Origin of the sequence: Poseidonocella sp. HB161398 (assembly GCF_005870025.1) — a bacterium.
In the GTDB taxonomy this organism is placed as follows: Bacteria; Pseudomonadota; Alphaproteobacteria; order Rhodobacterales; family Rhodobacteraceae; genus Mangrovicoccus.
In genome coordinates this window covers 1-55,696 of the sequence record NZ_VATA01000033.1, presented here as the reverse complement: position 1 = coordinate 55,696, position 55,696 = coordinate 1, and the positions used below count along the sequence as shown (strand labels likewise).

At 71.2% G+C, this 55,696-nt stretch carries 50 protein-coding genes and 2 pseudogenes (1 of these 52 cut by a window edge); 30 read left to right on the top strand and 22 right to left on the bottom strand.

The genetic code is table 11. The features are described 5' to 3' along the window. The 5 genes and pseudogenes from FGX59_RS22390 to FGX59_RS22370 form a co-directional block, all read right to left on the bottom strand. Positions 1-236: the 5' portion of a threo-3-hydroxy-L-aspartate ammonia-lyase gene (locus FGX59_RS22390; protein ID WP_138469354.1), read on the bottom strand. It extends 757 nt beyond the left edge of the window; 236 of the gene's 993 nt are visible here — the first part of the coding sequence; the start codon lies at positions 234-236; its stop codon lies beyond the left edge, outside the window. Between the two features lie 20 nt (positions 237-256). Beyond that, on the bottom strand, positions 257-1,000 hold the full coding sequence (locus FGX59_RS22385; protein ID WP_138469353.1) for an amino acid ABC transporter ATP-binding protein: 744 nt from the start codon (positions 998-1,000) through the stop codon (positions 257-259). Between the two features lie 14 nt (positions 1,001-1,014). Further along, a complete protein-coding gene (locus tag FGX59_RS22380) occupies positions 1,015-1,683 on the bottom strand; it encodes an amino acid ABC transporter permease (protein WP_138469352.1) in 669 nt (222 codons plus the stop codon). Continuing rightward, positions 1,673-2,422 carry an amino acid ABC transporter permease gene (locus FGX59_RS22375; RefSeq protein WP_138469351.1) on the bottom strand — a complete coding sequence of 250 codons (750 nt, stop codon included), beginning with the start codon at positions 2,420-2,422 and terminating at the stop codon, positions 1,673-1,675. The genes FGX59_RS22380 and FGX59_RS22375 overlap by 11 nt, the downstream gene beginning before the upstream one ends. 64 nt (positions 2,423-2,486) lie before the next feature. After that, positions 2,487-3,397, bottom strand: a pseudogene (locus tag FGX59_RS22370) (transporter substrate-binding domain-containing protein). Positions 3,398-3,511: 114 nt separating this feature from the next. Here FGX59_RS22370 and FGX59_RS22365 point away from each other — a divergent pair. Both FGX59_RS22365 and FGX59_RS22360 read left to right on the top strand, forming a co-directional pair. Continuing rightward, on the top strand, positions 3,512-4,450 hold the full coding sequence (locus FGX59_RS22365; protein WP_138469350.1) for a LysR substrate-binding domain-containing protein: 939 nt from the start codon (positions 3,512-3,514) through the stop codon (positions 4,448-4,450). 2,073 nt (positions 4,451-6,523) lie between these two features. Next, a complete protein-coding gene (locus tag FGX59_RS22360; protein WP_171060781.1) occupies positions 6,524-7,324 on the top strand; it encodes a SapC family protein in 801 nt (266 codons plus the stop codon). Between the two features lie 4 nt (positions 7,325-7,328). On the opposite strand, the gene FGX59_RS22355 is transcribed toward FGX59_RS22360, so the two are convergent. The 4 genes from FGX59_RS22355 to FGX59_RS22340 form a co-directional block, all read right to left on the bottom strand. Next, on the bottom strand, positions 7,329-8,216 hold the full coding sequence (locus FGX59_RS22355; protein ID WP_138469348.1) for a class I SAM-dependent methyltransferase: 888 nt from the start codon (positions 8,214-8,216) through the stop codon (positions 7,329-7,331). A gap of 50 nt (positions 8,217-8,266) precedes the next feature. Next, positions 8,267-9,529: a diaminopimelate decarboxylase gene (locus FGX59_RS22350; protein ID WP_138469347.1), complete on the bottom strand. Its 1,263-nt coding sequence runs from the start codon at positions 9,527-9,529 to the stop codon at positions 8,267-8,269. Next, positions 9,522-9,770, bottom strand: coding sequence for a hypothetical protein (locus FGX59_RS22345; protein ID WP_138469346.1), 249 nt, complete (start codon positions 9,768-9,770; stop codon positions 9,522-9,524). The genes FGX59_RS22350 and FGX59_RS22345 overlap by 8 nt, the downstream gene beginning before the upstream one ends. Before the next feature lie 85 nt (positions 9,771-9,855). Further along, on the bottom strand, positions 9,856-11,271 hold the full coding sequence (locus tag FGX59_RS22340) for an aminotransferase (RefSeq protein WP_240722647.1): 1,416 nt from the start codon (positions 11,269-11,271) through the stop codon (positions 9,856-9,858). Positions 11,272-11,940: 669 nt separating this feature from the next. Between FGX59_RS22340 and FGX59_RS22335 the strand changes: the two genes are divergently transcribed. The 6 genes from FGX59_RS22335 to FGX59_RS22310 all read left to right on the top strand — a co-directional run bounded on the left by FGX59_RS22335 (position 11,941) and on the right by FGX59_RS22310 (position 17,452). Beyond that, positions 11,941-12,801 carry a xanthine dehydrogenase family protein subunit M gene (locus FGX59_RS22335; protein ID WP_138469345.1) on the top strand — a complete coding sequence of 287 codons (861 nt, stop codon included), beginning with the start codon at positions 11,941-11,943 and terminating at the stop codon, positions 12,799-12,801. Between the two features lie 4 nt (positions 12,802-12,805). After that, complete coding sequence (locus tag FGX59_RS22330) at positions 12,806-13,288, top strand: (2Fe-2S)-binding protein (RefSeq protein ID WP_138469344.1); 483 nt, start codon at positions 12,806-12,808, stop codon at positions 13,286-13,288. Next, on the top strand, positions 13,288-15,537 hold the full coding sequence (locus FGX59_RS22325; protein WP_138469343.1) for a xanthine dehydrogenase family protein molybdopterin-binding subunit: 2,250 nt from the start codon (positions 13,288-13,290) through the stop codon (positions 15,535-15,537). Before FGX59_RS22330 ends, FGX59_RS22325 begins: the two co-directional genes overlap by 1 nt. 3 nt (positions 15,538-15,540) lie before the next feature. Beyond that, positions 15,541-15,783: a MoaD/ThiS family protein gene (locus tag FGX59_RS22320; protein WP_138469342.1), complete on the top strand. Its 243-nt coding sequence runs from the start codon at positions 15,541-15,543 to the stop codon at positions 15,781-15,783. 265 nt (positions 15,784-16,048) lie between these two features. After that, the gene (locus FGX59_RS22315; protein WP_138469341.1) at positions 16,049-16,654 is read left to right on the top strand and encodes a DUF1326 domain-containing protein; all 606 of its coding nucleotides are present in this window, start codon (positions 16,049-16,051) and stop codon (positions 16,652-16,654) included. Between the two features lie 6 nt (positions 16,655-16,660). After that, on the top strand, positions 16,661-17,452 hold the full coding sequence (locus FGX59_RS22310) for a DUF2182 domain-containing protein (protein WP_138469340.1): 792 nt from the start codon (positions 16,661-16,663) through the stop codon (positions 17,450-17,452). A 6-nt stretch (positions 17,453-17,458) separates the two neighbouring features. On the opposite strand, the gene FGX59_RS22305 is transcribed toward FGX59_RS22310, so the two are convergent. Together FGX59_RS22305 and FGX59_RS22300 are read right to left on the bottom strand one after the other, a co-directional pair. Beyond that, positions 17,459-18,067 carry a hypothetical protein gene (locus tag FGX59_RS22305; RefSeq protein WP_138469339.1) on the bottom strand — a complete coding sequence of 203 codons (609 nt, stop codon included), beginning with the start codon at positions 18,065-18,067 and terminating at the stop codon, positions 17,459-17,461. After that, complete coding sequence (locus FGX59_RS22300) at positions 17,988-19,025, bottom strand: BTAD domain-containing putative transcriptional regulator (protein ID WP_171060780.1); 1,038 nt, start codon at positions 19,023-19,025, stop codon at positions 17,988-17,990. Before FGX59_RS22300 ends, FGX59_RS22305 begins: the two co-directional genes overlap by 80 nt. 181 nt (positions 19,026-19,206) lie before the next feature. Here FGX59_RS22300 and FGX59_RS22295 point away from each other — a divergent pair, with 181 nt between their 5' ends. Both FGX59_RS22295 and FGX59_RS22290 read left to right on the top strand, forming a co-directional pair. After that, positions 19,207-20,127 (top strand): alpha/beta fold hydrolase, encoded by a 921-nt coding sequence (locus tag FGX59_RS22295; protein WP_138469337.1) that lies wholly within the window; start codon positions 19,207-19,209, stop codon positions 20,125-20,127. Next, positions 20,120-20,323 (top strand): hypothetical protein, encoded by a 204-nt coding sequence (locus FGX59_RS22290; RefSeq protein ID WP_138469336.1) that lies wholly within the window; start codon positions 20,120-20,122, stop codon positions 20,321-20,323. Before FGX59_RS22295 ends, FGX59_RS22290 begins: the two co-directional genes overlap by 8 nt. A 349-nt stretch (positions 20,324-20,672) precedes the next feature. Here FGX59_RS22290 and FGX59_RS22285 read toward each other — a convergent pair whose 3' ends face one another. Together FGX59_RS22285 and FGX59_RS22280 are read right to left on the bottom strand one after the other, a co-directional pair. Beyond that, positions 20,673-21,878, bottom strand: coding sequence for an MFS transporter (locus FGX59_RS22285; RefSeq protein ID WP_206078411.1), 1,206 nt, complete (start codon positions 21,876-21,878; stop codon positions 20,673-20,675). Positions 21,879-21,984: 106 nt separating this feature from the next. Next, complete coding sequence (locus tag FGX59_RS22280) at positions 21,985-22,905, bottom strand: LysR family transcriptional regulator (RefSeq protein ID WP_138469335.1); 921 nt, start codon at positions 22,903-22,905, stop codon at positions 21,985-21,987. Positions 22,906-23,025: 120 nt separating this feature from the next. Between FGX59_RS22280 and FGX59_RS22275 the strand changes: the two genes are divergently transcribed. Continuing rightward, the gene (locus FGX59_RS22275; RefSeq protein WP_138469334.1) at positions 23,026-23,577 is read left to right on the top strand and encodes a hypothetical protein; all 552 of its coding nucleotides are present in this window, start codon (positions 23,026-23,028) and stop codon (positions 23,575-23,577) included. 168 nt (positions 23,578-23,745) lie between these two features. On the opposite strand, the gene FGX59_RS22270 is transcribed toward FGX59_RS22275, so the two are convergent. Then, positions 23,746-26,019: an FdhF/YdeP family oxidoreductase gene (locus FGX59_RS22270; RefSeq protein WP_138469333.1), complete on the bottom strand. Its 2,274-nt coding sequence runs from the start codon at positions 26,017-26,019 to the stop codon at positions 23,746-23,748. 174 nt (positions 26,020-26,193) lie between these two features. Between FGX59_RS22270 and FGX59_RS22265 the strand changes: the two genes are divergently transcribed. Further along, the gene (locus FGX59_RS22265; RefSeq protein WP_138469332.1) at positions 26,194-26,886 is read left to right on the top strand and encodes an NAD-dependent deacylase; all 693 of its coding nucleotides are present in this window, start codon (positions 26,194-26,196) and stop codon (positions 26,884-26,886) included. A gap of 200 nt (positions 26,887-27,086) precedes the next feature. Next, complete coding sequence (locus FGX59_RS22260) at positions 27,087-27,389, top strand: SH3 domain-containing protein (RefSeq protein WP_138469331.1); 303 nt, start codon at positions 27,087-27,089, stop codon at positions 27,387-27,389. Between the two features lie 74 nt (positions 27,390-27,463). On the opposite strand, the gene FGX59_RS22255 is transcribed toward FGX59_RS22260, so the two are convergent. Next, positions 27,464-28,234: a hypothetical protein gene (locus tag FGX59_RS22255; RefSeq protein WP_138469330.1), complete on the bottom strand. Its 771-nt coding sequence runs from the start codon at positions 28,232-28,234 to the stop codon at positions 27,464-27,466. Positions 28,235-28,515: 281 nt separating this feature from the next. Between FGX59_RS22255 and FGX59_RS22250 the strand changes: the two genes are divergently transcribed. Beyond that, complete coding sequence (locus FGX59_RS22250; RefSeq protein ID WP_138469329.1) at positions 28,516-29,172, top strand: L,D-transpeptidase; 657 nt, start codon at positions 28,516-28,518, stop codon at positions 29,170-29,172. 52 nt (positions 29,173-29,224) lie between these two features. Here the strand turns inward: FGX59_RS22250 and FGX59_RS22245 are convergent, their stop codons facing one another. From FGX59_RS22245 to FGX59_RS22220, 6 genes are all read right to left on the bottom strand, one after another. Next, positions 29,225-29,539: a hypothetical protein gene (locus FGX59_RS22245; RefSeq protein WP_138469328.1), complete on the bottom strand. Its 315-nt coding sequence runs from the start codon at positions 29,537-29,539 to the stop codon at positions 29,225-29,227. Between the two features lie 163 nt (positions 29,540-29,702). Continuing rightward, complete coding sequence (locus FGX59_RS22240) at positions 29,703-30,611, bottom strand: BMP family ABC transporter substrate-binding protein (protein ID WP_171060779.1); 909 nt, start codon at positions 30,609-30,611, stop codon at positions 29,703-29,705. Further along, entirely contained in the window at positions 30,608-31,609 is a 1,002-nt protein-coding gene (locus tag FGX59_RS22235) for an ABC transporter substrate-binding protein (protein ID WP_138469327.1), read from the bottom strand. The genes FGX59_RS22240 and FGX59_RS22235 overlap by 4 nt, the downstream gene beginning before the upstream one ends. Before the next feature lie 3 nt (positions 31,610-31,612). After that, a complete protein-coding gene (locus FGX59_RS22230; RefSeq protein WP_138469326.1) occupies positions 31,613-32,572 on the bottom strand; it encodes a tripartite tricarboxylate transporter substrate binding protein in 960 nt (319 codons plus the stop codon). 31 nt (positions 32,573-32,603) lie between these two features. Beyond that, positions 32,604-34,121 carry a tripartite tricarboxylate transporter permease gene (locus tag FGX59_RS22225; RefSeq protein WP_138469325.1) on the bottom strand — a complete coding sequence of 506 codons (1,518 nt, stop codon included), beginning with the start codon at positions 34,119-34,121 and terminating at the stop codon, positions 32,604-32,606. Between the two features lie 3 nt (positions 34,122-34,124). Next, positions 34,125-34,613 carry a tripartite tricarboxylate transporter TctB family protein gene (locus tag FGX59_RS22220; protein WP_138469324.1) on the bottom strand — a complete coding sequence of 163 codons (489 nt, stop codon included), beginning with the start codon at positions 34,611-34,613 and terminating at the stop codon, positions 34,125-34,127. Between the two features lie 506 nt (positions 34,614-35,119). Here FGX59_RS22220 and FGX59_RS22215 point away from each other — a divergent pair. The 6 genes from FGX59_RS22215 (at position 35,120) to FGX59_RS22190 (ending at position 41,534) form a co-directional block, all read left to right on the top strand. Then, entirely contained in the window at positions 35,120-36,022 is a 903-nt protein-coding gene (locus FGX59_RS22215) for a LysR family transcriptional regulator (protein WP_138469323.1), read from the top strand. A gap of 121 nt (positions 36,023-36,143) precedes the next feature. Beyond that, positions 36,144-37,307, top strand: coding sequence for an ABC transporter substrate-binding protein (locus tag FGX59_RS22210; protein WP_138469322.1), 1,164 nt, complete (start codon positions 36,144-36,146; stop codon positions 37,305-37,307). A 53-nt stretch (positions 37,308-37,360) separates the two neighbouring features. Then, on the top strand, positions 37,361-38,344 hold the full coding sequence (locus FGX59_RS22205) for an ABC transporter ATP-binding protein (RefSeq protein ID WP_138469321.1): 984 nt from the start codon (positions 37,361-37,363) through the stop codon (positions 38,342-38,344). Further along, on the top strand, positions 38,341-39,294 hold the full coding sequence (locus FGX59_RS22200; RefSeq protein WP_138469320.1) for an ABC transporter permease: 954 nt from the start codon (positions 38,341-38,343) through the stop codon (positions 39,292-39,294). The genes FGX59_RS22205 and FGX59_RS22200 overlap by 4 nt, the downstream gene beginning before the upstream one ends. Continuing rightward, a complete protein-coding gene (locus tag FGX59_RS22195) occupies positions 39,284-40,093 on the top strand; it encodes an ABC transporter permease (protein WP_138469319.1) in 810 nt (269 codons plus the stop codon). Before FGX59_RS22200 ends, FGX59_RS22195 begins: the two co-directional genes overlap by 11 nt. Before the next feature lie 16 nt (positions 40,094-40,109). After that, positions 40,110-41,534: a gamma-aminobutyraldehyde dehydrogenase gene (locus FGX59_RS22190; RefSeq protein WP_138469318.1), complete on the top strand. Its 1,425-nt coding sequence runs from the start codon at positions 40,110-40,112 to the stop codon at positions 41,532-41,534. A gap of 3 nt (positions 41,535-41,537) precedes the next feature. Here the strand turns inward: FGX59_RS22190 and FGX59_RS22185 are convergent, their stop codons facing one another. Continuing rightward, positions 41,538-42,551, bottom strand: a complete 1,014-nt coding sequence (locus FGX59_RS22185; protein ID WP_138469317.1) for an AraC family transcriptional regulator — start codon at positions 42,549-42,551, stop codon at positions 41,538-41,540. A 163-nt stretch (positions 42,552-42,714) separates the two neighbouring features. Here FGX59_RS22185 and FGX59_RS22180 point away from each other — a divergent pair, with 163 nt between their 5' ends. From FGX59_RS22180 to FGX59_RS22135, 10 genes and pseudogenes are all read left to right on the top strand, one after another. Then, positions 42,715-44,292, top strand: a complete 1,578-nt coding sequence (locus tag FGX59_RS22180; protein WP_370296181.1) for an arylsulfatase — start codon at positions 42,715-42,717, stop codon at positions 44,290-44,292. Between the two features lie 91 nt (positions 44,293-44,383). After that, complete coding sequence (locus FGX59_RS22175; RefSeq protein WP_138469316.1) at positions 44,384-45,367, top strand: HAD family phosphatase; 984 nt, start codon at positions 44,384-44,386, stop codon at positions 45,365-45,367. Then, positions 45,364-46,359, top strand: coding sequence for a MoxR family ATPase (locus FGX59_RS22170; RefSeq protein ID WP_138469315.1), 996 nt, complete (start codon positions 45,364-45,366; stop codon positions 46,357-46,359). Before FGX59_RS22175 ends, FGX59_RS22170 begins: the two co-directional genes overlap by 4 nt. A gap of 10 nt (positions 46,360-46,369) precedes the next feature. After that, on the top strand, positions 46,370-47,350 hold the full coding sequence (locus FGX59_RS22165; RefSeq protein ID WP_138469314.1) for a DUF58 domain-containing protein: 981 nt from the start codon (positions 46,370-46,372) through the stop codon (positions 47,348-47,350). Continuing rightward, positions 47,347-47,820 carry a DUF4381 domain-containing protein gene (locus FGX59_RS22160; protein ID WP_138469313.1) on the top strand — a complete coding sequence of 158 codons (474 nt, stop codon included), beginning with the start codon at positions 47,347-47,349 and terminating at the stop codon, positions 47,818-47,820. Before FGX59_RS22165 ends, FGX59_RS22160 begins: the two co-directional genes overlap by 4 nt. Then, entirely contained in the window at positions 47,817-48,800 is a 984-nt protein-coding gene (locus tag FGX59_RS22155) for a VWA domain-containing protein (protein ID WP_138469312.1), read from the top strand. Before FGX59_RS22160 ends, FGX59_RS22155 begins: the two co-directional genes overlap by 4 nt. Continuing rightward, a complete protein-coding gene (locus FGX59_RS22150) occupies positions 48,797-50,362 on the top strand; it encodes a VWA domain-containing protein (protein WP_138469311.1) in 1,566 nt (521 codons plus the stop codon). The genes FGX59_RS22155 and FGX59_RS22150 overlap by 4 nt, the downstream gene beginning before the upstream one ends. Then, positions 50,359-51,597 carry a BatD family protein gene (locus FGX59_RS22145; RefSeq protein WP_138469310.1) on the top strand — a complete coding sequence of 413 codons (1,239 nt, stop codon included), beginning with the start codon at positions 50,359-50,361 and terminating at the stop codon, positions 51,595-51,597. The genes FGX59_RS22150 and FGX59_RS22145 overlap by 4 nt, the downstream gene beginning before the upstream one ends. Positions 51,598-51,612: 15 nt before the next feature. Continuing rightward, on the top strand, positions 51,613-53,553 hold the full coding sequence (locus FGX59_RS22140; protein ID WP_138469309.1) for a cytochrome c3 family protein: 1,941 nt from the start codon (positions 51,613-51,615) through the stop codon (positions 53,551-53,553). A gap of 1,975 nt (positions 53,554-55,528) precedes the next feature. After that, positions 55,529-55,696, top strand: a pseudogene (locus FGX59_RS22135) (IS256 family transposase); the annotation flags it as partial.

The following is a 55,696-nucleotide window of genomic DNA, read 5'->3' as shown; positions in this document are numbered from 1 at the left end:
ACGACGCCGCGGGCGCGCGCGGCCTCCGGCAGGGCGAGGATCGCGTTCATCGCGCCGCGGAACTTGAAGGCGCCGCCGCGCTGGAAGGTCTCGCACTTGAAGAAGACCCGGGCGCCGGTCTCGGCGTCGAAGCTGCGCGAGGTCATGACCGGCGTGCGGTGGACATGGGGGGCGAGGCGCGCCTTGGCCTCCATGAGGTCGGCGAAGACGGGCGGGGCGGGAAAATCCCTGGGCATGGTCGGAGGTCCTTTTGGGGTCAGTGGTGGAGAATGCGGGACAGGAGGGCCCGGGCCCGCTCGGAGCGGGGGGTCTCGAAGAAGGCGGCGCAGGGGGCGTCCTCGACGATCTCCCCCTGGTCCATGAAGATCACGCGGTCCGCGACCTTGCGGGCAAAGCCCATCTCGTGGGTCACGACCATCATCGTCATGCCGTCGCGGGCCAGCTCGGCCATGACGTCGAGCAGCTCGCCGACCATTTCCGGGTCGAGCGCCGAGGTCGGCTCGTCGAAGAGCATCACCTCGGGGTTCATCGCCAGCGCGCGTGCGATGGCGACGCGCTGCTGCTGGCCGCCCGAGAGCTGCGCGGGGTGCTTTTCGGCCTGCGCGGCCAGCCCGACGCGCTCGAGCAGCGCGCGGGCGGTGCGCTCGGCCCCGGCCGCGCTGCGCCCCAGCACCTTCTGCTGCGCGAGGCAGAGATTGCCGAGCACGCTGAGATGCGGGAAGAGCTCGAAATGCTGGAAGACCATGCCGGTCCGGGCGCGCAGCCGCCGCGGGGCGACCTGCAGGCCGTTGACGCGGATCGTGCCGGACTGAACCGGCTCCAGCGCGTTGACGGTCTTGATCAGGGTGGATTTCCCCGATCCCGAGGGGCCGCAGACCACGACCACCTCGCCGCGGGCGACCTGGGTGGTGCAGCCTTTCAGCACGGCGAAGCTGCCATAGGATTTCGACACGGCGTCGCGCTCGATCGCGGGGCGGTCGCCAGAGAGGGGGCGGGACATCGGAGGGCTCCTTTTCACGAGAGGGCGCCCAGGCGGCGCAGGCCGGCAGAGCCGAGCCAGGAGAGGGCGAAATAGACCGCCGCGGCGAAGAGGCAGAGTTCCGCCAGCCGGCCGTCGCGCTGCGCGATCTTGGTGGCGGCGCCGAGGAAGTCGGTGATCGAGAGCACATAGACCAGCGAGGTGTCCTGGAAGAGGACGATGGTCCGGGTCAGCAGCACCGGCGTCATCCGCCGCACCGCCTGGGGCAGCACGACCGGGCCCGTCACCTGGCGGTCGCCGAGCCCCAGCGCGCGGCCCGCCGCATGTCCCTGCGGCACGCTCTGGATGCCCGCGCGCATGATCTCGGAGAAATAGGCCGCCTCGAAGAGGGTGAAGGCGACGCGCGAGGAGAGGAAGGCGCCGACATGGACGGGCCGCTCCGCCCCGGTCAGCCAGGCGCCCAGATAGGGCACGAGGAAGTAGACCCAGAAGATCACCAGGACCAGCGGCAGCGCGCGCAGCAGGGTCACATAGGGGCGGGCCATGGCGGAGAGCCAGCGCAGCGCCGAGAGCCGCATCAGCGCGCTCGCCGAGCCCAGAACCGCGCCGCCCGCCGCCGACAGCGTCAGCGTGAAGCGCAGCCCGTCGCGGAAGAGATAGCCGAGCGCGCCGGTGACGGCCGTAACGTCGAAATCAGAAAGCATGTCCGTCTCCCCGGGGCCGGGACAGGCCGGGCAGCGCCAGCCGGCGCTCGGCCAGGGCCATGGCGCGCACGTCCACGGCGTTGACGGCAAGGTAGAGCAGCGTCGCCGCGGCGAAGGCCTCGAACACCTGGAACGAATATTCCTGCATGCTGCGCGCGCGGGCGGTCAGCTCCATCAGCCCGATCGTCATCGCCACCGAGGTGTTCTTGGTGTTGTTGAGGAATTCCGAGGCCAGCGCCGGCAGCACGATCCGCAGCGCATTGGGCAGGAGCACGCTGGCATGGACCTGTGCGGGCGAGAGGCCGAGCGCGATCCCGGCCTGGCGCTGGCCGCGGGGCAGGCTCTCGATCCCGGCGCGCACCTGCTCGGAGACCCGCGCCGCGGTATAGCGGCCGAGCGAGAGCACGGCGGTGGCGAAGGCGGCATTGGGCAGCCGCTTCAGCCAGGTGCCCGCGGGTTCGGGCAGCAGTTCCGGCAGCACGACGTACCACAGGAACATCTGCACGATCAGCGGGATGTTGCGGAAAAGCTCGGCATAGGCGTCGCAGGCCAGGCGCGGCCCGCGCTGCGGCAGCGTGCGCAGGATGCCGAGCAGCATGCCCAGCGGCAGCGCCAGTCCCCAGGAAAGCGCCGCCGTCGCCAGCGTCCAGCCGAGCCCCGACAGGAGCAGCGACAGGTAGCTGCCGGTCCCGTCCGCCGAGGGGGCGGGGAAGATCGCCCAGTTCCAGGCATAGTCCATTCTCGCCCCCGTTCAGGCAGGCGGGACGCGGCCATGCGCGCGCGCCCCGCAATGTGGTTGAGGCTCAGTAATCGGCGGGATCGCCGGAATCCGCGGGATGGCGGACAAGCGCCTTCAGCTGCGCGCTCATCGGCAGCTCGAAGGACACGCCGCGCGGCGGGATCGGGACCTCGAACCAGCGCGCGTAGATGTCCGCGACGCGGCCGTCCTCCATCAGCCCGGTGACGGTCTCGTCGACCAGCGCCGCGAAGGCGGGGTCGTCCCGGCGCAGCATGATGCCGTAGGGCTCGACTGTGAAGGGCGCGCCGACAATCCGGTAGGCCTGCGGATCGCGGGCGGTGGCGCGCATCCCGGCCAGGATGATGTCGTCCTGGGCGATGCATCGGCCCGGCCGGTCTGCAGCAGCAGGAAGGAGTCCGCGAAATCCTTGGCCGGCAGCATGCGCGGCCCCAGATCCCGTTCCTCGTTCAGCCGGGTCAGCACCTGCACCGGGTTCGAGCCCTGCATCGCCGGGACGGTCCGGCCCGCGAGATCGCCGGGCCCCTCGATGCCCGCGTCCGCCCGCACCAGGAAGCGCCCGGCGGCCAGGACCATCGTCGGCCCGTAGGCGACCTGGCGCTGCCGCTCCAGCGTATTGGTGGTCGAGCCCCATTCGAGGTCGATCGTGCCATTGGCCAGCAGCGGGATGCGGGTCTGCGAGGTGACGGTCAGGTCGCCGGTCTCCAGCTCCGGCAGCTCCAGCCGCTCGCGGACCGCCTCGACCACCGCGCGGCAGAGATCCATCGAGAAGCCCACCGGCTGCGCGTCGCCGTCGAGATAGGAGAAGGGCACCGCCGCGTCGCGGTGGCCGAGCGTGATCCGCCCGGTCTCGGCGATCTTGGCAAGCGTGCCGTCAAGCGCCAGGGCGGGCAGGGGACCGGCCAGCGACAGCGCGGCAAGCGCCGCGCCGAGGGTCGGCAGGGAACGGATCTTCATGGAAACCTCCAGGTCTGTTGGAACGCGCCGCTCTTGCCGGGCGCTGGTGGCGACAGGACTAGGGGCCGTGGCGGCTTGCGTCCAAAGCCGTTTGGGCAATAGGTTATACCGCGAATGCATAACCCCGGGGCGATGATGCAGATCGACTGGCTCGACGACTTCCTGACGCTGGCGAAGACGCGGAACTTCTCCCTGGCCGCCGAGATCCGCAACACCACCCAGCCGGCCTTCAGCCGCCGTATCCGGCGGCTCGAGGACTGGGTCGGCGAGACGCTGATCGACCGCAGCAGCTATCCGGTGCAGCTGACCCGCGCCGGGCAGAGCTTCCAGGCCGAGGCGGAGACGATCATCGAGCAGATCGCCTCGGCGCGCGGCCGCGCCGCCAGCGCCGCCAGGACCGAGCGCGAGACCCTGCTCTTCGCCGCGACGCACATGATCTCGACCGAGTTCTTCCCTGCCTGGCTGCAGCGCGTCTCGCCCGCGGCGCCCGCCGCGCAGGCGCGGCTCAACTGCTATTCGGTGGCGCGCTGCTTCGACGAGCTGGCCTCGGGCCATGTCGATTTCATGCTCTGCCCGATCCCGCATGCGCCGCGCGAGGAGATCCGCGCCTGGGCGCAGCATGACCATGTGGTCGTGGCCGCCGACCGGATGATGCCGGTCTCGGTGCCGGACGGGGCGGGCGGGGCGAAATTCGCCATCCGTCCCGGCGCCCTGCGGCTGCCGCTCCTGCAGCTCTCGGAAAGCTCGGTGCTCGGCGGTGCCGTGCTGCGGCTGCTGGCCGGGAAGGCCGCCGGGGCAGAGGGGCTCTTCGACACCGTCTTCGAAAGCCCGCTGAAGGAGGCGGTCAAGGCGATGGCGCTGAAGGGCTACGGCGTCGCCTGGCTGCCGGCCTCTTCATGTGCGGCGGAGCTGGCCGAGGGCCGTCTGGTCCCGGCGGCGGGCGAGGACTGGATGACCGGCTACGACATCCGCTGCTACCGCAAGGCCGGACCGCTCAGCCCGGCCGCCGCCGCCTTCTGGCGCAAGGTCGCCGCGACAGCGGCCACGGCCTGAGCCGCCGGGTCCTCCGCGGGCTCGGCATTCCCGGGGCGCGGCCCTGCGAACAGGCGAAAGGCCGGAGCGGGCCTTCTGCAGCGCGCCCGGTCCCGAGCCGCTTCGGGCAAGCCGGACCGGGCCGCCGATCGTTTCATCCCGCGTACGCGTAGTCTGGCAGCGCCTTGCGGGCGCTTGCACGGTTCTCTGCGCGGCGTCGGAGCGCCGGCGCTTGTGGTCTATCTGGGACTGGGGCGCCGCCTGTCCTCCAGCGTGCCGGTCACGGCATGCGCGTCGCCGCATGTCCCCGTGCTTCCGACCTGGCAGCGGCGCCCGTCGGCATCTTGCGAACTGATGAAAAGGGACTCCCGGGTGTCGTCGGAGAGGACAAGGTTCCGGACCTGGTCAGGGCTGCTCTCCGTGCTGAGCAAGTCTAGCCGCCGTCAGGACCAAATTCTCAGTTCATGCTCCACGTTCCACAGCTGAACAGGCATTCTCGGCGCTCTCCCAGACGGCGGTTCCGGTTCCAGGTCGCAGCCTTCTCCGGACCGGCGGCGCGAGAGGACGGGAGGGCCGCGTGCCGCGCCGGAGAGCGCCGCCGTTGCCGAGACCAGCATGGCCGCATCGGGGGTGAGGATGCCGAGGGAGAGGGGGGCGACCGCCTCGCCTTTCTCGTCGAGCAGGCCGAAGGCATAGTCTCGGCGGTCAGGCCGAGCGAGTCGGTGTTGCCCGTCGGCCATGAAGGACGCGCTCAGCGCCTCGCCGGATATCCCTCAGGCACGATGGCATAACTGTGCCCTCCGCGGATCTCGAAACGGCTCCGCAGCTCTCGATCGCGGTCGACGCGGCGCCTGTCCCGAGCCTCGATGGTCCGCGGGTGGCATGGCATTGGCGACGGAGGCGCCGCGGGAGGCGTGGCACGCGATCAGGTCGCCCGCGCCGCCGTTGATGCGCGCGTCGCAGGAGGGGTGCCGCGAGCTCCAGAGCTCCGCATCGGTCCCGTCGCGCGATCCGCGCGGCAGGCCGGTGACACTGCCGCCGCATGGCTTGCCGTGGCGCTGGCTGCCGACAGCAGGGCGCCCATGCCAAGCGGATGGAAATATGGCCTATTTCCATTGTTTTATGGTCAATCGCACCGAGGTCTAGCCGCGGGAAAAGGTCAACTACGGAAGCTGTCTGGTCGGGAACGTATTGCAGCACGTCCCTCCCGGCGGGCCGTCTCCGGTGACGGCGCGCTGTCTCGGGGCGGGGGCGCGGCGCCCGCGGCGGTGGTGGGCAGCCTCTCAAGTCCTGCCCGCGCCATTGTCCGCTTCGCCGTCGCGGAATGGCCGTCGCCCCGGGGCCGGTCCGCGGCTCTCGGCGCCGGGCGCTGCCATCCGGCCGCGCGGAAGGGTCCGCCCGGAAACTTCACTGCTCTGGAAGATTTCCATTGCCATATGTTTTAGGTTTAGAGTAAATTGAGTGCAGGCTGCTTCGGCGATTTCCGTCTGGCGGCCGGGCCTGTTGGCTCATGGATAATAGGCTGAAATTGACACGTATAGATGGAATGTGATATTTAAAATATCCGTCCTGATCGAACAGCAAACCGGTCATGGACGGGGTCCGCCCGCCGCAGCTGCGGCAGGCAGGCGTTGGGTGCGCATCCGCAAGCTGCAATATCGAAGGGGTGCCGGGGCCGGACTGCCGGACCGGACTCCCCCGTCATCCGCCCGCGGCGCGACCGGGGCGGTATCCGCGGGGCCATGCGCCCGCGGTCCTGGGAAGGGATCTGCGCGGCGCGTGTCCGGCCAGGGAGCCGGCCGCGCGCCGCAGGACAAGGGAGGACTCTCGACGACGGCGGGACGGGCCGGGCGCGCAGAGCGCGGCCGGGCCACGGAGACCGGACAGGACAATGGCGGCAGCAGCGACACGTAGGACCATGCCCTGCCAGTCCGCGCCGTCTCCGGCTACCGCGGCCCGGCCGGGCCTGCCCGGTCTCCATCCGGACGACCCCGGACCGGCATGACTCTCAGGTGCCGGTCCGGCACTGGCGCGGCCCAGCCCCCAAGGGGCCGCGCCATCTTGATTACTCTGCCGCAGCAGGAGAAGATCCTCATGGCCCATTCGATTTTCGCCGATGGCGAGATGCTCGCCTCCGAGCGGCACGCCCGGCTCAGCTATTTTCCCGAAGGCAGCTACCGGCTCTGCGCCGGGCAGGCGACCGCGCCCGTTACCCTGGCCGAATTCTCCGAGGCGGCGCGGGACCATCCGATCCTGTTCGCGGGCAGCGGCTCGACGACCATGCCGGTGGCGCTGATGGGACTCGCCCCGGGCGAGAACCTTTTCGTCGATGCCGAGGGACACTGGACCGGCGGCTACATCCCGGCGCATTTCCGCCAGCTGCCCTTCTACAACACCGAGGTGCGCGATACCGGCAAGGTCGTGCTGTCGATCCTGCCCGGCTCGGGCGAGCTGCGCGACGACGGGGCGGGGCTGCCGCTGTTCGATGTCGACGGCCAGCCGGGACATTTCCTGCGCGAGGTGATGAACTTCACCCGCGCGCATTACCAGAACACCATCGCCACCGGAAATTTCTGCAAGCTGCTGGAGGCGCTCGAACTGCTGGAGCCGATGCAGTGGACCACCGATCTGCCGGGGCGGGGGCATCGCGCGGTCTCGGGCTTCCGCCAGGTGTCGCGCGCGCGCTTGGCCGGGCTGCCGCAGCACCAGACCGCGCTTCTGGCCGAGCGCGGCATGCTCGACGCGATCCGCCTGCATCTGGACTCGATCCGCAATCTCGTGCGGCTCGCGCTGCGGGCCACCGAAGGCGCCGGGCAGGCGGATGCGGCGCAGGACGGCGACACGCTCGACTCGGTCGCCTCGATCGCGCGCCGCCTGGCCCGCTCGGTGTCCTGAGCGTTCAGGCGGGCGTGCCGCGGATCACGCAGACGCGGTGGAAAAGCGGCGTGCCGGGGCTGTCCTCCTGCAGCGCCTGCGCCTCGCAGGCCGAGAGCGGCATCCGCCCCTGCGGATCGGCGAAGAACTCGCAGACCAGCGCCGCCTCGAAGCCGGTGCCCTTCATCGCCCGCTCCAGCGTGACGAAGAACGAGATGTCGGTGCCGCCATCCTGGCGGACCATCTGCGAATGCAGCACTTCCGGCCGGTAGCCATTGGCCTCGAACATCGCCTCGAGCAGCGAGACCGGGATGCGCGCGCCGAAATTCATGATCAGCTGCGCGGTCGGCGCCGCCTCGCGGACCCGGCGCAGCAGCGCCTCGTTCAGCCCCAGCCCGATGGCGTTGTAGGGATACTGGTCGAAGAGGTTCCAGGGATAGTAATGCGCGATATGGTCGTCGCTGCGGTCCTGCGCGCTGTCGCCCAGCTCGACCTCGTGGGCGTCGCGGAAGGCGGCGACGCGGGCATCCCCGGGATCGCCGACCTGCGGGATGCAGGCGATCACCGCGTCACTGCGGGCGATCCGGGCGCGGGCCTCGTCAGTGTCGATCAGGCTGACCGCGCCATGGACGGGATGGAAGCGGTGCGCCTCCTCCGGGGCGAGGTTGCGGACATTGCGCTCGGCCAGCGCGGCCAGGCGCGGGTCGAGATCGCTGCCCGAGACATCGGCCGCGCGGCACATGCGCAGCAGGAAGGCGGCGTTGATGCCGGTGCCGATCCCCACTTCGTAGACGCGCTTGCCGTCCAGTCCGGCGCGTTCCAGCCCTTTCTGGAAGGTCCGTGTCCAGGGGTCGCCGGGATCGAAGGCGAAGCTCGGGGTTTCCGGGGTGACGGCGGTGTCGGTATCGGTCATGTAGGGTCTTCCGCTTGGGCCTTCCGGTCGGGCCTGGGCTTGGGGGAGGGTCATTCGAGCAGGATCAGCTCGCGCACGTCGCCGCGCAGGCAATGGTCCGAGCGCATCGAGGCGGCATAGCCCCCGGCATTGATCAGCACCATCGTGTCGCCCTCTTCCGGGGCGGGCAGGGGATGGTCCTCGGCCCATTTGTCGAGCGCCTCGTTGACATTGCCCACCACGGTGTAGCGGGTCTCGGGCGCGTCGCGGGGCACGGCGGGGACCGGGGCGCAGGGCAGGTCGTAGAAGGCGGGCTCCATCGCCAGGTTGAATCCGGCATCGAGCCCGAGGAAGTCGACATCCTTGCGCCGCTCGGCATAGGTGACGCCGGCCAGCAGCACGCCGGCATCCTTGACCAGGAAATCGCCGGGCTCCACCGCCATTTCGACGCTATGGAGCCCCAGCACCTGCGCCACTGCCGCGGCCCAGCGGCCGAGATCGAGCGGCGCGTCGCCGGGACGGTGCGGCACGCCGAGCCCGCCGCCGATATTGACCTGCGCCAGGTCGGGCAGCTGCGCCATGAAGGCCTCTGCCGCGCGCAGCACCCGCTCCAGCTGGCCGAGCTCGCGGTCGAGATAGCCGCAGCCGGCATGGAAATGGATGCGCTCGATCACCAGGCCATGCGCGTCGGCGATGGCGATCGCCTCGGGCAGGCGGTCGAGATAGATGCCGAACTTGGTCGCCGCCGCGCCGCTGTACTGCAGCATGTCGTTGCCGCCATAGCCGATCCCGGCATCGGGATTGATCCGCAGCCCGATCCGGCGGCCGGGGCAGGCCGCGCCCAGCCGCTTCAGCGCCGAGAGCGAGTCGAGATTGACCCGCACCCCGGGGAAGCGCGCCAGAATTTCGATGTCCGTCGCGCTCAGCGAGGTGCCGGTGAAGGAGATCGCCTCTTCGGGGAAGCCGCAGGAATAGGCCAGCAGCAGCTCTTCGGGCGAGCAGACATCGGCGCCGCAGCGGCCGCGCGCGGCCAGCCAGGTCAGGAGCTTCGGGCTGCGATTGGCCTTGATCGCGTAGAAGACCCGATGCGCCAGCCCGGCACCGTCCAGCGCGTCATGCAGCGCCTCGAGCTTGGCCGCGACCCGCGGCGCGCGCAGCACATAGGCTGGCGTGCCGAGCCGCTCTGCCGCCGCGTCGAGATCGCAGCTGCCCAGATGCAGCCGTCCGCCGACATGGCGCAGGTCCGGACGCTGCCACCAGGGCGCGGCGCCGTCGGTTCCGGCTCCGCCTGCCGCGGCGCCGGGCCGGTCCTCGACCGCGGCGGGATCAGACATGGGCAGTCATGGCCGGCCCGGGGCCCGACGGCAGGGCGTCGGGCAGGAAGGGCTCGATATCGGTGGCCAGGCGGACGTCGCAGGCATGGGCGCGCAGCCCTGCCGCCACCGCGTCGGGGGCGCAGCCGTCATCGAGCTGCGCCAGGAGCGGCAGCGCGTGGCCGGGCACGTTCAGGATGGCCTGCTTGATCCGCAGAACGGCGAGGGGGGCGGACAGTCCGCGGCAGTCGATATGGCTCATGGTGTCTCCTTCCTTGTCGGCCCTGGGGCCTGGTTGCCCCGCGGGATGCGGGGGGATGCCGCTCCGGGCGGAGCGGCGGGTCGGTCTAGATGTCTCCGGCGCGCAGATCGGCCTCCGCGCGGGCGATCGCCTCGGCCATGATGGCGGCGATCCGGTCGATCTCGGCACGGGTGACGATCAGCGGCGGCGACATGATGCAGAGGTTCTCGTAGGGCCGGACCAGCAGCCCGGCCTCCTCGCAATAGCTGTCGACGCGCGCGGCCAGCGCCATGTTGCGGGCATTCGGCCCCGGCTCTTCTCCGGTCCAGCATTCGACGCAGGCCATCAGGTGGTCGCCGCGCACCGTGTAGACGATGGGCGAGGACGAAAGCGCGCGCAGCTTCTCGATGAAATAGGGCCCGACCTCGCGGACATGGCCGCAGATATCCTCGCGCTGCATGATCTCGATGTTCTTCAGCGCCACCGCGCAGGCCACCGGATGGCCCGAATAGGTGTAGCCGTTCGAGAAGACCGGCTTCTCCGCCGGGGCATTGGCGCCGATCGCGTTGGCGATCCGGTCCGAGACCAGCACCGCGCCCAACGGCTGGTAGCCCGAGGTGATGCCCTTGGCGGTGATGATCATGTCCGGCACGATGCCGAAGCGCGCCTCGGAGGCGAAGAAATGCCCCAGCCGCCCGAATCCCGTCACCACCTCGTCGGAGATGTAGAGGATGCCATGCGCAGCGCAGAGCGCGCGCGTGGCCTTCTGGTAGCCTGGCGGCGGCACCAGCACCCCGCCCGAGGCGAGGATCGGCTCGGCGACGAAGGCGGCGATGTTCCCGGCGCCGATCCGCGCGATCTCGGCCTTCATCTCGGCCATCAGCCGCGCGAGGCAGTCCTCCGAGCTTTCCTCGGCGATATCCGCGTCATGGGCCGGGCTCGAGAGGTGGTGGATGAAGCCCTCCTCGTACTGGAAGAGCGTCCGGTCGGCGGCCTTGCCGCAGAGCGAGGCGGCCAGGTAGGTGCTGCCGTGATAGGCATTGCGGCGGGTCAGGACGTGGCGCTTCTCCGGCTGCCCCTGGGCGGCGAAGTAGTAATGCGCCATGCGGACTGCGGAATCGATCGCGGTGGAGCCGCAGGTGGTGAAATGCACCCGGTTGAGATCGCCCGGCGACAGCTCTGCCAGCGTCTCGGCCAGCCGCGCGGCGGGCGCGCTCGAGACATCGCCGAAGGGGGTGTAATAGGCCATCCGCATCGCCTGGTCGGCCATCGCGTCGACCAGCTCGGCGCGGCCGTAGCCCACGGTCATGCACCACATGCCGCCGATCGCGTCGAGATAGCGCTTGCCCTCCGCGTCATGCACATGGACGCCCTTGGCGGTCTCGACCACCAGCGCATCGGCGGTGCCGAGCTGGCTGAGATCGGCCCAGGGGTGCAGCACGTGGCGCGCATCCATGGCGGCAAGCGAATTGTGCCCGGGGGAGGCAGCGGCGGCAGTCAGGGGGTCGTCGACTTGGGACAAGGACGCTCCGTTCTCCGATTTTGGTCTCTGGGCCCGCGCACGGCCGGCACGGGCGGCGGGGGCTCTGTCATGGCGAACCGCCCGGCGGATGGGTTGCCGCGGCCCCGTCCGGCAGGTGCCGGAATCCGGGGGCTGGCTGGCGGGATCACCCCGCCCTCTGGCGGCGCAGTCCCGCGGCTGGTTGCCAGCACTGCGGAAGCGATATCCATAGGACAGCCAATTCCGGCCCCCAGATTAAGACAATTTCCGTAGATTCCGTGAAATTCCGGACCGGCGTTCCCCCGGCTCCGAAGAAAGCGGCACGAATTTTCCCCCTCTGCCGGATTAATAAGCATGTTCTTGAATTTTTCGGGGCGGGCGCGCGGTCCGGGCCGGGCCCGCGGCCGGAGGCGGCGGGCGGAATGCGCCCGCCGCGGGTGAAGGCGGCTTGCGCCGGGCCGAAGGGCGGGGCAAGACTTCCGCGTGACGGACCGGGCGCTTGCACTATCATGCAGGGAAGCCGGGCATGGAACGAAGCCGGGCCCGTCCGCATGGCGCGGAGGGCTGCCCGGAGGGCGGCGCCTGCCGCCGGAGAAGGGGGCCGGGCGGCAGAGGTGCCGCACGGGCCTGAAGGGAAGCGAATGGCGGCGGGCCGAAGGGCCGCTCCGACGGAGCCACCAGGGGACGCAGATGAACTACCACACACCATCCACATTCGAGGACGCCGCGCGGCTGGCCGGTGCGGCCGGCGGGGTGACGCGCTTCCTCGCCGGGGGCACCGATGTCCTGGTGCAGATGCGCGCGGGCATGGTGCTTCCCGACGACCTGATCGACCTCAAGAAGATCCCCGGCGTGCATGACATCGTGCAGGGCGCCGATGGCGGCTGGCGGATCGGCATCGCCGTGCCGGGCGCGGCGCTCGGCGCGCATGCGGCGCTGGTGGCCGACTGGCCCGGCGTCGTCGAGGGGATGGAGCTGGTCGGCTCCACCCAGGTGCAGGGCCGCGCCACGCTGGCGGGCAATCTGTGCAACGGCTCGCCGGCCGCGGATTCCGTGCCCGGGCTGGTCGCCGCCGGCGCGACGGTGGAGATCACCGGGCCCGACGGCACCCGCAGCGCGCCGGTCGAGGAGATCCCGGCCGGGCCGGGCAAGACGACGCTGGCGCCCGGAGAGCTGATCTCGGCGATCCTGCTGCCGCCCCGCGGCAAGGCGGGCGGCGACGCCTATCTGCGCTTCATCCCGCGCACCGAGATGGACATCGCCGTCGCGGGCTGCGCGGTGAACCTGCGGCTCGAGGGCGACACCATCGCCGAGGCCCGCGTGGCGCTTGGCGCCGTGGCCCCGCGGATCGCGCTGGCGCCGGACTGCGCTGCGGCGATCATCGGCACCACCCTCGACGAGGCGGCGCTGGCCGCGCTCGACGCAGCCGCCCGGGCCGCCTGCAGCCCGATCGACGACAAGCGCGGCACGGTCGCCTTCCGCACCGAAGTGGCCGGCGTGCTCGCCCGCCGCGCCGCCGCCATCGCCTATTCCCGCGCAAAGGGAGAATGACCCCATGAGCAAGATCCACGTGACCACCACCGTCAATGGCGACGAGGTCGAATTCCTGGCCGATCCGCGCGAGTCGCTGCTTGACTGCCTGCGCGACCATCTCGGCCTGACCGGCTCCAAGGAAGGCTGCGGCACCGGCGATTGCGGGGCCTGCTCGGTCACGCTCGACGGCACGCTGGTCTGTTCCTGCCTGGTTCTTGGCGTCGAGGCCGAAGGCCGCCAGGTCGCCACGATCGAGGGCATGGCCGAGGGCAACGAGCTGCACCCGCTGCAGAGGAAGTTCCTCGAGCATGCCGCGCTGCAATGCGGCTTCTGCACGCCGGGCATCCTGGTCGCGGCCAAGGCGCTCTTGGAAAAGACCCCCGACCCGACCGAAACCGAGGTGCGCTACTGGCTGGCAGGCAATCTCTGCCGCTGCACCGGATATGACAAGATCATCCGCGCCGTGCTCGATGCGGCGGCGGAGATGCGGCAGGAGGCTGCGTGATGGCGAAGGACGAGCTCGGCGAAACCCTCCATCTGGTCGGCACAAGGCCGCTGCGCCCGGACGGGCTGGACAAGGTGACGGGGCGCGCGCGCTACGGCGCGGATGTCTCGATGCCCGGCATGCTCTGGGGCGCGGTCGTGCGCTCGCCCCATGCCCATGCGCGGATCGTGAAGATCGACGCCTCGAAGGCCGAGGCGCTGCCCGGGGTGAAGGCGGTCGTGACCCGCGCCGACTTCCCCGAGGGGCTGACCGGCGAGAACTGGAACCTGCAGGAAAACACCATGGCCGGGGAGCGCGCGCTCTATGACGGCCATGCGGTGGCGGCGGTCGCTGCGACCTCGGCCCTGCGCGCGCAGGAGGCGGCGCGGCTGATCGAGGTGGAATACGAGGTCCTGCCGCATGTCATCGATGTCGATGACGCGATCCGCCCCGATGCGCCGGTGATCCGCGAGGGCGCGGCCGATGCGACCGTGCCCGAGGGCAGCCCGCCCAATGTCGCGCGCTATATCGAGTTCGGCCATGGCGATACGGAGGCGGGCTTCGCCGCCGCCGATCTGGTGCGGGAACGCAGCTACAAGACCGAGGCCACGCATCAGGGCTATATCGAGCCGCATGCCTGCCTGGGCCAGCTCGGCGCCGACGGCAAGGGCGAGATGTGGGTCTGCACCCAGGGCCAGTGGTACATCCGCCAGATGTGCTCTTCCGTGCTCGGCCTCGAGGCGGCGCAGCTCCGCGTGACGCCGTCCGAGATCGGCGGCGGCTTCGGCGGCAAGACCACGATCTTCATGGAGCCGCTGTCGCTGGCGCTCAGCCGCAAGGCCGGCGGGCGTCCGGTGAAGATCGTCATGACCCGCTCCGAGGTGCTGCGCGCCACCGGCCCGACCGCCTCGGCCTCGATGGACGTCAAGATCGGCATGACGAAGGACGGGATGATCACCGCCGCCCATGCCGAGTTCCGCATGCAGGGCGGCGCCTTCCCCGGCGCGCCGGTCGACATGGCGCTCTATTGCGCCTTCGCCCCCTACAAGCTGCCCGCGGCGCAGCATATCGGCTACGACGTGCTTGCCAACCGGCCGAAATGCGCCGCCTACCGCGCCCCGGGCTCGCCCATGGGCGCCTTCGCGGTGGAGAGCCTGATCGACGAGATGTGCCGCGAGCTGGGTCTCGACGCGCTCGAGGTCCGGCTGAAGAACGCGGTGAAGGAGGGCGACCGGGCCAGCTACGGCCCGACCTTCGGCTCGATCGGCCTGGTCGAGACGCTGGAGGCGGCGAAGTCCCATCCCAACCTGGCGGCGCCGCTGGGGCCGAACCAGGGCCGCGGCATCGCCTCGGGCTTCTGGTTCAACCATAGCGGCGAGACCTCGGTGTCGCTGGCGATCTCCGAGGACGGCACGGTGCAGGTCTCGGTCGGCACGCCCGATATCGGCGGCAGCCGCGCCTCGATCGCGCTGATGACCGCCGAGACCGTGGGCATCCCCTACGAGGACGTGCGGGTGAACGTGGTCGAGACCGGGGCGCTCGGCGTCAACGAGCCGACCCATGGCAGCCGCGCGACCTTCGCCAGCGGCAAGGCGGCCGTCGTCGCCGCGCGCCAGGCCATCGCCGAGATGTGCCGCCGCGCCGCCGCCGAATGGGGGATCGATCCGGAGGCCGTGGAATGGGCCAATGGCGCCGCCCAGCCCGCGGGCCCGAATGCCGGGAAGTTCCCGCCGATGGGGATCGAGGAGATCGCCGCCAAGATGGGCTCCACCGGCGGGCCGATCTCGGGGCATCATGAATCCGTGCCCGAAGGCGCCGGCGCCAGCTTCGGCTGCCATGTCGTCGATGTCGAGGTCGATCCCGAGACCGGCCGCACCACCGTGCTGCGCTATCTCGTCGTGCAGGATGCCGGCCGGGCGATCCATCCCTCCTATGTCGAGGGCCAGTTCCAGGGCGGTGCCGCGCAGGGCATCGGCTGGGCGCTGAACGAGGCCTATATCTACGGCGAGGACGGGCGGCTGCAGAATGCGGTCTTCCTCGACTACCGCGTGCCGGTGGCCTCGGACCTGCCGATGATCGACACCCAGATCGTCGAAGTGCCCAATCCGGGCCATCCCTTCGGCGTGCGCGGGGTCGGCGAGACCGGCATCACCCCGCCGCTTCCGGCCATCGCCAATGCCATCGAGGCGGCGGCGGGCGTGCGGATGCGCAGCCTGCCGATGTCCCCGCCCAAGGTGCTGGCCGCGATCCGGGCCGCGCGGGAGGGCTGAGCCATGGTCACGGTCAACCTCTGGTCGAGCCTCTCGCGCTTCACCGGCGGCGAGACCGCGGTGGAGGTCGAGGCGGACACGGTCGCCGGGGTCCTCGACGGGCTGAAGGCGGCCTATCCGGGACTGGCCCCGATCCTCGACACCGGCGTGTCGGTGGTGATCGACGGCGAGATGGCGACCGGGCGGCATGCCTCGGTCGCCGGCGCCACCGAGGTCTTCCTCATGCAGCGCATGAAGGGCGGTTGAGCTTTTGCCCGCAAGTATCGGGAATAAATGAGAGACCGGGGCGGAAACGCTCCGGTCTCCGCCGTCAGGGCGCCGTCTTCCGCGGGGGGTGGCGCTGCGGGGAGGATCTCCCTTGGGTTGCGTTTCGCCAATTCATTTCACGTTTAAAATGTGATACCGTCCGGACAGGCAGGAACCCCGGCAGTCGATGCGGCCGTCCCCCGGCGGGACGCGCGCCGCGGTCTTGGCGCCGCCCGCGGGCGGCCTCTTTCCGGGAGGAACTGCGATGTCCTATTCGATCGAAGGCGATCTGCTGGAAGTCTGCAACTGCAACGTGCTCTGCCCCTGCTGGATCGGCGAGGATCCCGATAACGGCTATTGCGACGCGACGCTGGCCTACCGGATCAATTCCGGCATGGTCGACGGCATCGACATGAGCGGCGTGGTGATCGCCGGGGTGGGCAAGATCCCCGGCAACGTGCTCGACGGCAACTGGAAGCGCCAGCTCTATGTCGACAGCGCCGCCAGCGAGGCGCAGAGCCGGGCGGCGGTCGACCTGCTGCAGGGGCGCAAGGGCGGGCCGCTGGCGGATCTGGCGCAGCTCGTCGGCGAGGATCTGGAGCCCAAGCGCGCCGCGATCACCTTCACCCTGGTCGAGGGCAAGGGCATGCTGCGCATCGACGGCGTGCTCGAGGCCGAGATGGAGCCCTATCGCGGCCCGACCGGCGAGGTCACCACGCTGAACGAAAGCATCTTCACCACCATCCCCGGCGCCCCGGCCTATGTCTCGAAGGCCGAGTATTTCCGGCTGCGCGACGAGGGCACGGGGATCGATCTCGACATCGAGAAGACCAATGCCATCCAGGGCGCCTTCCGCTTCGAACACGCCTGAGCCGGGATGCGCAGCCTGATCCACCGCCGCGCCTTCTACGGGCTGGGCCTGGCGCTGGCGGCACTGGCCTGGATGCTGCTCTGGGCCTGGTCGCAAAGCCCCTATGCGCGCTATCTCGACCATGGCGACTGGACGCAGATCGGCCTGGCCGGGGCGATCTGCAGTGCGCTGCCCGCGGGCGAGGTGCTGTTTCCGGCCGCGCTCTACATCGCGGGCTGGGTGCTGATGCTCTCGGCGATGATGCTGCCGACGGTGCTGCCGGTGCTCGATGTCTATGCGCGGCTGATCCGGCGGCGGCAGGACCGCGCGCAGCTTCTGGGGCTGGCGATCGGCGGCTACCTGGCGGCCTGGATGGCCTTCGGCGCGGCGGCGCATCTGGCCGATCTGGGCCTCGCCGCGCTGGTCCGGCGCAGCGCCTGGCTGACCTTCAACGGCTGGGTGCTCGGCGCGGCGGTGATCGGGCTGGCGGGGGCCTTCCAGTTCTCGGCGCTCAAGCACCGCTGCCTGGAGCGCTGCCGCATGCCGGTGAGCTTCGTGATCGAGCATTGGCAGGGCCGCCGCGACCGGCGCAACGCTCTGCGGCTGGGCTGGCGGCACGGGCTCTTCTGCGTCGGCTGCTGCTGGGCGCTGATGCTGCTGATGTTCGTCCTCGGCACCGGCAATCTCGGCTGGATGCTGGTGCTGGGCGGGATCATGGCGGTGGAGAAGAACTTCGCCTGGGGCCGCCGGATCAGCACGCCGCTCGGCCTCCTGCTGCTCGGCTGGAGCGCTGCGCTCGTCGTCTCCGGCATGGCCTGAAGCGGCTCACTCGCGCGGCGGCAGCCGGAACCGGCCCTGTTTGGTGCCGACATACTGCACCAGCCCCTCGCGGGCCGAGCGCAGCACCCGCGTGCGGATCTCGAAAACGCCGCTGAGCCCCTCGTACTTGCCGGTCCCGCCCTGCCACTGCCCGGTGCCGACATGCGGCGCGTCGAGCGGCTGGCTGTCGAAATCGGCGCGCTCGAAGATCTGGTCGCCATCGGCATCGGTATAGGTGCAATGGACATGCTGCTCGAAGGTCCGCGCGGTCTCGTCGACCACCCAGCTGCCGAGGCAGCGCCCGGTCTGGCTGTCGAGGAAGGCGGCGTTCTCGGCATTCATCGCGGTCAGCGTCGCGTCGGTCAGCCCGGCATAGCGGCCCGGCCCGATCGGCAATGGCGGCGCCCCGGCCTCGGCATAGCCGACGAAATTCGCCGCGAACGGGCCTTCGCCCGCGATCGTGTCCGCCGCCGCGGCGGACAGGCCCGCCGCGCACAGCGCCGCGGCCGCCAGCGCGCGGGCCAGCCGCCGTGTCTCAGCAGCCCGCGGGATAGGGAAAGGCGGGCGGGGCGTCGCGGCCTGTTTCAGTGTAGAGCGCGCTCCAGCTCTGGTCATGGTCTCCTCCTTCGGACGGATCGATGCGCGGCACCGCGGTGCCTGGCGAGGCGCTGGCAGCACTGACCCAGAGCGCCACGGCGCTGCGCTCGGCCGGGACCGGCGGGCCGGGGGGCAGGGTGGCGGCCGCCTGGAAGAGCAGCGCGGCCAGCCCGGCCCCGGCGGCGAAGCCGCGCAGCGCGGCGCGGGGCGCATCCGGCGCGGGCAGGCCCTGAACCGGTCTTGCGAGAGGCGGGCGGGGCGCTGCCGGAACGCGCAGCGCCGCGGCCACTTCGGGGCCCGGCGCGACGCCGAGCTCGCGGTCATAGAGGCACAGGCAGGCGGCATGGGCCTCTGCCGCCGCCTGCCGTTGCCCCAGCCGGGCGCAGAGCGCGATCAGATCGGCATGGGCGGCATCCTCGAACGGCGCGAAATCGAGACGCTGGCGGGCGGCGGCGATGGCCTCCTCTGCCGCGCCGCGCTCTTCCAGAAGGCGCGCGGCCCGTCCGAGCAGCCGGGCAGAGGCGCGGTCGCAGCTGCTGCGCTCGGCGCGCAGCCAGGCCTCGAACGCGCGGCCGCCGGCATCGAGCCCGTCGCAGAACCCGCCGCGGATCGCCGCCGCCGCGTCCAGAACCGCCGCCGCGTCCTCCTCCGCCGCGCCGAGCAGCGCCAGGTCGATCTCGGCACGTCCGGGCTCGAGCCAGATATCGGCGTCATCCGTGCCGATCGCCCCGGCTGCCGCGCCGAGCTGGGTCCTCAGCCGCAGGAGGCATTGGCGCAGCGCATGGCGCGCCGCGGCGGTGGAGGCGGCATCGTCCCAGAGAAGCTGCGCCAGCGCCGCGCGGCCCCGGCGCCTGCCGGGCGCGGCGGCCAGGCAGGCGAGCAGGCCAAGCTGCTTCGGTCCGGGCAGCGCGATCGGCGCGCCTCCGGGACCGGCCAGGCGCGGCTCGCCCAGGAGCTGGATCTGAAGAAGGCACATCGGCGGTTTCCCTTCCCTTGGGGAAGTGTAGCATAGGGGCGGCGGCTTTCCGCGGAAAACTGCCATCCTGCGGCGCCGGCCGGGCGGCGTGACGGGGCATGTGACGCTGCCGTGACGTCGCCGCGCAGAGGCTGGAGCCGCGCCGGACCGGATCCGGCGACTCACCCGGGGAGACCGAGCCATGACACCCATCCTGAGAGCCGCCTGCCTTGCAGCCCTTGCCGCCCAGGCGGCGGGCCCGGGCATGGCGGCCGAGCTGAAGACCCTGCCGGTGGCGGGCGCCGCGCTGAGCTATGCCGAGGAGGGCGCGGGGCCGCCGGTCCTGTTCCTCCACGGCGCGCTTTCGGACCTCAGGGTCTGGGACCGCTATGCCGCGCCGGTGGCCGCGCAGGCCCGCTTCGTCGCCTATACGCAGCGCTATTTCGGCACGGCCGCCTGGCCCGATGACGGCGCGGCCTTCTCGCGCGGGACCCATGTCGCCGACCTGATCGCGGTTGCCGGGGCGCTCGATGCCGGGCCGGTCGATCTGGTCGCCTGGTCCTATGGCGGCGAGATCGCCACCTATGCGGCGCTCGAGCGGCCCGATCTCTTCCGTTCGCTGGTGCTCTACGAGCCCTCGGTGGAGGCGCTGCTCCAGGGGCTGCCGGGCGCGGAGACGGCGCTGGCCGAGTTCTCCGCGGGCCTCGGTCCGGCGATCGCGGCGCTCGGGACGGGCGACACGGAGGCGGCCGCGCTGCGCTTCATCGAGACGGTCTTCCGCCTGCCCGAAGGCGCTGCCGCAGAAGAGCCCGCGCCGTTTCCGGACTACTGGCGCGAGAATGGCCGCACGCTTCCGGTCTTTGCCGCCATGGCGCCGGGCGCGCCGGTCTCCTGCGGCGATCTCGGCGCGCTGGAGGTGCCGGTGATGGTCGTGCTCGGCACGCAGACCTACCCGCATTTCGCGATGATGGCCGAGCGGCTGGCGCAATGCGCGGGCAACGGGCTGCTGGTGCGGATGGAGGGGGTCGGCCATGACGGTCCCTACCGCCGGCCGGAGCGCTTCGCCGCGCTCGCGCTGGGGTTCCGCGCGCTGCTGCCGGAGCGGAGGAACCACGATGATTGAGCTGGCTTTCGTGATCTGCCTGGCCGCGAGCCCCGGGGCCTGCCGGGAAGAGTCGAAGATCTATGTCGACCTGCCGCTGCGGGCCTGCCTGCTGCGCGGCCAGGCCGAGCTGGCGCGCTGGAGCGGCACGCATCCGGGCTGGCTGATCCGGCGCTGGAGCTGCCGGCCGCTTGGCGCGGGCGCGGCGCGGCTCTGACCCGGGCCGGATGTTCGCCGGGATGGACCGCGGCCCGCGCCGGCCAGGGAACGGCCGCGCCGTCGATGCTCTGCTGGCTAGCTCGTCGCGTCATGGCGCCGGGGCGTCCCGCCTGCGTGGCACGCCCGTCCCGCCCGGTAGGACCTCCTCCACAGCGCCCACCTCGCGCGGCACCCGGCCGCGACCGGAAGCGATGAGGACGGTCCGTCAGGCGGGACGGCTGCGCCACGCGATGCGGGCGCCGGGCGGCTGCTGCGCCGCCAGCGCTGCGCCCGGCCGGGGGCGGAACCGGAGCGCTTCGCGAGGACAATGCCTCTTGTGTCGTATCCCCCCAGACGGCGGGACGCGCTCAGGCACGCCGCAGCCGTCCGGCGAAGAGCAGCGCCGAGACGAGGGAAAGCACGATCACCGCGCTGCCGTAGATCTCCGCCGTCCGCTCCAGCCCCAGATGCGGCACGGCAACCCCGGCGAGGATCACTGGCAGGCTGAAGGCCAGGTAGCTTTCCGTGTAGAAGGTCGAGAGCAGCCCGGCGCGTTCGGCCGGGTCGGCCCGCGGCAGGAGCTCGCGGAAGGCGCCGGAGAAGGACGCGCCGAAGCCCGCCCCCGCAAGCGCCACGCCGGCGAAGATCAGCGGCACCGAGGGCAGGGCCAGGGCGAAGAGGGCGAGCCCCATGCCGAGGGCGAGCGCGGTGGCCCCGGCGATCAGCGCATGCTCTGCCCGGATCCGGCGCAGCCCGGCCACCGCCGCCACCGCCCCGGCCATCAGCGTCGCCACGACCAGCGTGCCGGTCAGCGGCGCGTGCCGCCCGAGCGCCAGCTCCGCCAGGGCGGGCATCAGCGAGAAATTCAGCCCGCCGAGCGCCCAGCCCGCGACATTCACCGGCGCCACATGCAGGAAGCTGCGCCGCGCGGCGCCGGGCAGGCAGAGCTCTGGCAGAAGCGAGCGCAGCGCGCCCGGCCGCCGCTCGGTGGTCTCGGGCATCCAGCGGACCGCCGCCGCCAGCGCCGCCGAGAGGAGGAGCAGGAGAAGATAGACCAGCACCTCGGGGGCGGGGGCGTAGCGCACCAGCAGGCCGGAGCCGAGCGCGCCGAAGAACAGCCCCGAGAAGGCGGTGACGCTGTTCAGGAGCGGGCCGCGCAGCCGGTCGGTATCGAGGATCGCCGCGCCGAGCGCGGTGGTCGCCATGCCGGTGCCGAAGCCCTGCACCACCCGCGCCGCCCCGAGCCACAGCCCGCTCTGCGCCGTCATGAAAAGCGCCATCGCGGCGGCATTGACCAGGAGCGCGGCGAAGATCACCGGGCGGCGGCCGACATGGTCCGAGAGCGCGCCGACGGTCAGGAGCGCGGCCAGCAGGCTGAGCGCATAGACCGCGAAGATCAGCGTCAGCGCGCCGGGGCCGAGCCCGAAGGCGGCCTGGTAATGCTGGTAGAGCGGCGTCGGTGCCGCCGAACTGGCCAGGAAGGTGGCCGCGGCGATGGCGCAGAAGAGCGTGGTGGCGCGCGCCGGCATGCGGGCGCGGCGGGGCCGCGGCGGGTCGAGGGCGAGGCAGGTCATCGGGAACTCCGTTATCTGGCTGGTTGGCCGGAAGATGGACCTTCCCCGGGGTTCCGATAATGCATGGATGGATCGAAACTTTTATGCGCCGCACGCAAAGACGGGCTCAGAGGCTCCAGACCGGCGGGCTGCCGATGGCGCGGCGGATCTCGTCGGCCAGGACGCGGAACCTCGCCGAGGGCTGGGCGAGGGCGCGCAGCAGGTAGATGCCGGCCTCCTCGGCGTTCCAGCTTTCGGCGGCGGGCAGCAGCCGGGTCAGCGTGCCCGCGCGGATATCCGGGCCCACGACCCAGCTTGGCAGGAAGGCGATGCCGGTCCCGGCCAGCGCGGCCAGGCGCATCGCCTCGAAATCGTCGCAGCGGAAGACCGCGCCGGGGCCGGTGGCGCGCCCGGCCGGATGGCCCAGCACCCCGGTCCAGCCCAGCAGGTCGGCGCCGTGGAGCTTGTCGATCAGCCGGTGGCGGTCGAGATCGGCGGCGGTCTGGGGCGTGCCGTTCTGCGCCAGGTAGCCGGGGGCCGCGACCAGGTGGCGGCTCTGCCCGGCCAGCCGCGTCGCGATCAGCGTGCTGTCGGCCAGCGTGCCGATGCGGATCACCGCGTCGAGCCGCTCCAGCACCGGGTCGGCCAGCCGCTCGGTCAGGTCGAGCTCCACCGACAGCCCCGGATGCGCGCGCATCGCCGCCTCGGCCGCGGGGATGACATAGCGCTTGCCGAAGGTCGGGAAGCAGGCGATCCGGAAAGTGCCGCTGACCGCGCCGTCGAAGGCGGCGATCTCGGCATGGGTGTCGGCCAGCTCGTCCAGCAGCCGCTGCGCCCGCTCGAAGAGCCGCTCGCCCGCATCGGTCAGCGACAGCGCCCGGGTCGAGCGGATGAAGAGCGGCACGCCGAGGCTGGCCTCCAGCCCGTCGACCTGCCGCGCCACCGCCGAGGGCGTCAGCCCGCGCCGCCGCGCCGCGGCCGAGAAGCTGCCGCCGCGGACGACCTCGACGAAGACGCCCAGATGCTCGGCAAAGCGGGGATCGGCCATTTGTGCGCTCCGTGCAAAACGGTTTCGGGATCTGCAAGCCTTATCGGACCGGATGGGTCTACGTAAATCCCGCCCGTGGCCGGCCATCGGGGCCGCCGCCGGCAAGCAAAGGAGACTGCCATGAAAGTTCTCGACCGCATCCTGTCCCGTTCCGCCTATTCCGCCGAGATCGACCTGCCGCTGGAGCAGATCGACATCGAGGAGTGGCTCTTCAGCCTGCCCGAGGCCGAGTACCTGCGCTGCTGCCCGCCGGACCATATCGCCGCCGGGGTGACAACAACCGATGACGGCCGCCGCATGTCGATCAATGTCGAGATGATCGGCACCGGGCTGGTGGTGCAGCACTATGTCTGCGAAGAGGCCGGACCCGCCTATGTGCGGATGAACTCGATCTCGGACGTTTTCACCGCCAATGGCCGCACCCAGGTCAATGTCGTCTGGGAGCTGATCGCCGAGGCGATCGAGGGCGGCCGCACCCGCTACACCAACCGCGTGACCGCGCATCCGACCGATGTCTTCATGGACTTCCTCGAGGCGCACCAGCTGTCCTACGAGGCCGCCGCGGCCGCACGCCAGGACTCGGGCGGCGACCACAACCGCCGCGAGACGCCGCTTTTCGCCGCCAGCATCGCCCGGCGGGCAAAGGCGCGCGCGGTGCAGTCCGCCGCCTGACAGGCGGCAGGGCGGTCCGGTCCGGCGGAGCCTCTCCGCCCGGCCGGACTGCCGCGGCCGCGCCATTGCGCGGCCTGCGCAAGCGGAACGTCGCCCGCATGTCCCTCTCGACGCGCAGGCAGGCGCGGGGCGCCCGGCGCCGGTCCGAAAGACCGGCCCGGGGACGGCTCAGCCGGCGGGCAGGGCGCGGAGGCGCACCGGCACCGACTTGTAGGAGGGCGTGCCGCTCTCGGGGTCGTGGAAGCCCAGCGGCACCAGGCTGTTCGCCTCGGGATAGTAGGCGCCGACCGAGCCGCGGGCGATGTCGTAGTCGACCGCCGTGAAGCCGCTCAGCCGCCGGGTCCGGCCGTCGGCGAAGACCGTCTCCAGCTCCACCGTGTCGCCCGGCTCGATCCCCAGCGCCTCCAGGTCGGCGGGATTGACGAAGACCACGTCGCGCCGCCCGAAGACGCCGCGGTAGCGGTCGTCGAGCCCGTAGATCGTGGTGTTGTACTGGTCGTGGCTGCGCAGCGTGGTCAGCTTCAGCACCGCGGGACCGGAGACCTCCGGGTCCTCCTCGAGCCCGCGGAAGGGCAGGAACTCGGCGCGGCCCGAGGCGGTGTTCCAGACCCGCTCGGTCGGCGGCAGCGGCAGGCGGAAGCCGCCGGGCACCTGGATGCGGGTGTTGAAATCGGCGAAATCCGGGAAGACCGCCTCGATCTTGTCGCGGATGCGGTCGTAATCGGCAATCAGCCCCGCCCAGTCGACGCGGCTCGACGGCAGTGCCGCCATCGCCATCCCGGCGACGATCGCGGGCTCGGAGCGCAGATGCTCGGAGGCAGGGGGCAGCTTGCCGCGCGAGGCATGCACCATCGACATCGAGTCCTCGACCGTCACCGACTGCGCCACGCCGCCCTGCAGGTCGACCTCGGTCCGGCCGAGGCAGGGCAGGAGCAGCGCCTCGCGGCCGACCAGCAGATGCGAGCGGTTCAGCTTGGTCGCGATCGATACCGTCAGGTCGAGCGCGCCCATCGCCGCGTAGGTCTGCTCGCGGTCCGGCATGGCGACGACCAGGTTGCCGCCGAGCGAGATCAGCACCCGGGCGCTGCCCGCGACGATCGCCTTGACCGCGGCCACCGCGTCATGGCCATGGGCCGCGGGCGGCGCGAAGCCGAAGGCCGCCTCGATCCGCTGCAGCATGGCGGCGCCGGGCTTCTCGGTGATCCCGACGGTGCGGTCGCCCTGCACGTTCGAATGGCCGCGCAGCGGGCAGATCCCGGCGCCGGGCTTGCCGAAATTCCCCCGCAAGAGCAGGAGATTGGCCATCTGCTGCACATTCGAGGTCCCGGTCGCGTGCTGGGTCATGCCCATGCCGTAGGTGACGATGGTCGCCTCCGAGCGCACATAGGCCGCCGCCACCTGGCGCAGCGCCGTCACGCCGAGCCCGCTCGCCGCCTCGATCGCGTCCCAGCCGGTCGCCTCCAGATCGGCCTTCAGCGCCTCGAAACCGTTGGTGTGCTCGGCGATGAAGGCGTGATCCAGCGCGCCGCCCTCGGCGGCCTCGATCTCCAGCACCGCCTTCATGATGCCCTTGAGCGCCGCCGCGTCGCCGCCGACCTTCACCTGGTGGTAGCTCGAGGCGATGTCGGTCGAGCCCAGCGTCGCCATCTCCAGCGGGTCCTGCGGATCGGCGAACCGCTCCAGCGCGCGCTCGCGCAGCGGGTTGAAGACCACGATCGGAACGCCGCGCCGCGCCACCTCGTGCAGCGTGCCCATCATCCGCGGATGGTTGGTGCCGGGGTTGTGGCCCATCGCGATGATCATCTGGCAATGGTCGAAATCCTCGAGCGAGACCGTGCCCTTGCCGATGCCGATCGATTTCGGCAGGCCGACGCTGGTCGCCTCGTGGCACATGTTCGAGCAGTCGGGGAAGTTGTTCGTCCCGTATTCGCGCGCGAAGATCTGGTAGAGGAAGGCGGCCTCGTTCGAGGCCCGCCCCGAGGTGTAGAACTCCACCGCATCCGGATCCGGCTGGGCCTGCAGCACCGTGCCGGCCAGCGCGAAGGCCTCCTCCCAGCTCACCGGCAGGTAGCGGTCGCTGTCGCGGTCATAGCGCATCGGATGGGTCAGCCGGCCCTGGTTCTCCAGGTCGAAGTCGCTCCAGCCGAGCAGCTCGGTGACGGTATGGGCGGCGAAGAATTCGGGCGGGGCGCGCCGCTTGGTCGCCTCCCAGGTCACCGCCTTGGCGCCGTTCTCGCAGAACTGGAAGGTCGAGGTATGCTCCTTGTCGGGCCAGGCGCAGCCGGGGCAGTCGAAGCCCGCGGGCTTGTTGGTGCGCAGGAGCGTCACCGCCGCGTCCGAGGCGTCCATCTGCGTGCGGATGGCCTTTGCCGTGGCGCGCAGCGCGCCCCAGCCGCCGGCCGGATTGTCGTAGCGGGCGATGCCGGGGATGGGCTTCTTCATTGCGATCTCCTGTGTGCAGGCGGGAGGCGGATGGCCAGCGGCCCGGGCCCAGCGTCGCAGAAGGGGACGCGCTTGTCTTGCATCTTCCTGATCTGCGCTTTGCTGCCGTCTTTTGCCCCATTGACCGCGCCGGGCGCAGGCCGGAACAAGGCGCGGGCGGCACAGGAGGCTGAGATGGCGCGGATCGTGATCCTGACCGGGGCGGGGCTCTCGGCGGAAAGCGGGCTGGGGACCTTCCGGGACAAGGACGGGCTCTGGACGAAATACGACCTCGAGGACGTGGCCACGCCCGAGGGCTTCGCCCGCGATCCCGGGCTGGTGACGGGCTTCTACAATGCCCGCCGCGCGAACCTGCTGGCGGCGGCGCCGAACGCGGCGCATCTGGCGCTCGCCGAGCTGGAGGCGGCGATGCCCGGCGAGGTGCGGATCGTCACGCAGAATATCGACAATCTCCACGAGCGGGCCGGCAGCCGCGCGGTCTGGCACATGCATGGCGAGCTGATGCGCGCGCTCTGCCAGGCCTGCGGCGCGAAATGGGACGCCCCGGCCGAGATGCGGGTGGCCGATGCCTGTCCCTCCTGCGGCAAGGCGGCGACGCGGCCCGACGTGGTCTGGTTCGGCGAGTATCCCTATCACATGGAGGAGATCTGGGACGCGATCCGCGCCGCGGAGCTCTTCGTCGCGATCGGCACTTCGGGCCAGGTCTTTCCGGCGGCGGCCTTCGTGCAGGACGCGTCGCGTGCCGGGGCGGAGACGCTGGAGCTCAATCTCGAGCGTTCCGAGGTCAGCCATGATTTCGAGGAGACCCGGCAGGGACCGGCGACCGAGATCGTGCCTGCCTGGGTGGCGGAGATGCTGGGGTGCTAGGCACGGCCCGCCGGATCCCGGCAGCTTTTCCTTGGTTTGCAAATGGCTGGCGGGCAAAGTTCATCCGGCCCGCCGCCATGGCCCCCTGTTGCGCGCTTCCCGCAGCCGGCGCGGTCCGGGGGCGCCGGCGGCCAGGCGGCTATTTCGTTCCGGGCCCGTCCGGAGTAGGCTGCCGCCGAGGCAGGAAACAGGAGAATGCGATGCGGAAGGCCATCCTTTTCGCGCTATCGGCGGCGGCTGCGTCCGCGGTTCCGGCGGTCGAGCCCGCCCTGGCCGCGTCGCTCGGGCGCTACGAGGTCGTGGGCGTGGGCGAAGACGACATGCTGAAGATGCGCGCGGGGCCGGGCACAGGCTTCAGGGTGATCGTCGGGCTTCCCGACGGCACGGTGCTGCAGGTCCATAGCTGCCAGCGCACCGGCGGCACGCGCTGGTGCAGCGTTTCGCTGGACGAGGCGCGCAGCCTGAAGGGCTATGTGTCCGAGCAATACCTGCAGAAGATGTGACCCCCGGCGCGGGCCGGATCGCATGAACTTCCATCGGCAAGTCTCTGGCATTGCATGGAAAAGTCGGGCCGGGATCAGAAGCGGAACGTGGCGCCGAGCAGCGGCCCGCTCTGGTGGACGTCGTAGGTGATGCCGTCCTCGCCGTAATCGACGGCAAGGTGCCGCCAGGCCATGGTCAGGCCGAACCAGTCGTTGAGCGCGTAGCTCGCCCCGGCCATCACGCTCCATTCCAGGTCGGCGCCGAGGCCGAAGCCGCCGACCTCGGCATTGCCGAAGATCGTCCAGCTCGGCGCGGCCTGGTACTGGCCGGAGATGCCGATGAGCGGGTCGATCCAGTCGGCATCGGTCTTCTTCCTCAGCGTGCCCTGGCCGGTCGAGGGCTGGGTGCGCACGGTGAAGTCGTTGTCGAGCCACCAGGCGCGCGCGCCGATATAGGCATCGACCAGCGAGACCGGCGTCTGCGACACGGTCCGCCCCACGGCCAGGGCCAGCGTGGTGGTCCGGCTTTCCACCTCGACGCTGGCGACATCGGGGCCGTTCACCGAACTGGAGGAGGTCGTCTGCACCGAGGAGCTGTCGAGGAAGACCACCCAGGGCCCGTTGCGCGCGCTGGCAAAGAGGAAGAGCCCGTAGTCGAGATCGTCGAAGATGTCGCCGAAGGACAGCGAGACATCCTGCGCGGGCAGCCCGGGCACGGTGCCGAGATCGCCGTCGAGCCCGGCCATCCAGCCATAGGGCGTGACCTTGAACTCCCAGCCGGTCTGCGCGGCGGCCGGTCCCGCAGCCGGGAGCAGCGCCGCCGCCAGGAAAATGGCGAGGACAGTGGCGGAAAGATGCGGTGTCATGGCGTACCTCTGGCAGAAGGACGGAAAACGCATTTCAAGGCCTGAATACAAAGCATTCGCCCTGTATTACCCCTAAGTCAAGAGATTTGCCGCGGCCCGCCTCGCGCAGCCGGGCGGCCGTGCTCCGGCGGGCGGCCGGCACCCGCAAAGGCCCGGAAAATGCCGCGAATCTGTGACTTGCGCTGAAGCGCGCGGGGGTGGACACTCGACCCGTGCGGACATCGCCATAGTTTCTGTCCGGAACGCTTCCTGTGCCACCCCCAGTCGAGAGCCTGCTGCCAATGCTCACTAGACGCCATTTCCTGATGACCAGTGCCTGTCTTTTCTCCGCGCCGCTCGCGCAGCCTGCCGCTGCCGCGACGGCCGGCCAATGGGCGCAATGGGACGCGCAGGTCACGCCTGCGGGCTACAACCCCTCCACCACCAATATCTGGGGCTTCAACGACCGCTTCCTGCCGACCCGGGTCGAGGCCAATCCCGGCCTGACCCCGGGCGACATCCATGTCGATGCGGTCGCGCGCTATCTCTACCACATCCAGGGGGACGGCACGGCCAACCGCTACGGCGTCGCCATCGCCCGCGGGCGGCTCTACGAGCCCGGGCGCTACACGATCCGGCGCAAGGCGAAATGGCCCAGCTGGACGCCCACGGCCGAGATGATCGCCCGCGATCCGCAGCTCTACTCCCAGCATTCCGGCGGCATGCCGGGCGGTCCCGGCAACCCGCTGGGCTCGCGCGCGCTCTATCTCTACCAGGGCGCCCGCGACACCTATCTGCGCATCCACGGCACGCCGCTGCCGCGCTCGATCGGCGGGCGCGCCAGCTCGGGCTGCGTGCGGATGGTCATGGTGCACATGATCGGGCTCTACGACAATGTCGCCGTCGGCAGCCGCGCCACGCTGCACCCGGCCGAGAACGCGCTCGGCGCCCAGAGCTGATCCTGCGCTGACCCCGCCGCTGACCCCGCCGGGCCCGGCGGGGATGCCGGGCTCAGCCCGCCGCGGCGGCGGGCGTCGCGGCCTTCGCCTCGACCGAGGCGGCGGTGCAGATCGGCCGTCCCTCGCGGGTCAGCAGCGGCAGGAGCGTGGTCTCCACCGGGCCGCGATGCTCGTACCAGTAGCAGCCGTCCGCGGGCAGGATGCGGGCGGTCTCGACATCCTGGTAGGGCGCGGCGAGGGCGCGGATCTCGTCCGAGACGGGGCTGGGCGCATCGCTGCCGGGCACGGCAAAGGCCGCGGGGTCGCAGCCGCCGAGCCCTGCGACCAGGACGAGGATGAGCGGCGCGGAAAGCATTCTGGAAGCCATCGGGTCTTTTCTCCGTTCGACATCTTGCCCCACGTTCCACGGCCGGGCTGCCGCGTGCAACCGGGCATCTCCAGATGCTTCGAAACGGAGGGTTTTTCTGCATCAGGCGGCGGCAGGCAGCGCGCAGGGCGGCAGTGCCGGACCCGGGGCCGCCCGCGGCGCCCTAGCCTGGCGGCGGCAGCTCCGGCCCGTCATAGCCGCCGGGCACCGCGAGCTGCCCTGCGGCGATCTGGCGGGCCAGCGCCGCCAGCTCCTCCGCTACCGCCGCGCCGGCATCCGGGGCGAGGGCCAGCCGCACCGCCCCTTCGGCCAGCCCCATATGGCGGACCGCCTCCGGAGAGACCCCGGCCAGCATGTCCTCCGCCGCCTGCAGCACGCCCAGGTCGATGCGCGCCACGGCCGAGCCGAGATAGAGCGCGGGGTCGGCCGCGTACCAGTCCGAGACATTGCCGATCTGGCGGATCCCGGCGGCGCGGCAGGCGCGGCTCGCGCCCTCGCGCGCGGCATTGAGCATGGTGAAGAGGATATCCGCGCCTTCGCTCGCGATCCGGGCGGCCCAGGCTTCGGTCACGGCGCTGTCATCCTGGGTGCCGCAGAAGCCGGTCAGGAGCCGCACCGAGGGATCGGCATGGGCCACGCCCGCGGCGAAGGCGGCGCGGCCCTTCAGCCCCGGCGCGACGCGGTGGCCCGAGAGATGGCCGACCGTGCCGCTTTGCGTCAGACGCGCGGCGAGGCAGCCGGCGAGGAAGGCGGACTGCTCCTGCAGCACCTCGTAGCTTGCCAGGTTGGGCCCGGTGACGGCGCCCTGGACCACGGCGAAGGCGCGTCCGGGATGGGCGGCGGCGATCTGGGGGGCGACGCCGTTGCCCTGGCCGCCGATGACGATCACCCCGTCGCTGCGGCCCGCGGCGGCCTCGAGGCCGCGCATCATCGCAGAGGGCTCGAAGGGCGTGCCGCTGACGATCTCGATCTCGGCCCCGGGCAGGCGGCTTGCCGCCTCCGCGCCCTCGAGCGCGCTGGCATTGAAGCCCCGGTCCTGCAGGGCGCCGATGAAGAAGACGGCGATTTTCACGGGGAACCTCCGCTGCCGGGCATCCGCGCCCGCTCGGACGGGGGCGGCAGGAAGCTGCGGTCGAACACCTCGGCCGGGGCAGGGCAATGCGCATAGCCCTTGGCGCCGGCGATCAGCCGGGCGATCTCGGCCAGCCGCGCATCGGCGATGTCGCCGAGCCCGTCCCGTGCCGCGGCATCGCCCATCTCGAGCGCCAGCGTGCCCTCGAGCCGTGCGAGATTGGCGGCGCGGTCGATGTCCGGATTGCGGCGGGCGACGGCCTCGATCGCCTCCTGCGGATCGGCGGCGGCCTCGGCAATGCCGCGGCTGACCGCGCGGCAGAGCCCGGCCACCGCCCCGGGATGGGCCTCGCGGAAGCCGCGGTCGACCATCAGCGCGCCGCCGCCGAAGGCCGGGGCATGCTCGGCCCAGGCGAGGTGGCGCAGCCGCGTCCCGGCCTCGATCCCCGCCTCCAGCGCCTGCGCGGCCAGGGTGTTGACGAAGCCGAAGACGCCGTCCCAGCGGCCTGCCAGCATCTCGGGGACCATCTCGGTATGCGGCGCCCCGGAAATGTCGATCGAGACCGTTGACGGGTCGAGCCCGGTGGCGCGGCAGAATTCCGGGAAGAGCAGCATCGCGGCGTCCTGCGGATGCGAGACCAGACGCCGCCCGGCCAGATCCGCAGGGCATGCGATCGGCCCGGCGGCATCGACCGCGATGGAATAGGGCGGGCGGTTGTGGATCGCCATCACCGCCACGGGCGTGTCGCGGCGGCCCTCGGCGCGCATCCGCGCCAGCTCGTTCAGGTCGCCATAGCCCGCCTCGAACCCGCCGGCCGCCAGTGTCTCTACCGCGCGGGCGAGCGAGCTTCCCTCGGTGAAGGCGACCTCCAGCCCCTCCGCGGCGAAATGGCCGTTATCGGCGGCCAGGAAGAACCAGGCCTGCGGGCCGGAATAGAAGGTGTTCAGGATGAAGCGCAGGGGGAGAAGCTCCCCCTGCCGGGCGATGGCCGGTCCCATGGCTCAGCCGCCATTGACCTTGGCGGCCGCGATCAGCGGGGCCCAGGTCTCGATCGTGCCGCCGACGAAGGCGGTGAAGTCCTCGGAGCTCATCGCGGTATGGGTGATGCCCCATTCGGCGAGCTGGTCGACCACCGGCTGCATCGCCATCACCGCCTCGACCGTGTCGTGGATGGTCGCGGCCATCTCCGGATCGATGCCCGCGGGGCCGGAAAGGCCGGTCCAGTTCTCGACGACGATGTCATGGCCGAGCTCGCGGAAGGTCGGGATCTCGGGGAAGAGCGGCGAGCGCTCGGGCGCGGCCAGCGCGATCGGCAGCGCCTCGCCGTCGCGGATCAGGTCGCGGTTCTGGGCGAGCATGTCGTAATAGGCCTCGAGCACGCCGGCGCGGAAATCCTGGATCGCCGGGGCGCTGCCCTGGTAGGGGACGTGGATCTGCTCGATCCCCAGGTCGATATCGACCGCCTTGCCGAGGATATGGGTGATCGAGCCGACGCCGGAGGAGCCGTAGGTGATGCCGTCGGTCCTGGCCACCTCGACATAGTCGTCGAGCGAGGCGATGCCGCTATCGGGCTGCACGAAGAGCGCGGGCGTCGAGGCGCCGAGATAGGCGATATGGGTGAAGGAGGCGAGCGGGTCGTAGGGCAGGCTGTCGAACTGGGTCGGCGCGATGGTGAAGGGCGCGTTGTTGCCCAGGATCAGCGTCGTGCCGTCGGGCGCCTGCTGGGCGACATAGTCCGCCGCCACCGTGCCGCCCGCGCCGGGCCGGTTGTCGACCACCGCCTTCTGGCCGAACTCGCTCTCGAAATACTGCGCCAGGATGCGGGCGATCAGGTCGCTGGTGCCGCCCGGCGGGAAGGTGACGACGATGCGCACCGGCTCGTCCGTCCATTTTCCGGGCTCGGCAAGGGCCGGGCCGGCCAGCAGGATCGCGGCGGCGCCGCAGAGGAGGAACTGTTTCATGGATCAGGGCTTCCTTGGTCTTGTCAGGGGGTTACTCGTCGGAAAGGGCCAGGGCGGGACGGCCGGCGCGGCGCGCCTTCATCGCCGCGAAGAGCGACCAGGCCAGCAGCAGCACGGTGGCGGCGATCAGCGTGCCGCTGATCGGCCGGGTCAGGAAGACGGAGGCGTCGCCGCGCGACAGCAGCATGGCGCGCCGCAGCTGCTCCTCCATCATCGGGCCGAGCACGAAGCCGATCAGGAAGGGCGCGGGCTCGAAGCGGAAGAGCCGCATCAGGTAGCCCGCCCAGCCGAAGGCCAGCGTCAGCCAGATGTCGAAGACGTTGTTGTTGACCGAATAGACGCCGACGCAGATCAGCACGATGATCGTGGGATACATGTAGCGGTAGGGGATCTGCAGCAGCCGCACCCAGAGCCCGATCATCGGGATGTTGAGGATCAGCAGCAGCACGTTGCCGATAAGGAAGCTCGCCACCAGCCCCCAGAACAGGTCGGAATGGTCGACCAGCAGCCGCGGCCCGGGCACGATGCCGTACATCATCAGCGCGCCGATCACGAGCGCCATGGAGGCGCTGCCCGGCACGCCCAGCGTCAGCGTCGGGATGAAGGCGGTCTGGGTGGCCGAGTTGTTGGCCGCCTCCGGCACCGCCACGCCCTCGATCGCGCCCTTGCCGAAATTCGCGCGGTTGGGCGAGAGCTTCTTCTCCACCGCATAGGCCACGGCCGAGGCGACGGTCTGCCCGGTGCCGGGCAGCGCGCCGAAGAAGCTGCCGATGCCCGCGCCGCGCCAGACCGGCCCGGCCATCGCCTTCCATTCCTTGCGCGAGGGGTAGAAGCGGGCATAGTCGATGGCGTTCTGGTGCGCCCCGGCCGCATTGGCGCGGATCGAGACGATCAGCTCGCCCACCCCGAAGAGCCCCATGGCGACGATCACCAGATGCACGCCGTCGCGCATCTCGGGGATGCCCATGGTGAAGCGCTCGGCGCCGGTGGTGATGTCGACCCCGACCGTGCCCAGCATCAGCCCGGCCACGACCATGGCGATGCCCTTGACCGGGCTGCCATTCGACACCGCGGAGGCGGCGACGAGCCCCAGCAGGATCACCGCAAAATACTCGGTCGGCCCGAAATTCAGCGCCAGCGAGGCCAGCGCCGGGGCGAGCACCGCCATCACCACCATGCCGATCAGCCCGCCGCCGAAGGAGGCCACTGCGCTGGCGAAGAGCGCGATGCCTGCGCGGCCGTCGCGGGCCATCGGATAGCCGTCGATGCAGGTGATCGAGGAGGAGGGCGTGCCGGGGATGTTCATCAGCACCGAGGCGATCGAGCCGCCGTATTCCGCGCCGTAATAGACCCCGGCGATCATCACCAGCGCGGCGGTCGGGTCGAGATGGAAGGTCAGCGGCAGGAGCATCGAGATCGCCGCCATCGAGCCGATGCCCGGCAGCACGCCGATGAAGGTGCCGAGGAAGACGCCGATGAAGCAGTAGAGCAGGTTGACGGGCTCGAGCGCGACCAGCAGCCCCTGGCCGAAACCTGTGAGGATATCCATGGCTCAGTTCCAGGCGAAGGGCTTGAAGGGCAGGCCGATCAGCCCGATGAAGAGCCCCCAGCAGCCAAGCGCCACCACCGCGCCGAGCGCCGCCTTGCCGGGGAATTTCAGTGACGGGTCGGGCAGGCTCGCGGTGACCGTGGCCAGGAAGACCCCCGGCACCAGCCCGATCCTCCCGACGCTCAGCGCGAAGATGGCCAGCGCTGCGCCGATCGCGGCAAACGAGATCCAGTCGGGCCGCTCGGCCTCGGAGCTGTCGCGCAGGTCGCCCGCGATCACGGCCAGCGACAGGATGGCCAGCGCCAGGCCGGTGATGACCGGAAAGGCGCCGGTGCCGAGCCGCCGCGGCGTGCCGGTGCCGAGCTCGAGCCCGCCGATGACGAAGACGGTGCTGAGCGCCAGCAGGGCCAGCCCGCCAAGCGCGCCGAGCCAGGCATGGGGCGGCCGTGCGGTCTCGCCGGAGCGGCGGAGCCGGCGCAGGAAATCTCTCATGGCGTGACCTTTCGCGATGGCGGGACCGGGGCGGAGGTCCCGCAGATGGTATCCCCCCTGAAGCAATCGAAGCCGGGCCGTGGCGCGCTGGCAATCCCGCCGCTGCGCGCGGGCCGTGCGGTGCCGCGGCTGCCCGGGTTTTGGGCAGGTGCCGCGCCGGATCCGGGCCGGCCGGGCAGAGCTGCAACCTGCGCGGCCGCGGCGGCGGTGCTGCCGAGTCGCGCGGTCCGGCCTGCGGATGGACGCGGTGTTCCTGCCGCCTGTCCGGACAGGGCGGGTGCCGTGCAGATCGGTGCCATCGAGTCGTCCCCAAGTTCGCACAGGAGCCTAGCGCGGCGTCGGCGTTGCCATCTATTTCAAGTTTGTCCATGCTGCATTCGCAAACCGGCAATGCCAGACGCCGCCGCGCCGCGGTCCTTGGCCCGGGGCGGGGAAATGCGCTAAGCCAAGGCGGCGGGACGGGCGCGCGCCCCGCCTGCGCCGATCCTTTCCAGCAGGGGACGCCGATGGCCTTCACGCTCAAGCAGCTCCGCTATTTCGTCGCCGTGACCGAGACGGGGACGGTCTCGGGCGCTGCCCAGGCGCTGGCGATCTCGCAATCCGCCGTGACCGAGGCGATCCGCGAGCTGGAGGCCGATCTGGGCGTGCCGCTCTTCCTGCGCCATCCGCGCGGGCTCGACATCACCCACAAGGGCCACCAGTTCCTGCGCCATGCCAGCGGGATCCTCGCGGGGGTGTCGGATGCGCGCAAGGCGCTGTCGGAGGAGGGCGAGGCGCTGGAAGGGCGGCTGCATGTCGGGGTGACCTCGCTGGTCGCGGGCTATGTGCTTTCCGACATCCTGGCGCGGTTCCGCCGCGCCAATCCGCTGGTCGAGGTCAGCGCGCTGGAGGATAGCGGCGACTACCTGGAGCACCTGCTGGTCGGCGGCGAGCTCGACGTGGCGGTGATGGTGACGACCAACATGCGCGACCGCATGGCGCTTCAGACCGAGATCATCGACACCTCGCCCTACCAGCTCTGGCTGCCGAACGGCCACGAGCTGGTGACCCGGCCCTCGGTCTCGATCGAGGATCTGGCGGACGAGCCGATGATCATGCTCAGGGTCGACGAGATGGAGGAGGCGACGCAGAAGCTGCTCTCGGCCTTCGGCGCGCGGCCGCGGGTGGCCTTCCGCACCCGCTCGGTCGAGGCGGTGCGCTCGCTGGTGGCGACCGGGGCGGGGATCGCGCTGCTGCCCGAGATGGTCTACCGCCGCTGGTCGCTCGAGGGCGACCGGATCGTGTCGCGCGATGTCTCCGGACGCCTGCCCGTTGTGCAGGTCGGAACCGTCTGGCGCAAGGGCGCGCCCTTGTCCCGGGTCACGCGGGAATTTATTTCCGCCGCCCAAGCCCATAAGAACACGAGGTAATTTTTCGGTATCTGTTTCTCCGATACCCGTGACGCGAGAATTGAATTTGTGAAACCGAAAGGCTTTTCCCAGGCTTCCCGGCAAGGGAGACCACACTCCCGCCAGAACAGGGAAAGCCATGATGATCCAGATTTTCAGGGGCGGGGCCTCGGCGCTCGCGCTTGCCGCGGCCTCAGCGCTGCCGCTGTCTGCCGCCGAGATGCTGACCGAGCTGGGCCCGGGCGAGGGCACCGTCTCCATCGTCGCCTGGCCGGGCTATATCGAGCGCGGCGAGACCGATGCCGCCTTCGACTGGGTGACCAAGTTCGAGGAAGCGACGAGCTGCAAGGTCGAGATCAAGACCGCCAACACCTCCGACGAGATGGTCGCCTTGATGAACGAGGGCGGGTTCGACCTGGTGACCGCCTCGGGCGACGCCTCGCTGCGGCTGGTCGCGGGCGGGCGGGTGCAGCCCGTCAACACCGCGCTGGTCCCCAGCTGGGACCGGGTCGACGACCGGCTGAAGGACGCGCCCTGGCACACCGTGGACGGCACCCATTACGGCACGCCCTTCATGTGGGGGCCGAACGTGCTGATGTACAATACCGAGGCTTTCCCCGAGCCCCCCGCCAGCTGGAATGTCGTCTTCGAGGAGATGACCCTGCCCGACGGCGAGAGCAATGCGGGGCGGGTGCAGGCCTATGACGGGCCGATCTATGTCGCGGATGCCGCGCTCTACCTGATGGCGCACCAGCCCGAGCTGGGGATCGAGAGCCCCTACGAGCTGAACGAGGCGCAGTACGCCGCCGCGCTCGACCTGCTGCGGGTGCAGCGCACGCTGGTCTCGCGCTACTGGCACGACGCCTTCATCCAGATCGACGACTTCAAGAACGAGGGCATCGTCGCCTCGTCCTCCTGGCCCTTCATGGTCAACCTGCTCAAGGCCGACGGGCTGCCGGTCGACTCGGTCATCCCCGAGGAGGGCGCCACCGGCTGGGCGGACACGCTGATGCTGCATTCCGAGGCAGAGCATCCGAACTGCGCCTACATGTTCATGGAGCATTCGCTGAACTCGAACCTGCAATCCGACCTCTCGGTCTGGTTCGGCGCGGTGCCCTCGGTGCCCGAGGCCTGCACCGACGGCTCGGGCATGCAGACCGCCGAGGGCTGCGCCGCCAACGGGCTGGAGCAGTTCGACCGCATCCGCTTCTGGCAGACGCCGGTGTCGCAATGCGAAAGCCAGGGCAGCTGCGTGCCCTATTACCGCTGGGTCTCCGACTATATCGGCGTGATCGGCGGTCGCTGAGCCGCCGCCCCCGGACCGCGCGCCGGTCCGGGCCCTCTGTGGAAAGACCTGTGATGACTGATGCCGTGACCTTCCGGGGCGTCTCGCGCCATTTCGGATCCGTGAAAGCCGTGGACGCGGTGGACCTGTCGATCCGCGATGGCGAGTTCTTCGCCATGCTCGGCCCCTCGGGCTCGGGCAAGACCACCTGCCTGCGCCTGATCGCCGGGTTCGAGCAGCCCGATGCGGGCCATATCGCCATCTTCGGCGAGGCCGCCGAGGGCGTGCCGCCCTACCGGCGCAACGTCAACACGGTGTTCCAGAGCTACGCGCTCTTCCCGCACATGAATGTGCGCGACAACGTGGCCTTCGGGCTGCGGGTCCGCGGCATCGGCCGCGCCGCGCGCCACCGCGCCGCCGAGGAGGCGCTGGCCCAGGTGGAGCTGGCGGGCTTCGGCGGGCGCCGCGCGGGCGAGCTTTCGGGCGGGCAGCGCCAGCGCGTGGCGCTGGCCCGGGCGCTGATCAACAAGCCCCGCGTCGTGCTGCTGGACGAGCCCCTGGGCGCGCTCGACCTGAAGCTGCGCGAGCAGATGCAGGAAGAGCTGCGCAGCCTGCAGCGGACGCTCGGCCTGACCTTCGTCTTCGTCACCCATGACCAGGACGAGGCGCTGTCGATGGCCGACCGGATCGCGGTCTTCGCCGAGGGGCGGATCCGCCAGGTCGGCAGCGCCGAGGATATCTACCGCCGCCCGTCCTCGCGCTTCGTCGCCGATTTCGTCGGCTCCTCGAACGTGCTGCCGGCCGATCTGGCGGGGGCGGGACCGGCGGGGCGATGGGCCTCGCTGCGCCCCGAGGACGTGCTCCTCGACCCTGCCGGGCGCGAGGCGACGGTGACGGCGCGGGCCTTCCACGGGCGGGTGACCAAGCTGACGCTCGATTTCGGCGGGCAGGCGCTCATTGCGCTGGTGCCCGCGCGCGAGGCGGTGCCCGAGCCCGGCGCCACCGCGCGGATCAGCTGGGATCCGGCCCGCGTCCATGTGATGGAGCCGGGCGCATGAGCCGCGCCGCCGCCGCCCCCGCGATCTTCGCGCCGCGCGCCGGGCTTGCCGCGGGGCTGGCCGACTGGGTCCTGCTCCACCCGCGGATGTTCGTCTTCCTCCTGGTGCTGCCGATCACGCTCTGGCTCGGCATCGTCTATATCGGCGCGCTGATCGCGCTCTTGATCCAGAGCTTCTTCTCGATCGACGAATTCTCCGGGATGGTGGTGCGGGAGTTCACGCTGAAGACCTATGGCGAGCTCTTCCGGCCCTACAACCTGGACATCATCCTGCGCACCGTCGCCATGGCCGCCGCCGTCACCGCCGCGGCCGCGGTGCTGGCCTTTCCGATCGCCTATTTCGCCGCCCGCTATGCCCGCGGCAAATGGAAGGCGCTGTTCTATATCGGGGTGATGCTGCCGCTGTGGTCGAGCTATCTGGTCAAGGTCTACGCGTGGAAGCTGGTGCTGGCGCGCGAGGGCATCCTCAACTGGCTCTTCGCCAAGGCGCATCTGACCTGGCTGCTCGACGCGGTGCTCGCGATCCCGGTGATCGGCGGCAATTCGCTGTCGGTCAGCTATGCCGGGACCTTCCTCGTCTTCCTCTACATCTGGCTGCCCTACATGATCATCCCGGTGCAGGCGGCGCTGGAGCGGGTGCCGGGCCCGCTTCTCGAGGCGGCCGCCGATCTGGGCGCCACGCCGCGCCAGAGCTTCTCGCTCGTGCTGCTGCCCCTGGCGCTGCCGGGGATCGCGGCGGGGTCGATCTTCACCTTCTCGCTGACGCTCGGCGACTACATCGTGCCGCAGATCGTCGGCAATTCGCGCCTCTTCATCGGCCAGGCGGTCTATACCCAGCAGGGCACAGCCGGGAACATCCCGCTGGCCGCGGCCTTCACCGTGGTGCCGATCGCCATCATGGGCCTCTATCTGTGGGGCGCGCGCAGGATGGGAGCCTTCGATGCCCTCTGACGCCCGCGCCCCCCTGGGGCTGAAGCTTGCCGCCTTCGGCGGGCTGGCCTTCCTCCTGGCGCCGATCGCGCTGATCTTCCTCTATGCCTTCTCGACCGAGGAGAAGAGCTTCCAGTGGCCGCCGCCCGGCTTCACGCTGAAATGGATCGGCGTCACGCTGGAGCGGACGGATCTGTGGGAGGCGCTGGTCCTGTCGCTGAAGGTGGCGGCGATCTCGACCGCGCTGGCGCTGGTGCTCGGCACGCTGACCGCCGCGGCGGTGGCCCGCTCGCGCTTCTTCGGGCGCGAGACGATTTCGCTGCTGGTGATCCTGCCGATCGCGCTGCCCGGCATCATCACCGGCATCTCGCTGCGCTCGGCCTTTTCGCTGCTCGACATCCCGTTCAGCACCTGGACGATCGTGCTCGGCCACGCGACCTTCTGCATCGTCATCGTCTACAACAACGCCGTCGCCCGCTTCCGCCGGACCTCCGGCGCGCTGATCGACGCGGCGATGGATCTGGGGGCGGACGGGCTGCAGACCTTCCGGCTGGTCGTGCTGCCCAATATCGCCACGGCGCTGCTGGCCGGGGGGATGCTGGCCTTCGCGCTGAGCTTCGACGAGGTGATCGTCACCACCTTCACCGCCGGGAACCAGGCCACGCTGCCGATCTGGATGCTCGAAGAGCTCGTCCGCCCGCGCCAGCGCCCGGTCACCAATGTCGTCGCGATGGCCGTGGTGCTCGTCACCGTGCTGCCGATCCTCGCGGCCTACTACCTCACGCGCGACGGCGAACACACCGCCGGCGCGGACCGCTAACCGACAGGGAGACCCCATGGACACGCAAATGCTGATCGGCGCCAGCCTCGTCGCGGGCACCGAAACCGAGGAGAGCATCCTCAACCCGCGCACCGGCGAGCTGATCGCCACGCTGCCCGAGGCCTCGCTGGCGCAGGTCGACGCGGCCGTGGCGGCGGCCGGAGCCGCCTTCGCCAGCTGGTCGCGCACCACGCCCGCGGAGCGCTCGGGCTACCTCCTGAAGATCGCCGAGCGGATCGAGGCCGAGGCGGAAAGCCTCGCCGCGCTCGAGGCGCTGAACTGCGGCAAGCCGGGGCCCCTTGCGCTCGGCGACGAGCTGCCCGCGATCATCGACTGCTTCCGCTTCTTCGCGGGCGCCGTGCGCTGCATGACCGGGCCGGTCGCGGGCGAGTACCTGGCGGGCCATACTTCGATGATCCGCCGCGATCCGGTCGGCATCGTCGCCTCGATCGCGCCCTGGAACTATCCGCTGATGATGATGGCCTGGAAGATCGCCCCGGCGATCGGCGCGGGCAACACGGTGGTCTTCAAGCCCTCCGAGCAGACGCCGCTGACCGCGCTGGCCATGGCGCGGATCTTCGCCGAGGTGCTGCCCGAGGGGGTGGTCAACATCGTGCTCGGCCGCGGCGAGACCGTCGGCTCCGCGCTGATCAACCACCCGGCGGTCGCCATGATCTCGATCACCGGCGACATCGCCACCGGGCGCAAGATCCTCGAGGCGGCGAACAAGACCATCAAGCGGACCCATCTGGAGCTGGGCGGCAAGGCGCCGGTCATCATCTTCGACGATGCCGACCTGGAGGCCGCGGTCACCGGGCTGCGCGCCTTCGGCTACTACAATGCCGGGCAGGACTGCACCGCCGCCTGCCGCATCTATGTCCAGTCCGGGCTGCATGACCGCTTCGTCGCCGCGCTGACCGACGCGGTCGCGGCCATTCCCTACGGGCTGGCGGATGACAGCCTCAACGAGATCGGCCCGCTGATCTCGCTGCGCCAGCGCGACCGGGTGGCCAGCTTCGTCGCCCGCGCCCGCGAAGCCGCCCATATCGAGGTGACGACCGGCGGCGCGCTGCCCGAGGGGCCCGGCTTCTACTACCAGCCCACCGTGATCGCCGGGGCGCGGCAGTCCGACGAGATCGTCCGCCGCGAGGTCTTCGGCCCGGTCGTCTCCGTCACCCGCTTCGAGGAGGCCGCCGAGGCGGTCGCCTGGGCCAATGACAGCGATTACGGCCTGGCCTCCTCGGTCTGGACCCGCGATGTCTCGAAGGGGCTGCAGGTCGCCTCGCAGCTGCAATACGGCTGCACCTGGGTGAACACGCATTTCATGCTGACGAACGAGATGCCCCATGGCGGGATGAAGCAGTCGGGCTACGGCAAGGACATGTCCTCCTACGCGCTGGAGGACTATTCGGCCGTGCGCCACGTGATGATCGCGCACTGAGCCCTATCCGGCCCGGGCGAAGGCGCTTGGCGGGCGGCCGGTCCGGCGGGTGAAGGCGCGGGTGAAATTGCCCGGTTCGGCATAGCCGAGCCGGTGGGCGATCTCCGCCACGCTGAGCCCGCCATCGGCCAGCAGCGCGCGGGCCTGGCGCTCGCGCACCCGGCCGAGCAGGTCGCGGTAGCTCAGCCCGTGGACGGCCAGGCGCCGCTGCAGGCTGCGCGGGCCGAGCCGCAGCCGCCGCGCCGCGTGATCGAGCCCGACCGCCTGCTCGCCGAGATCGAGAAGGATCGCCGCCTCGATCGCCTCGACGATCCCGGCCGGCCGTCCGCCGAGCTGGAGGCGGATCTCCTCGGAGCTGGGCGGCGGCGGTCCGGCCGGAAGGGCCGGGCGCGGCCGGGAAAGATCGCAGGCCCTGAGCCCGATGGCAATGTCCGGCGCCTCGAAGCGCCATTCGGCGGGGAAGAGTTCGGCCAGCGCCGCCGCCCGGCCGTCCTTGGGATAGGGCGAGGCGAGCCAGAGCGGCTGCCAGCCGGGCCCCAGATAGGCGCGGACGAAGCCCGCCAGGGCGGGCAGCACATGCTCGGCATGCTGGCGGCCGTCGGCATCGCGGAAGCGCGGCATCCGGTAGCTCCAGACTGCCTCCGTCCCCTGCACCGACAGCGAGAAGCCGGTGCCGCGCTGGAAGAGCGGCAGCGCCCAGGCCAGCCGCTCCATCCCGTCGCGCAGGGTCGGTCCCGCGGCGGCATAGCGCCGCCAGAGGCCGAATTCCGCGCCGGTCATCGCCAGCCCGACGCGCAGCCCGGCCACCGGATCGCCCGCCGCCCGCGCGGCCAGCTCGAAGAGCTCGACCATCGACTGCTGCGGGATCTTCATCGCCGGATCGAGAAGCGGCGCCTCGGGCAGCCGCGCCGCCGCCAGCGCGCGCTCGAGCGCCCGCGCCCCGGCGCGCAGTTCCAGCCAGCGGGGCAGCGGCCCCATGCCGGCAGCGGTGGTGATCGGAAGATCGGAATCGGCCATGGAATTTTCCGGCTGTGTCGCGAAATGATATGCTCATATTCTAATAGAATGTTAACCCTTGACTTGCGGCGGACCGCTCGGCGGACGGGACTCAGGGGATCGGCCGGGAGGACGCGGGCATTCCAGCCGGGCAGGGGGTCCGGTGCTTCTGGAGGACAGACTCGTGGCAACCAAGTTCATTCCGGCCCGGGCGGGCATCGGCGCCTTCGCGCTTGCCGCCGTGGTTTCGGGCATGGCCCTTTCCCAGGAGAGCGGCAGCACGCCGAACATCCTGGTGATCTGGGGCGACGACATCGGCCAGGGCAACATCTCGGCCTACACCAAGGGGCTGATGGGCTACACCACGCCCAATATCGACAGCATCGCCAACGAGGGCGTGATCTTCACCGACTACTATGCCGAGCAGAGCTGCACCGCCGGGCGCTCGACCTTCATCACCGGCCAGTCGACGCTGCGCACCGGCCTGTCGAAAGTCGGCCTTCCCGGCGCGAATGCCGGCCTGCAGGCGGTGGACGTGACCCTGGCCTCGGCGCTGAAGGACCACGGCTACAGCACCGGCCAGTTCGGCAAGAACCATCTCGGCGACCGCGACGAATTCCTGCCGACCGCGCATGGCTTCGACGAGTTCTTCGGCAATCTCTACCACCTCAATGCCGAGGAGGAGCCCGAGAACCGCAACTATCCGCAGGACCCGGCCTTCCGCGAGCGGTTCGGCCCGCGCGGCGTGATCCGCGCCTCGGCCGACGGCGATATCGAGGATACCGGCCCGCTCACCCGCAAGCGGATGGAGACCGTCGACGAGGAGACCGCCGCCGCGGCGATGGACTTCATGCAGCGCGCGGTGGACCAGGGCACGCCGTTCTTCGTCTGGTACAACTCCACCCGCATGCATGCCCGGACGCATGTGAAGGAGGAGAACCGCTCCGCGCCCGGCCTGACCGCGCTGACCGAATATGCCGACGGCATGATCGAGCATGACGCGCTGGTGGGGACGATCCTCGACAAGCTGGACGAGCTCGGCGTCGCCGACAACACCATCGTCATGTACTCCACCGACAACGGCCCGCACCAGAACACCTGGCCGGATGCCGGCACGACGCCGTTCCGCAGCGAGAAGAACACCAACTGGGAAGGCGCCTTCCGCGTGCCCGCGATGATCAAGTGGCCCGGCCATATCGAGCCGGGCTCGATCGCCAACGAGATGTTCTCGGGGCTGGACTGGTTCCCGACGCTGATGGCGGCGGTCGGCGATACCGACATCAAGGAGCGGCTGCTCGAAGGCACGACCATCGACGGCAAGGAGTACAAGAACCATCTCGACGGCTTCAACCAGCTGCCCTACCTGACCGGCGAGACCGACGAGGGCGCGCGCGACGCGTTCTTCTACTTCAACGACGATGGCGAGATGGTCGCCCTGCGCTACGAGAACTGGAAGGTCGTCTTCCAGGAGCAGCGCGCCGAGGGCACCCTTCGGATCTGGGCGGAGCCCTTCACCAAGCTGCGCGTGCCGCTGCTCTTCGACCTGCGCGCCGACCCCTACGAGCGGGCGAACATCACCTCGAACACCTATTACGACTGGCTCTTCGCGCATGTCTTCCTGCTCAGCGCGGCGCAGGCCGAGGCCGGGAAGTTCCTGTCGACCTTCAAGGAGTTCCCGCCGGCGCAGCGCCCGGACAGCTTCTCGATCGACCAGATCCAGGAGGAGCTGAACCGCAGCCTCGAGGCCGCCAGCGGCCAGTGAGGCCGGACCGCATCGCGGAAGGGCCGACCGGCCCTTCCCGTCAGGAACAGGAAGCCGCCCCGGACCTGCCGGGGCCCGTTCGGGGGATGCCATGACCCGCGTGAACCTTCTCTCCGGCCTTGCCGCCGCGGCGCTGCTCGCCGCCGGACAGGCCCATGCCGACCCTCTGCCGTCGTGGAACGCAGGCGGGGCCAAGTCCCGGATCATCGACTTCGTCGAGCGCGTCACCGATCCCGGCTCGGAGGACTATCTGCCCGAAGCGGCGCGGATCGCGACTTTCGACAATGACGGCACGCTCTGGGCCGAGCAGCCGGTCTATTTCCAGTTCCTCTTCGCCATCGACCGGCTGAAGCAGATGGCCGCCGAGGATCCGTCGGTGGCTGGAAGCGACGTGCTGAAAGCCGCCGTCGCGGGCGATCTGGAGACCGTGGCGGCCTCGGGCATGGACGGGCTCCTCGAGATCATCGGCACCACCCATTCCGGCCTGCCGGTCGAGGCCTTCATCGCCGAGGCGCGCGACTGGCTCGCCACCTCCACCCATCCCGGGACCGGCATGGCCTATGACGCCATGGTTTACCAGCCGATGCTGGAGCTGCTGGCCTATCTGCGCGACGAGGGGTTCCGGACCTACATCGCCTCGGGCGGCGGGCTGCATTTCATCCGCGCCTTCGCCGAGGAGGCCTACAACATCCCGCCCGAGCAGGTGATCGGCACCACCGGCAAGGCGAGCTACGAGATCGTCGAGGGCCTGCCCACGGTGATGAAGGATCCGGGGATCTTCTTCATCGACGACAAGGAGGGCAAGCCGCTGGCCATCGAGGCCCGGATCGGCCGCCGCCCGGTCTTCGCCGCGGGCAATTCCGACGGCGATTTCGCGATGCTCGACTGGACGACCTCGGGCGAGGGGCCGCGCTTCGGGCTGATCGTCCACCACACGGATGCACAGCGCGAATACGCCTATGACCGCGACAGCCATATCGGCCAGCTCGCCCGCGGGCTCGACGAGGGGCCGGGCAAGGGCTGGCTGATCGTCGACATGGCGGCCGACTGGGCCCGGATCTGGCCCTCGGAATGACCGTCGCCGCCGTGGTGCCCGGCGAGGCGCGGGAGAAGATCGAGGCGCTGCGCGCGCGGATGGGCGAGGCGATCATCGGCCAGAAGCCGGTGATCGACCGGCTGCTGATCGGCCTGCTCGCCAATGGCAACCTGCTGGTCGAGGGCCTGCCGGGCCTGGCCAAGACCCGCGCGATCAAGGCAATGGCGAAGAACCTCGCCTGCGATTTCTCGCGCATCCAGTTCACCCCGGACCTGCTGCCCTCGGACGTGACCGGCACCGAGGTCTATGCCCAGGCGACCGGCGCCTTCCATTTCGAGGCGGGGCCCCTCTTCGCCAATATCGTGCTGGCCGACGAGATCAACCGCGCCCCCGCCAAGGTGCAGGCCGCGCTGCTCGAGGCGATGGAGGAGCGCCAGGTGACGGTGGCGGGCAAGACCCACCGGCTGCCGCGGCTCTTCATGGTGATGGCGACGCAGAACCCGGTCGAGCAGGAGGGGACCTATCCGCTGCCCGAGGCGCAGATGGACCGCTTCCTGATGCATGTGCTCATCACCTATCCGCCGGTCGAGGACGAGGTGGAGGTGATCCGCCTGGTGCGCGCCGAGGAGATCGCCGCCCAGGGCGCCGCGCCCGCCGGGCGGCCGGTGCCGGTGCCGCAGGAGGCGGTCTTCGCCGCCCGCGCCGAGATCGCCCGGATCGCCGTCGCCCCGGCGATGGAGCGCTACATGGCCGAGCTGGTCCATGCGACCCGCAACCCGTCGGCCTTCGGCAAGCATCTCGGCCGCTGGATCGAGCTTGGCGCCAGTCCGCGCGCCTCGCTGGCGCTGGACCGCTGCGGCCGGGTGCATGCCTGGCTGAAGGGGCGCGACTATGTCGATCCGGTCGATGTGCGCGCGATCCTGCCCGACGTGCTGCGCCACCGGCTGGGGCTGAGCTACGAGGCGCAGGGCGAGGGGATCGCGCCCGATGCCGTGACCGCCGAGATCCTGCGCCAGGTGGCGCTGCCCTGAGGAGGTGAGGATGCGCGACCGCCGCGCCATGATCCGGACCGCAACGGCCGCCGCGCCTGCCGCCGCCGCGTCGGGCGATCCGCGCATCCATGTCGATCTGGCGCATCTGCGCAGTATCGAGGGCGCGGCACGGGCGCTGAGCTTCCTGCCGCGCCAGCCCGCGCGTTCGGTCATGACCGGCCGCCACGGCTCGCGCCTGCGCGGGCGCGGCCTAGATTTCGAGGAGCTGCGCCCCTACCTGCCTGGCGACGACATCCGCGCCATCGACTGGAAGGTCACCGCCCGCACCGGCGCGCCGCATGTCCGGGTGATGACCGAAGAGCGCGACCGCCCGGCGCTGATCGTCGTCGACCAGCGGATGTCGATGTTCTTCGGCTCGCGGCTCAACATGAAATCGGTGACCGCGGCCGAGGCGGCGGCGCTGGCCGCCTTCGCCATCCGCGCCCAGGGCGACCGGGTCGGCGGGCTGGTCTTCGGCGACGCCCAGATGGCCGAGATCCGCCCCTCGCGCAGCCTGGCGGCACTGACCCGCTTCCTCGCCGCGCTGGCCGCCGCGAATGGCGCGCTCCATGCCGAGGCTCCGGCCCGCGCCCCGGTGCCGCTCGCGGAGATCCTGCAGGCGGTGGCGCGGATCGCGCCGCGCAACCATCTGGTCATCGTGCTCAGCGATTTCGACGTCACCGACGCGCAGACCGGCCGCCTGGTCGCGGGGCTGGCGCGGCGCAACGACCTGGTGCTGGGGCTGGTCAGCGATCCCTATGCCGACCATCTGCCGGTGGGGCTGCGCTTTGCCGTTTCCGACGGCGCGCTGCAGGCCGAGATCGACACCGGCGACCGCGCGCAGCATGCCCGGCTGCAGGATTTCGCGACCGAGCGGCTGGCGGCTATCCTCGGCTGGCAGCGGCGCTACGGCGTGCCGGTGCTGCCGCTCTCGGCGGGCGAGCCGACGCTGCCGCAGATGCGCCGGCTGATGGGGCTCGGTCCGCGATGACCGGCGAGGGGGAGCCCGAAAGCCTGATCGGGCTGATCGGACGGCTCGCCGAGCCGCCGCCGCCCGATCCGGTGCCGATGCTGCCGCAGACCGCGGGCTGGGCGGTGGCGGCGGCGCTCCTGGCGGGCGCACTCGCGCTGCTTGCCTGGGTCCTGGCGCGGCGTCGGCAACGCAATGCCTATCGCCGAGCGGCGCTGGCGGCTTTGCGGACGGCCGGGGACGATCCGGCGGAAATCGCGGCGATCCTGCGGCGCGCGGCGCTGGCGGCCTTCCCCCGCGCCGAGGTGGCGGGGCTGGCTGGGCGGGACTGGATCGGCTTTCTCGAGGCGACCGGCCGCGCTGCCTGGCCGCAGCGCGCGGCGGCGGCGCTGCTGGCCGGGCCCTGGCAGCCGCATCCCGCGCCCGCCCCGGATCTCGCGCGCGCCGCGTCCCGCTGGATCCGCCGCCATCGCCCCGGAGCAAGGCGATGATCGTGCTGGCCCAGCCCTGGGCGCTCTTGCTGCTGCCGCTGCCGCTCCTGTGCCACCGGCTGCTGCCGCCGCGGCGCGAGCAGGTGCCGAGCCTGCGCTTCCCCTTCTTCCGGCGCATCGTCGCGGTGGCCGGGACCGAGGCGCGCTCCGGCTCCGTCGTGCCCGCCCGCAACCGGCTGCAGATCGCCGTGGCCGCGCTCTGCTGGGGCCTTCTGGTGCTCGCCATGGCCGCGCCCGAGCGGCTGGGCCGGCCGGTGGCGATCGAGACGGCGGCGCGCGACATCGTGCTGGCCGTCGATATCTCGGGCTCGATGGACAGCCGCGACTTCGCCGCGCCGGATGGCAGCCGGCTGCAGCGGCTCGAGGCGGTCAAGCAGGTTGTCGGCCGCTTCGTCGCCGCCCGCCGGGGCGACCGCGTGGCGCTGATCGTCTTCGGCAGCCGGGCCTATCTGCAGGCGCCGCTGACCGCCGATCTGGACACGGTCGCCGGGCTGCTCGCGCGCACCGAGACCGGCATGGCGGGGCCGCATACCGCGCTTGGCGACGCGATCGGGCTGGCGATCCGCACCTTCGAGGACAGCGAGATCGACGAGCGGCTGCTGATCCTGCTGTCGGATGGCAGCGACACGGCCAGCCGGATGGACCCGGTCAATGCCGCCCAGATCGCGGCCGCGCGCGGGGTGGAGATCGTCACGATCGGCGTCGGCGACCCGGAGGCCAGAGGCGAGGACCGCGTCGACCTGGCCGCGCTCAGGGACATCGCGGCGCGCAGCGGCGGGGCGTATTTCTTCGCCGCCGACCAGGCGGCCCTGCAGGAGGTCTATGACCGGATCGACCGGCTGGCCCCGCGCGAGAGCGCGACGCAGAGCTGGCGGCCGCGCCGGTCGCTGGCCTGGATCCCGATGGGGCTGGCCGCGCTGCTCGGCCTCGGCGCGACCGGCTGGCTGCATCTGGCGGCGCGGCGGAGACCGGCGGCATGACCGGGCTCGCCGTCGCGCTCGAGGCGTTCCATTTCCTGCGGCCGCTCTGGCTGGCGCTGCTGCCCGCGATCCTGCTTCTCTGGGCGCAGGTGCGCCGCCGCCATGCCCGCCGCGCGCTGCCCGCGGCCGGGATCGCGCCGCATCTGCGCGCCGCGCTGACGGTCGGCGGTCGGCGGGGGCGCGGGCTCTTGCCGATCGACGGGGTGGCAACCGCGCTGGCGCTGGCGGTGCTGGGCGCGGCAGGCCCGGCCTGGTCCCGGATGCCCGAGCCGGGGGCGGCCTCCGCCGCGCCGGTGGCGATCGTGCTGGCGGTGACGCAATCGATGGAGACGGGGGACATCGCCCCCTCGCGGCTCGAGCGCGGCAAGCAGAAGATCCGCGATTTCCTGGACCTGCGCGGCGCGGCGCGCACCGGGCTCGTCGCCTATGCCGGGACCGCCCATGCGGTCGTTCCGATGACCGCCGATACCGGCATCATGCTGCCCTATCTGGCCGGGCTCGATCCCGCGATCATGCCGCGTGACGGCGGCGATGCGGCGGCGGCTCTGGCGCTGGCCGCAGAGCTGCTGGCGGCGGAGGGGACGGGCGCGGTGCTGCTCGTCACGGATGCGGTCGACCCGGCGGATGTGGCGGCGCTCGATGCCGCGGAGGTGCCGCTGGCGGTTCTGGCGATGCTGCCCGAGGGCACGCGCGACCGCGGGATCGACGCGCTTTCGGCGCCGGTCGTGGCGGTCGCGCCCGACGGGGCGGATGTGGCGCGGCTCGACCGGATCCTCAATGCCGCCTGGAAGCGCGCCGTGCTGGAGCAAAGCGACCAGCCGTGGCGCGACCAGGGGCCGTGGCTGGCCTGGCCCGCGGCGGCGATCCTGGCGCTGTGGTTCCGCCGCGGCTGGACGATGCAGTGGACGGCCCTGGCGGCGGCGGCCTGGCTGGGTGCCGCGCCCGGCGCCCGTGCGGAGGGGCTGGCCGACTGGTTCTGGACGCCCGACCAGCAGGGCCAGCGCGCCTTCGACCGGAAGGCGTTCGGCACCGCGGCCGAGCGCTTCGTCGATCCGCTCTGGCGCGGCTATGCGCTCTTCCGCGACGGGCAGTATGCGGAGGCGATCACGGTGCTCGACCGGGTGGAGACGGCGCAGGCGGCGATGATCCAGGGGCTCGCGCATGTCCGCTCGCGCGGCTACCGCGACGCGATGGCGGCCTTCGAGACGGCGCTGGCGCGCGATCCGGACTATCCCGGCGCGGCGCAGAACCTGGCCGTGGCCAAGGAGATCGTCGCCTATATCGAGGAAACGCAGGAGGCCTCGTCCACCGGCGACGACAGCGAGATGACGGCGGACGAGGTGGTCTTCGACAACGAGGAGAACCGCGGCGAGGAGACCCGCCAGCAGGTGCCGCAGCCCGGCGCGGGCGAGGGGCCGCTGAGCGCCGAGCAGTGGATGGCCGGGGTGGAGACCGGCACCGGCGTCTTCCTGCGCCAGCGCTTCGCGCTCGAGGCGGCGTCGGCAGCGCAGTCAGGCGCGGCCGGGGAGGGCGCAGCGCAGGAGGGGGCGGCCGAGCCATGAGGCGCCCTGGCATCGCGCTCCTGCTGATCCTGCTTCCCTTCTGCGCCCCGGCGCAGGAGGCGCCGCCCGCCGCGCCGGTCCTGCGCCAGGAGATCGACGCTGACACGGTCGTGCCGGGCCAGGCGCTGGTGCTGCGGCTGACGGTGCTGGTGCCGAGCTACCTGCCGCAGCCGCCCGGCTGGCCCGCCTTCAACGCGCCCGACCTGATGGTGCGCCTGCCGGAGCGCAGCACCGGGCCGGTATCCGCGCAGGTCGGCGGCGAGAGCTGGTCCGGCGTCTCGCGGCGCTATTCGATCGTGCCGCTCAAGCCCGGGGACTTCGTGCTTCCGGCCGCTGATTTGACGGTGACCTGGGCCGATCCGGAGACCAATGCGCCGCGCCGCGCGACGCTGCGCACGCAGGACATCCGCATCACCGCGCGGGTGCCCGAGGCGGCGGCGGGGCTCGATCCCTTCGTCGCGGCCACCGGCCTGACGCTGTCGCGCGAGGTGGAGGGCGATCCCGCCGCGATGGCGCAGGGCGATGCCGTGGCGGTGACGGTCACGGCCGAGATCGCCGGCGCGCCCGCCATGACCATTCCGCCGCTCATCGCGCTGCCCGCAATCGACGGCATCGCCGCCTATCCCGACGCGCCGCAATTCGCCGACACGGCCGATGGCGGGACGCGCCGCGAGCGTGTCGCGCTGGTCGCCGAGGGCCATGCCGCGGGCACGCTCCCGGGCCTGTCCATCGGCTGGTACGATCTGGAAAGCGGCCGGGTCGATACCGCCGCGCTGGAGCCGCTGGCCATTGCGGCGACCGCGCCGGGGCGGGCGCGCGCCGGCCCCGAGATGCGGCGCCGGACCGCGCTGACCTTCGCGCTGCTGGCGATCAGCTTCGGGGCCGGGGTCTGGCTGCGCCGCCGCCTGGCCCCCTGGCGGGCACGGGCCGAGGCGCGGCGGCTGGCCTCGGAACCCTGGGCCTGGCGGCAGCTGCAGGAGGCGCTGGGGCGGCGCGACTTCCCGGGGCTGCAGCCCGCGCTCGATCTCTGGGCGGAGCGCCGCGGCGGGGGCGATGCGCGCGGCGATCCGTCCGTGGCGGCGGCGCTTGCCGCGCTCGGGGCCGCCCGCTACGCTGGCCGGGGGGATGCCGATGCGGCCTGGCAGGCCCTCGCCCGCGCCCTGACGGCGCTGCGGCACCGGGACGGGGAGGAGGCCCGCCCCGCCGCGCTTCCGCCGCTCAACCCGACCTTCTGACAGCCGGATCCCGCGATGCCGCATCTCCTTGCCCTCCTGATTGCGCTCCTGTCGGCGCTGCCCGTCCTGGCGCAGAGCCCGGACTATGCCGGCTCGGATAGCTGCACCGGCTGCCATGCGGAGGAGGCCGCCGCCTGGGCGGGCTCGCATCACGCGCTGGCCTGGACGCAGGCCGCGCCGGGCAACATCCTCGCCGATTTCGACGGCACGCATTTCGCGCTCGGCGACATGCAGGTCGGCTTCTCCGTCGCGCCCGACGGCACCCGCCGCGCCGAGGTGACCGAGCGCGACGGCAGCACCGCCAGCTACGACGTGCACTCGGTGGTGGGCGTGGCGCCCCTGCAGCAGTACCTTTTCGAGACCGGAGCGGGCCGGCTGCAGAGCTTCGACGTGGTCTGGGACACGGAGAAGGGCGGCTGGTTCCACCTTTATCCCGAGGCCAACCCGCCGCCCTCGGACGCGATGCACTGGAGCGGCCCCTACAAGACCTGGAACGGCCGCTGCGCGGTCTGCCATGCGACGGGCTATGCGGCGAACTACGATCCCGCCACGCGCAGCTATGCCTCGGAAGAGGCCGAGATCGGCGTCGGCTGCGAGGCCTGCCATGGCCCGGGCGCGGCGCATCTGGCCTGGGCCGCGCAGGCGGAGACCGCGCGCCAGGCACCGCGCGCGGCCCATGGCTTTCCGGTCGATCTCGGCGATCCGTCGGTGCTGGCCGATGTCTGCGGCGGCTGCCATTCCCGGCGCGAGGCCCATTCCGACGCTTCGCCGGTCGCGGGCACGCCCTATCACGACAGCTACGCGCTATCGCTCCTGCGCCCGGGGCTCTACTGGCCGGACGGGCAGATCCGCGACGAGGTCTACGTGCTCGGCAGCTTCCTGCAGTCGAAGATGCAGGCGAAGGGCGTCACCTGCGCCAATTGCCACGAGCCCCATGGCGCGGGACTGCTGGCCGAGGACAACGGGCTCTGCACCCAGTGCCACAGCCCGGCGGGCAATCCGGACTTCCCGACGCTGCCCTTGAAGGTTTTCGACAGCCCCGGCCACCATCGCCACCCCGAGGGCAGCCCCGGCGCCCAGTGCCGCGCCTGCCACATGCCGGAGCAGGTCTACATGGGCAATGACTGGCGCGCCGACCATTCCTTCCGCGTGCCGCGCCCCGATCTGTCGGCGGAAACCGGCGCGCCGGATGCCTGCACCAGCTGCCACCAGGACCGCGACGCGGCCTGGGCGGCGGCCGTGCTGGAGGACTGGTTCCCCGACAGCACCCATCGCGGTCCGCATTACGGCCAGGTCCTCGCCCGCGGATTTGCCGATCCGGGCGCCGCGGCGGCCGATCTTGCGCGTCTCGCGCGGCAGGCGGACCAGCCGGGCATCGTTCGGGCGACGGCGCTCTGGCTTCTCGGACAGGGCGGCGCCGGACCGGAGGCGGATGCCGTGGAGGCGCTCCTGGCCGATCCCGATCCGCTGCTGCGCGCCGCGGCGATCGACGCGCAGCGCGGCGCCGATCCGCAGCTGGCGGTGCAGCGCATTGTCGGGCTGCTCGGCGATCCGGTGAAGACCGTGCGGATCGCGGCGGCGAAGGCGCTGCTCGGCGCGCCGGTGGCGCGCTTCCCGGCGCAGATCGCGGCAGAGCTGTCCCGGGCGCAGGGCGAATGGCAGGGGGCGATGGCCTCGCGGCTGGATTTCCCCGAGACGCATCTGCAGCTCGGCGGCATGGCGCTGACCATGCGCAATTTCCCCGCCGCCGCGCGGGCCTTCGCCGAGGTGACGGCGCTTGACCCGCAGCATGCCGATGCCTGGGTGATGCAGGCCAGGATCGCCGCAGCGCTCGGCGACGGGGCCGGAGCGCGGCAGATCCTCGGCGAGGCGGTCGCGGCCAATCCCGGCAATCTGGCGCTGGCCTCGATGCTGGCCGAGCTCGAGGGCGAGGCCCCGCGCCTGACCCCGCCCTGAGGCCGCCGCCGGGCGGGCCAGGTGCAGGCGCGGGGCGGTCGGCGCCGCATCTCGAACGAGGCCCGGGACTTGCAGCCCTCGGCTGCCGTCCGGGCGGCCTGCCGGGATGTGGCCGACGGCAAGCTATTCGCTCAGCGGAGACGGACCAGGCTGTATCGGACTGGTGCCGGACCTGCTGCCGCAGCTTGCGGATGCCGGCTTCGGAGCCACGTGCAATGCCCGGCCTTCCTGACCTTTGCTCCGCCCCTCCTCCTGCCATGCGCCGAGAGCCCATGGGCGGCGCCCATGAAAACGGCGCGCCGTTGACGCCGGCATTCGGAGGCTTCCTGTGCCGGCTCCTGGCGGGGACTGATCCCGGCGGTCCGGCATCTCCGCTGAGACCCGACCGATGTTCGCATTCGCTCCGGACCTGATCGGCGCGGGCCAATGGCGGGATCGACATTGGATGTCCGGTCCGGGCGCGGCAGAAGTGCCGGGCGGCCGTGACGGCGAGCGGCAACTCCTGCTGCCCCGGCGGCCGAGCTGGGTGTCTGGCCGAAGCCCGAGGCGGCCAGGGCGCGGAGGCACGCCGGGCCTCGATGCAGCTGCACGCCGAATTCGCGAGCTTCGGCAGCGGGGCCTCCTGCAACCTCGCGGTGCCTTCCCGTGCCGCTGGAAAGAGGAAGGCCGGTGCGAGAGCCGGGGCGCTGTGCGGGAAACCGTCGCGCCGCGCGCCTTCGCGTTCGGCAAGCCGCGCTGCTGCGCAGATCACATGCCGGCCCCCCGGTCCCATGTCCCGGGACAGACCCATCCTGCGGGCATAGCGAGCCGAACGCCGAGGACCGGGTCGCGGTTCGGGACTGCCGCGCGGACCCGCAGGCCCGCAATCTGGCGGCCAAAGCGACGTGAGATCAGCCACTGCCCGAACAGCGTCCCGCGATCCCTGTGCCTTGAGCCGCCTCCGGCGATGATGCCCGCTCCAGCGCCGCCGGATTGTCCGGCCGGGATGCGTCGACGGCTACGAAATCTCGTTCCGCGCCCCGGGGTCCCGCCATGTGCGGCCTGCATGTCCTGGCGCTTCGTCGGGGCGGAATGATTGCCGCGGGCAGCCGGTGGCATCAAGGTCGGCGCGCGCCCGTCACAGCAGAGACTTCCTTGCCCGGCGTGATCCATGCGGCCCGTTCCGGCAGGATCTGGGCGTCACCGACATTGCCGGGTGCGACCTGCCGCCCCGGATCTTCCATGCTTCCCGCCCGGTTGCCAGATGATCTCTCGGCCAGGAACCATCGCGGCGCCTTTTCCGGAGCGGATGCCTCCCGCTCCCGGCATCGCAATGCGCCGCATCGGGTGGTGTCAGAGCGACCACTGAGGGGAGCCGGCGATGACGGAGATCCCCAGGTTCGGCGCCGATCTCGCCAAGTCTCGCTTGGGGGTCCACGGCGTCGGTGCCGTAGGTGCCACCGTCCTGCGGCGGCCCTGCCGTCTGCGGCCGGGTTCCGATCATCGCGCGACGTGCGGGGCAGGCCGGAGCCGACGCCGCATTCGCATCCTGGCGGCGGAGAGATGTTCGGAAGGATATCCGCGACGGGCAGCCGTTGTCTTCGGCGGCGCCCCCGTGCCGGACGAGCTGCCGGAACACCCTGCCCGGAGCGTTTGCGAAGCGCGCACCATGCGACCCGGTGCAGCCAGGCGGGCTTTTCTCGGGAGGCGCGGCCATCGCGCTGCGGGCTGACGCCGAATACGTGGCCGCAGCCGGCCAGAAGCCGGACCGCCGCGAAGGGCCGCTGCCGCGTGGGCGCAAGCCAGGAACGGTCAGAGGCGCCGCCCATGGCCGCGCCTTCGGTTCAGGGCCGCCGGCGAAGGTGAGGACCGCGTTGCGAACTGCCATGTCAGCGCGCGTGCCGGTGACGTCCCAGATCGTGGTGTAGCTTTCGGTGGCCATCGGGTTTCTCGGTAGGGTCGGTTGCTGAGCCAACCTGAACCGAGGGATGCCCCGATGACCAAACCGATGATGGACCTCCGCACGCTTGTCGAGAAGAGCGCCGATGCCGACCTGCTGCGCGAGATGATTGGCTTCGCTGCCGAACGGCTGATGGAGCTGGAGGTCGGCGCCAGGACCGGTGCTGACTATGGCGAGAAGAACAGCGAGCGCCTGGCGCAGCGT

Coding starts and splice junctions, on each gene's coding strand:
- FGX59_RS22150 (WP_138469311.1), top strand. CDS start 48,797: ATGACCGGGCTCGCCGTCGCGCTCGAGGCGTTCCATTTCCTGCGGCCG.
- FGX59_RS22365 (WP_138469350.1), top strand. CDS start 3,512: ATGCATAACCCCGGGGCGATGATGCAGATCGACTGGCTCGACGACTTC.
- FGX59_RS22190 (WP_138469318.1), top strand. CDS start 40,110: ATGGACACGCAAATGCTGATCGGCGCCAGCCTCGTCGCGGGCACCGAA.
- FGX59_RS22225 (WP_138469325.1), bottom strand. CDS start 34,121: ATGGATATCCTCACAGGTTTCGGCCAGGGGCTGCTGGTCGCGCTCGAG.
- FGX59_RS22160 (WP_138469313.1), top strand. CDS start 47,347: ATGACCGGCGAGGGGGAGCCCGAAAGCCTGATCGGGCTGATCGGACGG.
- FGX59_RS22175 (WP_138469316.1), top strand. CDS start 44,384: ATGACCCGCGTGAACCTTCTCTCCGGCCTTGCCGCCGCGGCGCTGCTC.
- FGX59_RS22330 (WP_138469344.1), top strand. CDS start 12,806: ATGAGCAAGATCCACGTGACCACCACCGTCAATGGCGACGAGGTCGAA.
- FGX59_RS22295 (WP_138469337.1), top strand. CDS start 19,207: ATGACACCCATCCTGAGAGCCGCCTGCCTTGCAGCCCTTGCCGCCCAG.
- FGX59_RS22310 (WP_138469340.1), top strand. CDS start 16,661: ATGCGCAGCCTGATCCACCGCCGCGCCTTCTACGGGCTGGGCCTGGCG.
- FGX59_RS22290 (WP_138469336.1), top strand. CDS start 20,120: ATGATTGAGCTGGCTTTCGTGATCTGCCTGGCCGCGAGCCCCGGGGCC.
- FGX59_RS22210 (WP_138469322.1), top strand. CDS start 36,144: ATGATCCAGATTTTCAGGGGCGGGGCCTCGGCGCTCGCGCTTGCCGCG.
- FGX59_RS22350 (WP_138469347.1), bottom strand. CDS start 9,529: ATGTCTGATCCCGCCGCGGTCGAGGACCGGCCCGGCGCCGCGGCAGGC.
- FGX59_RS22345 (WP_138469346.1), bottom strand. CDS start 9,770: ATGAGCCATATCGACTGCCGCGGACTGTCCGCCCCCCTCGCCGTTCTG.
- FGX59_RS22140 (WP_138469309.1), top strand. CDS start 51,613: ATGCCGCATCTCCTTGCCCTCCTGATTGCGCTCCTGTCGGCGCTGCCC.
- FGX59_RS22145 (WP_138469310.1), top strand. CDS start 50,359: ATGAGGCGCCCTGGCATCGCGCTCCTGCTGATCCTGCTTCCCTTCTGC.
- FGX59_RS22245 (WP_138469328.1), bottom strand. CDS start 29,539: ATGGCTTCCAGAATGCTTTCCGCGCCGCTCATCCTCGTCCTGGTCGCA.
- FGX59_RS22235 (WP_138469327.1), bottom strand. CDS start 31,609: ATGGGACCGGCCATCGCCCGGCAGGGGGAGCTTCTCCCCCTGCGCTTC.
- FGX59_RS22275 (WP_138469334.1), top strand. CDS start 23,026: ATGAAAGTTCTCGACCGCATCCTGTCCCGTTCCGCCTATTCCGCCGAG.
- FGX59_RS22300 (WP_171060780.1), bottom strand. CDS start 19,025: ATGTGCCTTCTTCAGATCCAGCTCCTGGGCGAGCCGCGCCTGGCCGGT.
- FGX59_RS22320 (WP_138469342.1), top strand. CDS start 15,541: ATGGTCACGGTCAACCTCTGGTCGAGCCTCTCGCGCTTCACCGGCGGC.
- FGX59_RS22215 (WP_138469323.1), top strand. CDS start 35,120: ATGGCCTTCACGCTCAAGCAGCTCCGCTATTTCGTCGCCGTGACCGAG.
- FGX59_RS22270 (WP_138469333.1), bottom strand. CDS start 26,019: ATGAAGAAGCCCATCCCCGGCATCGCCCGCTACGACAATCCGGCCGGC.
- FGX59_RS22265 (WP_138469332.1), top strand. CDS start 26,194: ATGGCGCGGATCGTGATCCTGACCGGGGCGGGGCTCTCGGCGGAAAGC.
- FGX59_RS22285 (WP_206078411.1), bottom strand. CDS start 21,878: ATGACCTGCCTCGCCCTCGACCCGCCGCGGCCCCGCCGCGCCCGCATG.
- FGX59_RS22200 (WP_138469320.1), top strand. CDS start 38,341: ATGAGCCGCGCCGCCGCCGCCCCCGCGATCTTCGCGCCGCGCGCCGGG.
- FGX59_RS22155 (WP_138469312.1), top strand. CDS start 47,817: ATGATCGTGCTGGCCCAGCCCTGGGCGCTCTTGCTGCTGCCGCTGCCG.
- FGX59_RS22250 (WP_138469329.1), top strand. CDS start 28,516: ATGCTCACTAGACGCCATTTCCTGATGACCAGTGCCTGTCTTTTCTCC.
- FGX59_RS22260 (WP_138469331.1), top strand. CDS start 27,087: ATGCGGAAGGCCATCCTTTTCGCGCTATCGGCGGCGGCTGCGTCCGCG.
- FGX59_RS22205 (WP_138469321.1), top strand. CDS start 37,361: ATGACTGATGCCGTGACCTTCCGGGGCGTCTCGCGCCATTTCGGATCC.
- FGX59_RS22305 (WP_138469339.1), bottom strand. CDS start 18,067: ATGACCAGAGCTGGAGCGCGCTCTACACTGAAACAGGCCGCGACGCCC.
- FGX59_RS22335 (WP_138469345.1), top strand. CDS start 11,941: ATGAACTACCACACACCATCCACATTCGAGGACGCCGCGCGGCTGGCC.
- FGX59_RS22360 (WP_171060781.1), top strand. CDS start 6,524: ATGGCCCATTCGATTTTCGCCGATGGCGAGATGCTCGCCTCCGAGCGG.
- FGX59_RS22280 (WP_138469335.1), bottom strand. CDS start 22,905: ATGGCCGATCCCCGCTTTGCCGAGCATCTGGGCGTCTTCGTCGAGGTC.
- FGX59_RS22165 (WP_138469314.1), top strand. CDS start 46,370: ATGCGCGACCGCCGCGCCATGATCCGGACCGCAACGGCCGCCGCGCCT.
- FGX59_RS22355 (WP_138469348.1), bottom strand. CDS start 8,216: ATGACCGATACCGACACCGCCGTCACCCCGGAAACCCCGAGCTTCGCC.
- FGX59_RS22220 (WP_138469324.1), bottom strand. CDS start 34,613: ATGAGAGATTTCCTGCGCCGGCTCCGCCGCTCCGGCGAGACCGCACGG.
- FGX59_RS22385 (WP_138469353.1), bottom strand. CDS start 1,000: ATGTCCCGCCCCCTCTCTGGCGACCGCCCCGCGATCGAGCGCGACGCC.
- FGX59_RS22315 (WP_138469341.1), top strand. CDS start 16,049: ATGTCCTATTCGATCGAAGGCGATCTGCTGGAAGTCTGCAACTGCAAC.
- FGX59_RS22170 (WP_138469315.1), top strand. CDS start 45,364: ATGACCGTCGCCGCCGTGGTGCCCGGCGAGGCGCGGGAGAAGATCGAG.
- FGX59_RS22195 (WP_138469319.1), top strand. CDS start 39,284: ATGCCCTCTGACGCCCGCGCCCCCCTGGGGCTGAAGCTTGCCGCCTTC.
- FGX59_RS22375 (WP_138469351.1), bottom strand. CDS start 2,422: ATGGACTATGCCTGGAACTGGGCGATCTTCCCCGCCCCCTCGGCGGAC.
- FGX59_RS22255 (WP_138469330.1), bottom strand. CDS start 28,234: ATGACACCGCATCTTTCCGCCACTGTCCTCGCCATTTTCCTGGCGGCG.
- FGX59_RS22325 (WP_138469343.1), top strand. CDS start 13,288: ATGGCGAAGGACGAGCTCGGCGAAACCCTCCATCTGGTCGGCACAAGG.
- FGX59_RS22185 (WP_138469317.1), bottom strand. CDS start 42,551: ATGGCCGATTCCGATCTTCCGATCACCACCGCTGCCGGCATGGGGCCG.
- FGX59_RS22230 (WP_138469326.1), bottom strand. CDS start 32,572: ATGAAACAGTTCCTCCTCTGCGGCGCCGCCGCGATCCTGCTGGCCGGC.
- FGX59_RS22380 (WP_138469352.1), bottom strand. CDS start 1,683: ATGCTTTCTGATTTCGACGTTACGGCCGTCACCGGCGCGCTCGGCTAT.